The 55,027-nt window shown below is 74.3% G+C and carries 57 protein-coding genes (2 of these 57 cut by a window edge); 20 read left to right on the forward strand and 37 right to left on the reverse strand.

The window, feature by feature from the left end:
• Positions 1-549 carry the 5' portion of a type I methionyl aminopeptidase gene (gene map / locus MF672_RS43120; protein WP_242377235.1) on the reverse strand. Its footprint begins 300 nt before the window's first position, so 549 of the gene's 849 nt are visible here — the first part of the coding sequence; the start codon lies at positions 547-549; its stop codon lies off the left edge, out of view.
• A 5-nt stretch (positions 550-554) separates the two neighbouring features.
• Between map and MF672_RS43125 the strand changes: the two genes are divergently transcribed.
• A complete protein-coding gene (locus MF672_RS43125) occupies positions 555-758 on the forward strand; it encodes a hypothetical protein (protein WP_247815726.1) in 204 nt (67 codons plus the stop codon).
• Positions 759-770: 12 nt separating this feature from the next.
• Here the strand turns inward: MF672_RS43125 and MF672_RS43130 are convergent, their stop codons facing one another.
• Both MF672_RS43130 and MF672_RS43135 read right to left on the reverse strand, forming a co-directional pair.
• Positions 771-1,421, reverse strand: a complete 651-nt coding sequence (locus MF672_RS43130) for a cyclase family protein (protein WP_242377234.1) — start codon at positions 1,419-1,421, stop codon at positions 771-773.
• The gene (locus MF672_RS43135; RefSeq protein WP_242377233.1) at positions 1,418-1,669 is read right to left on the reverse strand and encodes a CBU_0592 family membrane protein; all 252 of its coding nucleotides are present in this window, start codon (positions 1,667-1,669) and stop codon (positions 1,418-1,420) included. Before MF672_RS43135 ends, MF672_RS43130 begins: the two co-directional genes overlap by 4 nt.
• Before the next feature lie 72 nt (positions 1,670-1,741).
• On the opposite strand from MF672_RS43135, the gene MF672_RS43140 reads away from it, so the two are divergent.
• A complete protein-coding gene (locus MF672_RS43140; RefSeq protein WP_242377231.1) occupies positions 1,742-2,695 on the forward strand; it encodes a LysR family transcriptional regulator in 954 nt (317 codons plus the stop codon).
• A gap of 23 nt (positions 2,696-2,718) precedes the next feature.
• Here the strand turns inward: MF672_RS43140 and MF672_RS43145 are convergent, their stop codons facing one another.
• Entirely contained in the window at positions 2,719-3,297 is a 579-nt protein-coding gene (locus MF672_RS43145; protein ID WP_242377229.1) for a hypothetical protein, read from the reverse strand.
• A gap of 132 nt (positions 3,298-3,429) precedes the next feature.
• On the opposite strand from MF672_RS43145, the gene npdG reads away from it, so the two are divergent.
• Positions 3,430-4,089: an NADPH-dependent F420 reductase gene (gene npdG, locus MF672_RS43150; RefSeq protein ID WP_242377227.1), complete on the forward strand. Its 660-nt coding sequence runs from the start codon at positions 3,430-3,432 to the stop codon at positions 4,087-4,089.
• A gap of 12 nt (positions 4,090-4,101) precedes the next feature.
• Here npdG and MF672_RS43155 read toward each other — a convergent pair whose 3' ends face one another.
• Genes MF672_RS43155 through MF672_RS43180 form a run of 6 tightly spaced genes read right to left on the reverse strand, consistent with a single transcriptional unit; the run spans position 4,102 to position 9,664 of the window.
• Complete coding sequence (locus MF672_RS43155; protein WP_242377224.1) at positions 4,102-4,707, reverse strand: response regulator transcription factor; 606 nt, start codon at positions 4,705-4,707, stop codon at positions 4,102-4,104.
• Entirely contained in the window at positions 4,704-5,795 is a 1,092-nt protein-coding gene (locus MF672_RS43160; RefSeq protein ID WP_242377222.1) for a sensor histidine kinase, read from the reverse strand. The genes MF672_RS43155 and MF672_RS43160 overlap by 4 nt, the downstream gene beginning before the upstream one ends.
• Positions 5,796-5,836: 41 nt before the next feature.
• Entirely contained in the window at positions 5,837-6,571 is a 735-nt protein-coding gene (locus tag MF672_RS43165) for an ABC transporter permease (RefSeq protein WP_242377220.1), read from the reverse strand.
• Entirely contained in the window at positions 6,571-7,488 is a 918-nt protein-coding gene (locus MF672_RS43170) for an ABC transporter ATP-binding protein (protein ID WP_242377218.1), read from the reverse strand. The genes MF672_RS43165 and MF672_RS43170 overlap by 1 nt, the downstream gene beginning before the upstream one ends.
• A gap of 45 nt (positions 7,489-7,533) precedes the next feature.
• Positions 7,534-8,220: an alpha/beta fold hydrolase gene (locus MF672_RS43175; RefSeq protein WP_242377216.1), complete on the reverse strand. Its 687-nt coding sequence runs from the start codon at positions 8,218-8,220 to the stop codon at positions 7,534-7,536.
• Positions 8,221-8,233: 13 nt separating this feature from the next.
• Complete coding sequence (locus MF672_RS43180; RefSeq protein ID WP_242377214.1) at positions 8,234-9,664, reverse strand: aminotransferase-like domain-containing protein; 1,431 nt, start codon at positions 9,662-9,664, stop codon at positions 8,234-8,236.
• Positions 9,665-9,724: 60 nt separating this feature from the next.
• Between MF672_RS43180 and MF672_RS43185 the strand changes: the two genes are divergently transcribed.
• Both MF672_RS43185 and MF672_RS43190 read left to right on the forward strand, forming a co-directional pair.
• Positions 9,725-10,897: a trans-sulfuration enzyme family protein gene (locus MF672_RS43185; RefSeq protein ID WP_242377212.1), complete on the forward strand. Its 1,173-nt coding sequence runs from the start codon at positions 9,725-9,727 to the stop codon at positions 10,895-10,897.
• A gap of 39 nt (positions 10,898-10,936) precedes the next feature.
• Positions 10,937-11,863 carry a serine/threonine dehydratase gene (locus tag MF672_RS43190; protein WP_242377209.1) on the forward strand — a complete coding sequence of 309 codons (927 nt, stop codon included), beginning with the start codon at positions 10,937-10,939 and terminating at the stop codon, positions 11,861-11,863.
• Between the two features lie 16 nt (positions 11,864-11,879).
• Here the strand turns inward: MF672_RS43190 and panB are convergent, their stop codons facing one another.
• Complete coding sequence (panB, locus tag MF672_RS43195) at positions 11,880-12,725, reverse strand: 3-methyl-2-oxobutanoate hydroxymethyltransferase (protein ID WP_242377207.1); 846 nt, start codon at positions 12,723-12,725, stop codon at positions 11,880-11,882.
• Positions 12,726-12,873: 148 nt separating this feature from the next.
• Between panB and MF672_RS43200 the strand changes: the two genes are divergently transcribed.
• The 3 genes from MF672_RS43200 to MF672_RS43210 all read left to right on the forward strand — a co-directional run bounded on the left by MF672_RS43200 (position 12,874) and on the right by MF672_RS43210 (position 16,460).
• Positions 12,874-14,145 (forward strand): MFS transporter, encoded by a 1,272-nt coding sequence (locus MF672_RS43200; RefSeq protein ID WP_242377205.1) that lies wholly within the window; start codon positions 12,874-12,876, stop codon positions 14,143-14,145.
• A gap of 154 nt (positions 14,146-14,299) precedes the next feature.
• A complete protein-coding gene (locus MF672_RS43205; RefSeq protein WP_242377202.1) occupies positions 14,300-15,850 on the forward strand; it encodes an MFS transporter in 1,551 nt (516 codons plus the stop codon).
• Positions 15,851-15,857: 7 nt separating this feature from the next.
• Complete coding sequence (locus MF672_RS43210) at positions 15,858-16,460, forward strand: TetR/AcrR family transcriptional regulator (RefSeq protein ID WP_242377200.1); 603 nt, start codon at positions 15,858-15,860, stop codon at positions 16,458-16,460.
• Between the two features lie 111 nt (positions 16,461-16,571).
• On the opposite strand, the gene MF672_RS43215 is transcribed toward MF672_RS43210, so the two are convergent.
• Positions 16,572-17,225, reverse strand: coding sequence for a hypothetical protein (locus tag MF672_RS43215; RefSeq protein WP_242377198.1), 654 nt, complete (start codon positions 17,223-17,225; stop codon positions 16,572-16,574).
• 133 nt (positions 17,226-17,358) lie between these two features.
• Complete coding sequence (locus MF672_RS43220) at positions 17,359-17,727, reverse strand: MerR family transcriptional regulator (RefSeq protein ID WP_242377196.1); 369 nt, start codon at positions 17,725-17,727, stop codon at positions 17,359-17,361.
• Between the two features lie 82 nt (positions 17,728-17,809).
• Between MF672_RS43220 and MF672_RS43225 the strand changes: the two genes are divergently transcribed.
• Entirely contained in the window at positions 17,810-18,433 is a 624-nt protein-coding gene (locus tag MF672_RS43225) for an SDR family NAD(P)-dependent oxidoreductase (RefSeq protein ID WP_242377193.1), read from the forward strand.
• A gap of 133 nt (positions 18,434-18,566) precedes the next feature.
• Here the strand turns inward: MF672_RS43225 and MF672_RS43230 are convergent, their stop codons facing one another.
• Positions 18,567-18,764 (reverse strand): Rossmann-fold NAD(P)-binding domain-containing protein, encoded by a 198-nt coding sequence (locus MF672_RS43230; RefSeq protein WP_242377191.1) that lies wholly within the window; start codon positions 18,762-18,764, stop codon positions 18,567-18,569.
• 204 nt (positions 18,765-18,968) lie between these two features.
• On the opposite strand from MF672_RS43230, the gene MF672_RS43235 reads away from it, so the two are divergent.
• On the forward strand, positions 18,969-20,117 hold the full coding sequence (locus tag MF672_RS43235) for an NUDIX hydrolase (protein ID WP_242377189.1): 1,149 nt from the start codon (positions 18,969-18,971) through the stop codon (positions 20,115-20,117).
• 213 nt (positions 20,118-20,330) lie between these two features.
• Here MF672_RS43235 and MF672_RS43240 read toward each other — a convergent pair whose 3' ends face one another.
• From MF672_RS43240 to MF672_RS43305, 13 genes are all read right to left on the reverse strand, one after another.
• Complete coding sequence (locus tag MF672_RS43240; RefSeq protein WP_242377187.1) at positions 20,331-20,777, reverse strand: SDR family NAD(P)-dependent oxidoreductase; 447 nt, start codon at positions 20,775-20,777, stop codon at positions 20,331-20,333.
• A 38-nt stretch (positions 20,778-20,815) separates the two neighbouring features.
• Positions 20,816-21,553 carry an NADPH-dependent F420 reductase gene (locus MF672_RS43245; RefSeq protein ID WP_242377185.1) on the reverse strand — a complete coding sequence of 246 codons (738 nt, stop codon included), beginning with the start codon at positions 21,551-21,553 and terminating at the stop codon, positions 20,816-20,818.
• Positions 21,550-22,659, reverse strand: a complete 1,110-nt coding sequence (locus MF672_RS43250) for an LLM class flavin-dependent oxidoreductase (RefSeq protein WP_242377183.1) — start codon at positions 22,657-22,659, stop codon at positions 21,550-21,552. The genes MF672_RS43245 and MF672_RS43250 overlap by 4 nt, the downstream gene beginning before the upstream one ends.
• Positions 22,660-22,663: 4 nt before the next feature.
• Positions 22,664-23,227 carry an NADPH-dependent FMN reductase gene (locus MF672_RS43255; protein ID WP_242377181.1) on the reverse strand — a complete coding sequence of 188 codons (564 nt, stop codon included), beginning with the start codon at positions 23,225-23,227 and terminating at the stop codon, positions 22,664-22,666.
• Between the two features lie 325 nt (positions 23,228-23,552).
• Positions 23,553-23,975 carry a winged helix-turn-helix transcriptional regulator gene (locus MF672_RS43260; RefSeq protein ID WP_302893372.1) on the reverse strand — a complete coding sequence of 141 codons (423 nt, stop codon included), beginning with the start codon at positions 23,973-23,975 and terminating at the stop codon, positions 23,553-23,555.
• A gap of 80 nt (positions 23,976-24,055) precedes the next feature.
• Entirely contained in the window at positions 24,056-24,928 is an 873-nt protein-coding gene (locus MF672_RS43265; protein ID WP_242377179.1) for an aldo/keto reductase, read from the reverse strand.
• 197 nt (positions 24,929-25,125) lie between these two features.
• Positions 25,126-26,211, reverse strand: a complete 1,086-nt coding sequence (locus tag MF672_RS43270; protein ID WP_242377177.1) for a DNA alkylation repair protein — start codon at positions 26,209-26,211, stop codon at positions 25,126-25,128.
• A 62-nt stretch (positions 26,212-26,273) separates the two neighbouring features.
• The gene (locus tag MF672_RS43275) at positions 26,274-26,882 is read right to left on the reverse strand and encodes a MarR family winged helix-turn-helix transcriptional regulator (RefSeq protein ID WP_242377174.1); all 609 of its coding nucleotides are present in this window, start codon (positions 26,880-26,882) and stop codon (positions 26,274-26,276) included.
• 4 nt (positions 26,883-26,886) lie between these two features.
• Positions 26,887-27,897, reverse strand: a complete 1,011-nt coding sequence (locus MF672_RS43280; protein WP_242377172.1) for a hypothetical protein — start codon at positions 27,895-27,897, stop codon at positions 26,887-26,889.
• 39 nt (positions 27,898-27,936) lie between these two features.
• Positions 27,937-29,712 carry an NAD+ synthase gene (locus MF672_RS43285; RefSeq protein ID WP_242377169.1) on the reverse strand — a complete coding sequence of 592 codons (1,776 nt, stop codon included), beginning with the start codon at positions 29,710-29,712 and terminating at the stop codon, positions 27,937-27,939.
• Between the two features lie 32 nt (positions 29,713-29,744).
• On the reverse strand, positions 29,745-31,262 hold the full coding sequence (locus tag MF672_RS51905) for a BTAD domain-containing putative transcriptional regulator (RefSeq protein WP_308210638.1): 1,518 nt from the start codon (positions 31,260-31,262) through the stop codon (positions 29,745-29,747).
• Positions 31,263-31,311: 49 nt separating this feature from the next.
• Positions 31,312-33,141 (reverse strand): sensor histidine kinase, encoded by a 1,830-nt coding sequence (locus MF672_RS43300; RefSeq protein WP_242377166.1) that lies wholly within the window; start codon positions 33,139-33,141, stop codon positions 31,312-31,314.
• Between the two features lie 94 nt (positions 33,142-33,235).
• Positions 33,236-34,438, reverse strand: coding sequence for an MDR family MFS transporter (locus tag MF672_RS43305; RefSeq protein ID WP_242377164.1), 1,203 nt, complete (start codon positions 34,436-34,438; stop codon positions 33,236-33,238).
• A gap of 59 nt (positions 34,439-34,497) precedes the next feature.
• On the opposite strand from MF672_RS43305, the gene MF672_RS43310 reads away from it, so the two are divergent.
• A complete protein-coding gene (locus tag MF672_RS43310; protein WP_242377162.1) occupies positions 34,498-35,460 on the forward strand; it encodes a DUF5937 family protein in 963 nt (320 codons plus the stop codon).
• 32 nt (positions 35,461-35,492) lie between these two features.
• Here the strand turns inward: MF672_RS43310 and MF672_RS43315 are convergent, their stop codons facing one another.
• Entirely contained in the window at positions 35,493-36,515 is a 1,023-nt protein-coding gene (locus MF672_RS43315; protein WP_242377160.1) for a terpene synthase family protein, read from the reverse strand.
• A 20-nt stretch (positions 36,516-36,535) separates the two neighbouring features.
• On the reverse strand, positions 36,536-37,081 hold the full coding sequence (locus MF672_RS43320) for an EF-hand domain-containing protein (RefSeq protein WP_242377158.1): 546 nt from the start codon (positions 37,079-37,081) through the stop codon (positions 36,536-36,538).
• A 186-nt stretch (positions 37,082-37,267) separates the two neighbouring features.
• On the opposite strand from MF672_RS43320, the gene MF672_RS43325 reads away from it, so the two are divergent.
• Complete coding sequence (locus MF672_RS43325) at positions 37,268-38,629, forward strand: glutamine synthetase family protein (RefSeq protein WP_242377156.1); 1,362 nt, start codon at positions 37,268-37,270, stop codon at positions 38,627-38,629.
• Positions 38,630-38,691: 62 nt separating this feature from the next.
• Here MF672_RS43325 and MF672_RS43330 read toward each other — a convergent pair whose 3' ends face one another.
• On the reverse strand, positions 38,692-40,629 hold the full coding sequence (locus MF672_RS43330; protein WP_242377154.1) for a S8 family peptidase: 1,938 nt from the start codon (positions 40,627-40,629) through the stop codon (positions 38,692-38,694).
• 166 nt (positions 40,630-40,795) lie between these two features.
• Complete coding sequence (locus MF672_RS43335; protein WP_242377244.1) at positions 40,796-41,422, reverse strand: AAA family ATPase; 627 nt, start codon at positions 41,420-41,422, stop codon at positions 40,796-40,798.
• Between the two features lie 441 nt (positions 41,423-41,863).
• Here MF672_RS43335 and MF672_RS43340 point away from each other — a divergent pair, with 441 nt between their 5' ends.
• The gene (locus MF672_RS43340) at positions 41,864-42,577 is read left to right on the forward strand and encodes a PaaI family thioesterase (protein WP_242377152.1); all 714 of its coding nucleotides are present in this window, start codon (positions 41,864-41,866) and stop codon (positions 42,575-42,577) included.
• Between the two features lie 61 nt (positions 42,578-42,638).
• Here the strand turns inward: MF672_RS43340 and MF672_RS43345 are convergent, their stop codons facing one another.
• Positions 42,639-43,493 (reverse strand): alpha/beta hydrolase, encoded by an 855-nt coding sequence (locus tag MF672_RS43345; RefSeq protein WP_242377150.1) that lies wholly within the window; start codon positions 43,491-43,493, stop codon positions 42,639-42,641.
• A 77-nt stretch (positions 43,494-43,570) separates the two neighbouring features.
• Here MF672_RS43345 and MF672_RS43350 point away from each other — a divergent pair, with 77 nt between their 5' ends.
• Entirely contained in the window at positions 43,571-44,254 is a 684-nt protein-coding gene (locus tag MF672_RS43350) for a type 1 glutamine amidotransferase (RefSeq protein ID WP_242377148.1), read from the forward strand.
• On the opposite strand, the gene MF672_RS43355 is transcribed toward MF672_RS43350, so the two are convergent.
• Positions 44,232-44,825, reverse strand: coding sequence for an HXXEE domain-containing protein (locus MF672_RS43355; RefSeq protein ID WP_247815727.1), 594 nt, complete (start codon positions 44,823-44,825; stop codon positions 44,232-44,234). The two genes, MF672_RS43350 and MF672_RS43355, sit on opposite strands and share 23 nt — an antisense overlap.
• 75 nt (positions 44,826-44,900) lie before the next feature.
• Here MF672_RS43355 and MF672_RS43360 point away from each other — a divergent pair, with 75 nt between their 5' ends.
• Genes MF672_RS43360 through MF672_RS43370 form a run of 3 tightly spaced genes read left to right on the forward strand, consistent with a single transcriptional unit; the run spans position 44,901 to position 49,450 of the window.
• Positions 44,901-47,834, forward strand: a complete 2,934-nt coding sequence (locus MF672_RS43360; protein ID WP_247815728.1) for a bifunctional [glutamine synthetase] adenylyltransferase/[glutamine synthetase]-adenylyl-L-tyrosine phosphorylase — start codon at positions 44,901-44,903, stop codon at positions 47,832-47,834.
• A gap of 32 nt (positions 47,835-47,866) precedes the next feature.
• The gene (locus MF672_RS43365) at positions 47,867-48,898 is read left to right on the forward strand and encodes a hypothetical protein (protein ID WP_242381329.1); all 1,032 of its coding nucleotides are present in this window, start codon (positions 47,867-47,869) and stop codon (positions 48,896-48,898) included.
• 18 nt (positions 48,899-48,916) lie between these two features.
• Positions 48,917-49,450: a GNAT family N-acetyltransferase gene (locus MF672_RS43370; protein ID WP_242381328.1), complete on the forward strand. Its 534-nt coding sequence runs from the start codon at positions 48,917-48,919 to the stop codon at positions 49,448-49,450.
• Here the strand turns inward: MF672_RS43370 and MF672_RS43375 are convergent.
• Entirely contained in the window at positions 49,431-49,976 is a 546-nt protein-coding gene (locus tag MF672_RS43375; protein WP_242381327.1) for a TetR/AcrR family transcriptional regulator, read from the reverse strand. The genes MF672_RS43370 and MF672_RS43375 overlap by 20 nt on opposite strands.
• A gap of 89 nt (positions 49,977-50,065) precedes the next feature.
• On the opposite strand from MF672_RS43375, the gene MF672_RS43380 reads away from it, so the two are divergent.
• Positions 50,066-50,563, forward strand: a complete 498-nt coding sequence (locus tag MF672_RS43380) for a nuclear transport factor 2 family protein (protein WP_242381326.1) — start codon at positions 50,066-50,068, stop codon at positions 50,561-50,563.
• Here the strand turns inward: MF672_RS43380 and MF672_RS43385 are convergent.
• Complete coding sequence (locus MF672_RS43385) at positions 50,545-51,378, reverse strand: LysR family transcriptional regulator (RefSeq protein ID WP_242381325.1); 834 nt, start codon at positions 51,376-51,378, stop codon at positions 50,545-50,547. The two genes, MF672_RS43380 and MF672_RS43385, sit on opposite strands and share 19 nt — an antisense overlap.
• Positions 51,379-51,462: 84 nt before the next feature.
• Here MF672_RS43385 and MF672_RS43390 point away from each other — a divergent pair, with 84 nt between their 5' ends.
• Both MF672_RS43390 and MF672_RS43395 read left to right on the forward strand, forming a co-directional pair.
• Positions 51,463-52,713, forward strand: coding sequence for an MFS transporter (locus MF672_RS43390; protein ID WP_242381324.1), 1,251 nt, complete (start codon positions 51,463-51,465; stop codon positions 52,711-52,713).
• A gap of 5 nt (positions 52,714-52,718) precedes the next feature.
• Complete coding sequence (locus MF672_RS43395; protein WP_242381323.1) at positions 52,719-53,426, forward strand: B3/B4 domain-containing protein; 708 nt, start codon at positions 52,719-52,721, stop codon at positions 53,424-53,426.
• A 429-nt stretch (positions 53,427-53,855) separates the two neighbouring features.
• Here the strand turns inward: MF672_RS43395 and MF672_RS43400 are convergent, their stop codons facing one another.
• Together MF672_RS43400 and glnA are read right to left on the reverse strand one after the other, a co-directional pair.
• Positions 53,856-54,623 (reverse strand): hypothetical protein, encoded by a 768-nt coding sequence (locus MF672_RS43400; protein ID WP_242381322.1) that lies wholly within the window; start codon positions 54,621-54,623, stop codon positions 53,856-53,858.
• Between the two features lie 93 nt (positions 54,624-54,716).
• A protein-coding gene (gene glnA, locus MF672_RS43405; protein WP_302893373.1) for a type I glutamate--ammonia ligase crosses the window boundary here: on the reverse strand, positions 54,717-55,027 show its final stretch. 1,114 nt of this gene lie beyond the right edge of the window; the window shows 311 of its 1,425 coding nt (coding positions 1,115-1,425); its start codon lies off the right edge, out of view; it ends in the stop codon at positions 54,717-54,719.

A 55,027-nucleotide genomic window follows, 5' to 3' on the forward strand; every position in this document is an offset into this window, starting at 1 on the left:
GACCCGGCCCACCACGTTGAGCTGGCGGCCGGGGGCGACGGCTCTGATGGCCCGCATCATCGCCTCGCGGGTGCGCTCGACCAGCAGCCGCGACTCCTCGTCGACCTCGCCGACCAGGAACGTCGCGTCGGTGTCGCCGTGCACGCCGCCGATGTAGGCGGTGATGTCGACGTTGACGATGTCGCCGTCGCGCAGCACGGTGTCGTCGGGGATGCCGTGGCAGATCACCTCGTTGATCGAGGTGCACAGCGACTTGGGGTAGCCCTTGTAGCCCAGCGTGCTGGGGTAGGCGCCGTGGTCGAGCAGGAACTCGTGGCCGATGATGTCGAGCTCGTCGGTGGTGACGCCCGGCCGGACGTTGCGGCCCACCTCTTCGAGCGCCTGGGCGGCGATCCGGCCGGCCACCCGCATGCGCTCGATCATCTCCGGGGTCTTCACGTCGGACTCGCCGGTCTTGGGGCGCTTCTTGCCGACGTACTCCGGCCGCTCGATGTGGGCGGGAACCTTTCGCATGGGCGAGACTCGCCCGGGCTGGAGCAGTGTCGTCATGAACTATGAGTCTACGGGGCAGAATTGACCCCGTGAGCGAAGGCCAGTGGTGGTTCTGTCTGAAGCACATGCGCGTCGAGCCCGATCAGGGCTGCCCCAACAAGGACCGGATGGGTCCCTACGCCTCCGAGGAGGAGGCGGCCGGGGCGCTGCAACGCGCCGCCGACCGCAACAAGGCGTGGGACGAGGCCGACCAGGACGACGACTGAGCGCCCCCTCGCTCAGCCGTCGAGCACCGCGTAGGCGCGCACGGGGAAGGTCCCCATGCCGGCGATCATCGGTGGCGCGGCGTGCAGGCGGAAGCCCTCCTCGGGCAGGGCCGCCAGGTTCGTCAGGTGCTCCACCAGCGGGATCCCCGCCCCCAGCAGGATCGTGTGGGCGGGGCGTTCGCCGTGCGGCGGGGTGTCGTCGATGTTGAGCGAGTCGATCCCGACCAGCGCCGCGCCCTGCTCGGCGAGCCAGGCGGCCGACTCCGGCGCCAGATAGGGGTGGCCGTCGAAGTAGGCGTCGGTGCCGAAGTGCCGGTCCCAGCCGGTGTGGATCAGCACGGCCCGGCCGCGCACGTCCAGCGAGGTGTCGAGCCGCATCGCCCGGCCGGGCCCGTCCGCCCGTACGACCAGGCCGGGCAGGTCGGCGAGCCGGTCCACCGGCACCCCGGCCAGGTCGGGTCCTTCGGGGTAGCGGTGGTGCGGGGTGTCCAGGTAGGTGCCGGTGTTGGCGGCCAGGGTGAGGGTGGCGATCTCGAACTCGGTGCCCGGGGCGTACACCTTGCGTGAGTCCTCCCTGCTCAGGTGCAGGCCCAGGCGCGGGGCCGGGACGCCGGGGTAGGTCACCAGGCCCTCGTGGATGCGGTGGCTCAGCTCGACGATCATCGCGCGGTCCTCACTCTGGTGAGCTTGACGAGGGCGGTCACGCCGATGGCGGCCCAGACGAGGTTGAGGCCGGCCGACGGCCAGGCGGCGCTCCAGGCGCTGTTGACCATGAGCCCGACCGCGCCGAAGAGGTTCATGAGCTGGTAGGTCAGCCCGTCGCCTGTTATGCGCCCGGAGGAGACGAGGGCGTAGGCCGCCAGCAGGACGGCGGCGCCCGCCCAGCCGATGGCCGCGAGGAGGAAGTCCATGGGACGATTGTCGGGATCAATGGTGCTGAAGCACAAATAAAGAAACCTAAAGTTCCCCGTAAGCTGAGCTGTATGGACATCGACCCCCGGCGGCTGCGCGTCCTGCACGAGGTCGCCCGGCGCGGCGGCGTCATGCGCGCGGCCGAGGCGCTGCACCTCACCCCCTCCGCCGTCTCCCAGCAGCTCGCCCAGCTCGAACGCGAGGTCGGGCTGGCCCTCATCGACCGCTCGCAGCGCAGCGTGTCCCTCACGCCCGCCGGCCGGGTGCTGGCCGGCTACGCCGAACGCGTGGAGGAGGAGCTGCTGGAGGCCCGGCGCGAGCTGACCCGGTTCACCGAGCGGCTGGCCGGGCCGGTGCGCATCGCCGCGTTCCCCACCGTGATCAAGCACATGCTGGTGCCCGCGCTGCGGGCGCTCGCCGCTCGTCATCCGCGCATCGTCCCCACCATCCACGAGATCTACGGCCAGCCCGCCCTCCAGGAGCTGCGGCACGGCGCCGTGGACGTGCTCATCACCGAGCAGGACATGGGGCTGCCCGCGCTGACCCAGCCCTCGCTCAGCACCCGCCTGCTCTACGTGGACGAGTACCGCATCGTGCTGCCGCCCGGCCTGCCCGACCCGCCGCGCACGGTCGCCGACCTGGCCCGGCTGCCGTGGGTGGCCGGCGAGCCCGACCAGGCGTGCGGGCAGGCGCTGGAGCGGCTGGCCGGGCTGCACGGGTTCGAGCCGCGCAAGGTGCACGTCATCACCGAGTTCGGGCCGACGCTGGCGCTGGTCGCGGCCGGGCACGGGGTGGCGATCGTGCCCGCGCTGGCGCTGCTGGACGTCCCCGAGGGCGAGGTGCGGGTGAGCGAGCTGCGGGACGTGGGGGCGCGCCGGCTCGACGCGGTCACCCGGGTCAGCAGGACCAGGTCCGGCGAGCCGGACCCGGTGCAGGCGGTGGTGATCGCCGCGATCGAGGAGGCCACCGCCGCCCTCCAGGCGCCGCTGAGCGGACGCCTGCGGGCCACCACCGAGCCGGTGTGACGGCCGCCCCGGCCGCGCGGCCGTCAGTCGGAGAGCTGGGGGCCGCTGACCTTCTCCAGCAGCCGGGCCAGCCGGCCGCGCAGCCCGAGGCGCTGCTCCACCTCCCCGGCCGCCGCGCTGACCAGGTGCTGGACGCCGTCGAAGGTGACGACGCCGTCGCGCGGCACCTCCAGCGCGTCGTGCGCGAGCCCGGCCAGCTCCCGGTCGCCGCCCTCGAGGGCGAGGATCGTCGCGCCGGTGCGGCGGGCGTCGTCGACCCGTTCCAGCAGCGGCACCGGCGCCCGCTGCTCGGCCAGCACGAACAACGTCTCCCCGCGCGCCGCCCGCTCCAGCCGGTCGAGGCCGACGCGCAGATGGGCGGGCGCGCCCGGGGGCGGCGCCCAGCGCACCAGCGTGGGCGTGAGCTGCGGCAGGCCGGAGAAGCGGGCCTCGTCGGCGAGGTGCGCCGTGAGGTGCCAGGGCTCGTCGTCGGGGGTGCCGATGAGCAGCAGGCCGCCGGGGGAGCGGGTGGCGCGCAGGGCGTGGCCGAGGTCGCGCGCGCGGTCGAGCCAGCTCGTCCTGGCCAGGAGTTCGCGCAGCAGCGCCACCGATCCCGAGTCCATGCGTCCATGGTGCCGGACGGGTCCGCGCGGGGGAGCTGTTTCGGAAGTGATGGTTTGCCACCTCATGGGACAGGACGCCGCCGCGCGCCCCCGCGCCGCACCGCCCCGGGGACGGGCTGGCATGATCGGAGCATGACTGACGTAGACGTGAGCGGGCTCTCCATCGGCATCCTCGGCGGCACCGGCGACCAGGGCAAGGGGCTGGCGCGGCGGTTCGCGCTGGCCGGGCACCCGGTGCTCATCGGGTCGCGGAGCGCCGGGCGCGCCCAGGAGGCGGCCGGGTCCATCGGGGCGGGCGCGCGGGGCGAGGAGAACGCCGTCGTCGCCGCCGAGGCCGACGTGGTGATCGTGGCGGTGCCGTACGAGGGGCACAAGGCGCTGCTGGAGTCGCTGCGCGCCGAGCTGGCCGGCAAGATCGTGGTGGACTGCGTGAACCCGCTCGGCTTCGACAAGCGCGGCGCCTACGCGCTGCCCGTCGAGGAGGGCAGCGCCGCCGAGCAGGCCGCGTCCGTGCTGCCGGACAGCCGGGTGGTGGCGGCCTTCCACCACGTCTCCGCCGTCGTCCTCATGGACCCGGCCGTCGACAAGGTGGACCTCGACGTGCTGGTGCTCGGCGACGACCGCGAGGCGACCGACACCGTGCAGGCGCTGGCCGCGGTGATCCCCGGCGTGCGCGGCGTGTACGGCGGGCGGCTGCGCAACGCCCACCAGGTGGAGGCGTTCACCGCCAACCTCATCTCGGTCAACCGCCGCTACAAGGCGCACGCCGGGCTGCGGATCACCGACATCTGACGAGGCGGGGGGTCACAACCAGCCGGCGTCCTCGGCGACCCGGATGGCGTCGATCTTGTTGCGGGCGCCGGTCTTGGTGATCGCACCCGTGAGGTAGTTGCGCACGGTGCCGGCCGACAGGTGCAGGCGGGCGGCGATCTCCTCGGCCGAGGCGCCGCCGGCGGCCGCCCTGAGCACGGTGGCCTCGCGGGGGGTGAGCGGGCTCTCGCCGTACTCCATGGCCGCCGACACCAGCTCGGCGTCCAGCACCCGCAGCCCCGCCGCGGTGCGGCGGACGGCGTCGGCCAGCCGGTCGCCGGGCGCGTCCTTGACGAGGAACGCCTCGATCCCGGCGGCCAGCGCGCGCCGCACCTGGCCGGGCCGGCCGAGCGCGGTGAGCACGAGGATCCGGCAGGACGGCAGGCGCTCGCGCAGCTCGGCCGCGGCGGTGATGCCGTCGACGACGGGCAGGTCGATGTCCACGATCGCGACGTCGGGGCGGACCCGCAGGGCGGCCGGGACGATCTCGTCGCCGCGGGTCACCTCCGCCGCGACCTCGAGGTCCGGCTCCAGCCGGAGCAGGGCGGTGAGCGCGGCCCGGATCATGTGCATGTCCTCGGCCAGCAGGATCCTGATCACGCCGGCACCTCCATCGCCAGCAGGAAGCCGCCGCCGGGGGTGGGGGCGGCGGTGCAGGAGCCTCCCGCCTGCGCGGCCCGCTCGGCCAGCCCGGCCAGCCCGCCGCCGTCCCCGGCGGGGGTGCCGGGGGCGCCGTCGTTGGCGATCTCCAGCCGCACCGTCCCGGCGCTCAGCGAGGTGGTGATCGTGCAGACCGTGGCCCGGCTGTGGCGCAGCACGTTGGTGACGGCCTCGCGCACCGCCCAGGCCAGCGCCTCCTCCTGGCGGCGCGGCAGCGGCCCGCCGGCCAGGTGCGCCTGGCAGCTCACGCCCGCCGACTCCAGCAGCGCCGCCGCCCGGTCCACCTCGCCCGCCAACGACATGGCCCGGTAGCCGCGGGCGACCTGGCGCACGTCCTGGGCCGCCTCCCTGGCCACCCGGACCAGCTCGCCGACCTCGCCGCGGGCGGCGGCCGGGTCGCGGTCCATGAGACGGGCGGCCAGGTCGCCCTTGAGCGCGATCGCGGTGAGGCTGCGCCCGAGGCCGTCGTGCAGGTCGCGGGAGATGCGCAGCCGCTCCTTGAGCACGGCGGCGTCGGCCAGCTCCGCCCTGGCCTGCTCCAGCTCCGCCGCGACCCGGACGAAGCGGACCAGCGCGTACGTCATCGCGCCCGTCGTCGGCACGGTGACCACGTAGAACGCGGTGACCACGGCCCCCTCGACGCCGCCCCACAGCATCAGCCCCTCGTACGCCATCGCGAGCCCCACCAGCGCGCACCCCCACCCCAGGGGTGCGGACACGAGGAGCGCGCCGGCCAGCATCGGCGCGGCCACCGCCGAGAACCCGCCGGGCAGCAGCAGGTCGGGCAGGTACGTCGCCACCACCTGCAGCACGAGCGTGAGCGGGAAACGCGGCGGGCGCCGGCCGCGCAGCGCCGCCCGCAGGTTGAGGTGGTGGGTGGCGACGACGGCGAGCATGGCGAGGGCGGCGAGCGCGCCCCAGCCCGCGCCGTGCCGGAAGTACAGCAGCGCGATCACGGTGTAGGCGACGGACACGGCCGTGAGCAGGCCGATCGCGAGCCGGCGGGCCGTGGCCGAGGTGGAGAGCACAGTCGATTATGTCCTTCGCGCGGATGTCCTTTTCGCCCGGTTCACGAGCGGCGTGGCTCCCAGCGGAACCACAGCCGCAGCGCCACCAGCCCGGCCACCGCCCAGCCCGCCAGCACCAGCAGCGCCCGGACGGCGTCGCCGGTCCTGACCGCGTCCACGACGACCGAGGTCGGCAGCAGGTCCAGCGCGGGCCGCAGCCACCCGGGCAGCGGGATCGGCCCCATCGCGCCCGCCGCCACCGAGCAGATGAGGAAGACCGGCATCGCGTACGCCGCCGCCAGCTCCGCCCGCGGGATCACCGCCGTCCAGGCCGCCCCGAGCAGCGTCATCACGGCCGAGCCCGCCGCCGAGACCAGCGCGAACACCAGGACGCCGGCCGGCGGCGAGACGTCCGCCGTCAGCCGGGCCACCGCCGCGCACACCGCGGTCACGGCGAGGGTCTGGGTGGCGGTGGAGGCGATCTGGCCCGCCAGGATCTGCCCGTCGGTCAGCGCGGTGGCCCGCAGCCGCTTCAGCACGAGCTGGTCGCGGCGGTTGACCAGGGCGACCGCGATGTTCATGAACGCGGTGACCGACAGCAGGATGGCGAGCGAGGCGGTGAACATCTCGGCCGCGGCGGCCGCGTCGCCGGCCCGTACGCGCCGCATGAGCAGCGGCATCCCGACCGACAGCGCCACGGGCGTGACCACCGAGGCGAACAACATGGCCCGGTCGCGCCAGAACAGGCGGGTGCCGAGACGGTAGGTGGCGGCGAGGCTCATCACGGCGAGGCTCATCACAAGGTCCTTCCCGCGTCGCCGGCGAGGGCGTGCTCGCCGTGCCTGAGGTCGAGGTAGAGGTCCTCCAGCGTGGCGGGGCGGACCTCCAGACCGGCCAGCCGCAGCCCGCGCCCCGCGGCCCAGGTCAGCAGCGTCTGCGCGGCGAGGCCGGGGTCCTCGGCGCGGCACACCGCGCGGCCGTCCTCGACCGTGGCCGGCAGCGGCAGCTCGGCGGGGCGCACGTGCGCGGGCAGGACGAACGCCACCCGCCCGGCGCGGGCGGCCAGCGTCTCGGCCATGCCGCCGGAGGCCACGAGCACGCCCTCGTCCATGATCGCCATGCTGCCGGCGAGGCGCTGGGCCTCCTCCAGGTAGTGGGTGGTCAGCAGGATCGCGGTGCCCTGCCCGGCCAGGCCGCGGACGACGTCCCAGGTGGCGGCGCGGGCCTCGGGGTCGAGGCCGGTGGTCGGCTCGTCGAGGAACAGCACGTCGGGGCGGCCCAGCAGGGCCAGCGCCAGGTCGAGGCGCCGCTTCTCGCCGCCGGAGAGCTGCCGCACCCGCACGCCCGCGCGGCCGGACAGCCCGGCCAGCTCCAGGGCCTCCGCGCGCGGGCGGGGCGCGAAGGTGAAGCCGCGCCAGGCGTCGACGGTCGCGGCGACCGTCAGGTCGGGGAAGAACCCGGCCTCCTGGAACATGATCCCGGTGCGCCGGCGCAGGGCGGCGCGGTCGGCCCGCGGGTCGAGGCCGAGCACCCGCACCTCGCCCCCGTCGGGCCGCTGGAGGCCGGCCAGCACCTCGACCGTCGTCGTCTTGCCCGCGCCGTTGCCGCCGAGCAGCGCGAAGACCTCCCCCTCCGCCACCTCGAACGAGATGCCGCGCACCGCCTGAAACCCCTGATGGCTCTTGGTGAGCCCGTCGACCCGGATCGCTGTCATGCCTCCACTGTCACCGGGCGGGGGGCCCGCCCGGCAGTGAGGAATTCACGAGATGCGCGACGACTTCAGCAGCGCGCCGGCGACGCCCTCCGGATCGACGAGCTGGTGCAGGTGCAGGCCGGGCAGCCGGGTCACCGGCCAGCCGCGCCGCTTCGCCTCCTCGGCGACCTCGTCGTACGGCGGCCCGAACCACAGGCACGAGCACCTGACCTCGTCCCACCCGGCGGGCACCGGCACGGCCTGCGTGTAGTAGTCGAGCGGCAGCCGCGGCTGCTCGGCCGCCACCCGCACCCGCACGGCCGGGTCGGGCAGCATGGCCACGACGTCCTCCTCGTCCCACCAGTCGGTCCAGCGCGGCAGGACGCCGTCGGGGCCGGCCAGGCCGCGCAGGAACGGCAGGAACGCCTCCTCGGCGACCCGGACCAGGCCGTCGCGGGGCGGGACGTGGGCGTCGGCGAACACGCAGGCCACCACGCGCTCGCCCAGCCCCTCCTTGACCAGCGGCAGGAAGAACCCGGCGTTGCTGTGCGCCACCAGCACCAGGGGCGTCTCGGGCGCGGCGTCGCGGACCGCCGCCACGACGCGCGGCCAGTAGGGCGGCCCGCCCGCCGCGACGCCGGTGAGGTCGGGCACCACGGCGGCGTGCCCCCGGCGCCGCAGCGACTCGGCCACCGGTGCCCATGTCGAGGGGCCGACGGAGGGGCTGTGCACGAGTACGAAGGTCGTCTCCACGCCCTCCAGGCTCTCAGACGATCAGGGTGTGCCGGGCCGCCGTCCGGCCCGTGCCGTCGAAGGCCGCCCAGGCCAGGGCCAGGTTGTTCACCGCTCGCGAAAGCTCGTCGGCGGGCAGCAGGAAGTGCAGCCGCATGCGGTCGGCGTGCCCGCCGAGCGGGTCGAACGAGCGGCCGGGCGGCACCGCCACGCCGTGCCGGAGCGCCACCTGGGCGAAGGCGTCCACGTCGCCGCGGGGGATCCGCACCCAGATCGTCTGGCCGCCCCCGGCGGGCTCGAACGTCCAGGACGGCAGCCGGGCGCGCAGCTCGGCGCACAGGTGCTCGTGCCGGGCGGCCAGCAGCCGCACCCGCGCGGCGCGCACCTCCTCCAGGCGGCGCAGCAGCGCGGCGGCGGCGACCTGGCTGACCACCTCGCCCCCCAGGTCGTGCACCGCCCGCAGCCGCGCCAGCCGCGACACCAGCGGCGCCGCGGCCCGGACCCAGCCGACGCGCAGCCCGCCCCACACCAGCTTGCTCAGCGAGCCGACGGTGATCACCTGCTCGCCCCGGCCGAACGCGGCCAGCGGCGGCGGCGTCCCGCCGGAGAAGCACAGCTCGGCGCAGACCTCGTCGTCCACGAGCGGCACGTCGTGCTCGGCGGCGAGCGCGGCCAGCCGCCGCCGCACGGGGTCCGGCATGATCGCGCCGTCGGGATTGCGGGCCGTGGGGACGAAGTATGCCAGCGCGGGACGTTCCCGCAGCGCCGCGGCCAGCCCCTCCGGCGTCACCGGCCGGACCACGGCCGCGGCGTGCCGGAACACCTCCAGCGCCCCCGGGTAGGTCGGCGACTCGGTCAGCACGGTGTCGCCGGGCGCCACCAGCAGCCCGGCGAGCAGCGTGAGCGCGTGCTGGGCGCCCGTCGTCACCAGGATCTCGGCGGGCTCGGTGGGCAGGCCGCGGCCGGTGTAGTACGCGGCCAGCGCGGCGCGCAGGGCGGGGTGGCCGGCCGGCTGGTAGCCGATGTCCCGCAGGCCGGACAGGCCGCGCGCGGCCTCCGCGTACGCCTCCGTCAGCGCCTCGGGCGGGTCGTCGGGCGCGGCGCAGGTCAGCAGGGCGACCCCGTCCGGCGGGTGCAGGATGTGCAGCAGCAGCGGGTTGGCCGGCACGCCGTCGGCGGTCCTGGCGGCCGGGAGGTCGAGCGCGGCCACCCGGGTGCCGCTGCCCTGGCGGCGCACCACCCGGCCCTCCTGCTGGAGCAGGTCGTAAGCGGCCACGACCGTGCCGCGGCCGACCGCGAGGCGCCGGGCCAGCACCCGGTCCGGCGGCAGCGGCTGGCCGGGCGGCAGCACGCCGTCGTCGATCAGCGCCCGCAGCCGGGCGGCCAGCAGCAGGTAGAGCGGGCCGCGTCCGGACGCCCAGCGGCCGAGCAGGTCGATGAGATCGTCGAGATTGGCCCCATTCATGGACCAATTCTGCCTGATTGGCTCTCACGCCGGGCAGGCCGCCGGGCGATCCTGGGTGTCATGACCGAATACCGTCCTGAGACGCGTACCGTGCACATCCCGCAGGCGCCCGTCGAGGGCAGCCGCCCGATCACCGTGCCGATCTACCAGACCTCCGGGTTCACCTTCGACGACCCGGCCGTCATGGCCGACGCCATGGAGAGCCCGTCCGGGCCGTTCGTCTACGCGCGCTACACCAACCCGACCGTGCGCTCGCTGGAGCTGGCCGTCGCCGGGCTGGAGGGCGGCGCGGCCGCGATCGCGACCGGGTCCGGCATGGGCGCGATCAACACCGTCCTGCTCGGCCTGCTCAAGCCGGGCGACCACCTCATCGCGCAGCGCTCGCTCTACGGCGGCACGGCCGCGATGCTCGCCGACCTGGCGGCCAGGTTCGGGATCGCGGTCACCCACGTGCCCGAGAACGACCCCGCCGCGCTGCGCGCCGCCGCGCGGCCCGAGACCAAGCTCGTCTACCTGGAGACGATCAGCAACCCGATGGCGCTCGTCGCCGACCTGCCCGCGATGTGCCAGGCGGCCCGCGAGCTGGGCATCCTGTCCGTGGTCGACAACACCTTCGCCACGCCGCTGCTCTGCCGGCCCATCGAGCACGGCGCCGACGTCGTGCTGCACTCCACCACCAAGTACCTGTCCGGGCACACCGACGTCGTCGGCGGCCTGGCCGTCTTCGCCGACGCCGGGCTGCACGAGCGGATCTGGCACTTCGCGATCGAGCTGGGGGCCGCGGCCGACCCGTTCGCGGCGTGGCTGGTGACGCGCGGGCTGCAGACCCTCGCCCTGCGCATGGAGCGGCACTGCGCCAACGCCGCGTACCTGGCCGCGCGGCTCGCCGAGCACCCGGCCGTGGCGGCCGTGCACTGGCCGGGGCTGCCGTCGCACCCGTCGTACGAGCTGGGCCGCAAGCTGCTGCCCGGGTTCGGCGGGGTGTTCTCCTTCGACCTGGCGGGCGGGCGCGCGGCGGGGGAGCGGTTCATGAAGGCGGTGCGCCTGGCGCTGCTGGCCCCCTCGCTCGGCGGGGTCGAGACGCTCGTCATGCACCCGGCGACCACCTCGCACCGCTCGCTCACGGCCGAGGAGCTGGCGGCGAACGGCATCGGCGAGGGCACCGTGCGGATCGCGGTCGGCATCGAGCACCCCGAGGACCTCTGGGCCGACGTCTCCCAGGCGCTCGCGTAGCCTTCGGACGTACACGTAACGCCTTCTCAGGGGAGAACCATGACCGCCGCCGTGACCCGCGAGGACGTCGTCGCCGCCGCCCGGCGGATCTCCGGCCGGGTGCTGCGCACGCCCGTGCTGGAGATCTCGCCGGGGCTGTACCTGAAGCTGGAGCTGCTGCAGCACTCCGGGTCGTTCAAGGTGCGGGGGGCGTTCAACCGCGTCCTGTCGGCGGGGCCGCTGCCGGACAGCGGCGTCATCGCGGCCAGCGGCGGCAACCACGGGCTGGCCGTGGCGTACGTGGCCAGGGCGCTCGGCGTGCGGGCCGAGATCTTCGTGCCCGAGGTGACCAGCCCCGTCAAGGTCGCGGGGCTGGCCGCGCTGGGGGCGCACATCACCCAGACCGGGGCCGTCTACGCGGAGGCGGCGGAGGCGGCGGCCAAGCGCGCCGCCGAGACGGGCGCGCTCCCCGTCCACGCCTACGACCAGCCCGAGGTGATCGCCGGGCAGGGCACCACCGGGCTGGAGATCATGGAGCAGACCGGCGGCGTGGACACCGTCCTGGTGGCCGTCGGCGGCGGCGGGCTGGCCGCCGGCGTCACGCTCGGCACCTCCGCCCCCGACGGCGGCGGGCCCCGCGTCGTGGCCGTCGAGCCCGAGCTGATCCCCACGCTGCACGCGGCGCTGCGGGCCGGCGGGCCGGTGCCGGTCGAGGTGAGCGGCGTCGGCGCCGACGCCCTGGGCGCCAGCCGGCTCGGCGGCCTCGCCTACGACCTGCTGTCGGGGCCCCGGGTGCGCAGCGTGCTGGTGCCGGACGAGGCCATCGTCGCGGCGCGCCGGGCGCTGTGGGAGCGGCACCGGCTGGTGGCCGAGCACGCGGGGGCGGCGGCGTACGCGGCGCTGCTCGCCGGGGCGTACGAGCGGGAGGAGGGCGAGCGGGTGGCGGTGGTGGTCTGCGGCTCCAACACCGACCCCGCCACCCTGTGACCCCGGCCCTCCGGCGTCAGCTGTAGGAGTGCTCCGCGCCGGGGAAGGAGCCGGAGACGACGTCGGCGGCGAAGTCGCGGACCGCCCGGTCCAGGTCGCCGGCGAGGTCGGCGTAGCGCTTGACGAACTTGGCCGGGTGCGGCGTCAGCCCCATCAGGTCCTGCCACACCAGCACCTGCGCGTCCGTGGCCGCGCCCGCCCCGATGCCGATCGTCGGGATCGCCAGGGACGTCGTCACCCGCTGCGCCAGCTCGGCCGGCACGCACTCCAGCACCACCGAGAACGCCCCGGCCCGCTCCAGGTCCTTGGCGTCGGCCATCAGCTCGTCGCCCGCCTGCCCGCGCCCCTGCACCCGGTAGCCGCCGAGCGCGTTGACCGACTGCGGCGTCAGCCCGAGGTGCGCCATCACCGGCACCCCCGCCGACACCAGCGCCTCGACCTGCGGCAGGACGCGCCGGCCGCCCTCCAGCTTGACCGCGTGCGCGCCCGCCTCCTTCATGAAGCGGGCGGCCGACTCCAGCGCCTGCTGGGGCGAGCCCTGGTACGAGCCGAACGGCAGGTCGGCGACCACCAGGGCGCGTGAGGACCCGCGCACCACGGCCGCGGTGAGCGGCAGCAGGTCGTCGACCGTGACCGGCAGCGTGGAGTCGTAGCCGTAGACCACCATGGCGGCGGAGTCGCCCACCAGCAGCACCGGGATGCCGGCCGCGTCGAACACCCGCGCCGTCATGGCGTCGTAGGCGGTGACCATGGGCCACCGCTCCCCGCGCTCTTTGGCGGCGGCGAGGTCGCGGACGGTGACGCGCCGCCCGCCGGCGCCGCCGTACAGGGTGCCCCGGGCAGGGGCCGAGGAAGAGGACATGAGATAACCCTCCAGGAATGTCTCGAGGCGCCCCAGTGGCGTCCCCGGACCTCTTCCGATGATGGCACGCGCGCGGCCGGGCCCCGAAAACCGGTGGCGGAACTGTCGGTGCCGCTTGCCAGAATCAATGACGGAGGTAACGAACACCATGGCTCTCGACCCTTACCGGCGCCTGCTCACGATCCCCGGCGTCCCCACCCTGCTGCTGGTGGGGCTGCTGGCCCGGGTGCCGGCCACGGCCACCGGCATGGCGCTGACCCTGCACGTGGCCGAGGTGCTGCACCTCGGCTGGGCCAAGGCCGGGCTGGTCACCATGGCCAGCACGATCGGCATGGCCGTCGGCTCGCCGCTGTCGGGCCGGCTCGTCGACCGGCACGGGCTGCGTCCCGTGCTCGTCGTCACCACCGCGGCGCAGGCGGCGTTCTGGGCGAGCGCGTGGGCGCTGCCGTTCCCGGCGCTCGTGGGGGCGGCCGCGCTGGCCGGGCTGCTGGGGCTGCCGGTGTTCAGCGTGACCCGGCAGTGCCTGGCCGCCATGGTGCCCGCGCCGCAGCGGCGCACCGCGTTCACGCTCGACTCCATGCTGGTCGAGCTGTCCTACATGACCGGGCCGGCGCTGGCCGTGGCCGGGCTCACGGCGCTGGGCAGCGGCGTGACGATGACCGTCATCGGGGCCGGCATGACGCTCGCCGGGGTCGGCCTGATCGTGCTCGACCCGCCCACCCGCTCGGCGGCCGAGCTGGAGGAGCAGGCGGAGCGCGGCGGGCGGGTGCCGCGGCGGGCCTGGTTCACGCCGTCGTTCGTGGCGCTGCTGGGCACGGTGGCGGCGGCCACGTTCGTGCTCACCGCCACCGAGCTGTCGCTGACCGCCACCATGACTGAGGCGGGGCAGACCGCGTGGGTGGGCCTCGCGGTCGGCATCTGGTGCGTCTACTCGCTGGTCGGGGGCTTCGTGTACGGCGGGCTGTCGCGCGGCTTCTCGCCTCTGGCGCTGATCGCGGGCATGGGCCTGCTCACCGTGCCCGTGGGGCTGGCGGGCGGCGACTGGCGCTGGCTCATCCTGGCCCTGCTGCCGGCCGGGCTGCTGTGCGCGCCGTCCCTGTCGGCCACGGTCGACGTCGTGAGCGGCTGGGTGCCGGCCGGGGCGCGCGGCGAGGCCATGGGCTTCCACGGCACGGCGCTGCTGATCGGCGGCGCGGCCTCCGCGCCGATCGCCGGGGCCGTCATCGACGGGGTGGGCCCGTCGTGGGCGTTCGCGGTGGCGGGGCTGGCGGGGGCCGGCATCGTGCTGGTCGCGCTGCCGCTGTGGCGCCGCCGTCCCGCTCCGGCCGCCACGCCGCCGGAGCGGGCGGACCAGCCGGAGCAGGCGGGCCAGGCGGGGCAGGCGGGCGAGGAGGCCGCGGCCCCGGCCGCCGCGGGCTGAGCTGAGGGGCACGCGCATCGCCGGGTGACGGGCGGATGACGTGACCCGGCCGTCCGTTCACGTGGAATTTACGAAACGGGACCGTTGCGTATCGGAATGGCTTGCGATACGGTGTCGTTGCGAAACTTAGTCGTATCGAAATTAAGGACGCTTCATGGACCCGAACACAGGACACCCACGGCGCTGGGGCATCCTCGGCGTGCTGGTGTTCAGCCTCCTGGCGGTCGTGCTGGACAACACGATCCTCAACGTGGCGATGAAGACCATCTCCGACCCCGTGGCAGGCTTGGGCGCGACGCAGAGCGAGCTGGAATGGGCGATCAACTCCTACACGCTGGTGTTCGCCGGATTGTTGTTCACCTTCGGCGTGATCGGTGACCGCACGGGGCGCAAGCGCATGCTGATCATCGGCATGGCGCTGTTCGGCCTGGCCTCGCTCGCCAGCGCCTACGCCCAGGACCCGATGCAGCTGATCCTGGCCAGGGCGGCGATGGGCATCGGCGGCGCGGCCATCATGCCGGCCACCCTGGCGATCATCAGCAACGTCTTCCCGCCCGCCGAGCGCGGCCGGGCGATCGGCGTGTGGGCCGGCGGCGTCGGCCTCGCGGTCGCGATCGGCCCCATCACCGGCGGCCTGCTGATCGAGCACTTCTGGTGGGGCTCGGTCTTCCTGATCAACGTGCCGATCGTGATCATCGGCGTGATCCTCATCACGGCCGTCGTCCCCGAGTCGCGCGACCCCAAGCCGTCCCGGCTCGACCCGGTCGGCGTGCTGCTGTCGATCATCGGCCTGGTGGCCCTCGTGTACGGCATCATCCGCGGCGGCTACCTCGGCACCGTGGCCAGCGCCGAGGTGCTGGTGCCCACCCTCGTCGGCGTGGCGGTGCTGGGCGCGTTCGTCTGGTGGGAGCGCCGCATCGACCACCCCGTCTTCGACGTGCGCAGCTTCACCAACATCCGGTTCAGCTCGGCCATCGGCATGATGGGCATCGTGTTCTTCGCGATGATGGGCGGGATGTTCTTCCTGACCTTCTACCTGCAGGTCGTGCTGGGTTACACGGCGCTGCAGGCGGGGGCGCTGATGATCCCGTTCGCCGCCGCGCAGCTCATCTTCGCGCCGCTCAGCCAGCGGGTCAACGAGCGCTTCGGCGCCAAGCTGGCCGCCACCGTCAGCATGATCGTGGTGACCCTGGCGCTGGCCAGCTACTCGCTGATGACCGCCGACACGCCGATCCTGCTCATCGAGATCGTCTTCTTCGTCCAGGGTGCCGCGATGGCCAACATCATGCCGCCCGCCACGACCGCGATCATGGAGGCGCTGCCCAGGGAGAAGGCCGGCGTCGGCTCGGCCATGAGCAACACCGTCCGCCAGGTCGCCGGCGCGCTCGGCGTGGCCGTGCTCGGCTCGGTGCTGTCCTCCAGCTACCGGGGGCAGATGGAGCCCGTCCTGGCCGGCCTGCCGGCCGACGTCCGGCACACCGCGGGAGAGTCCATCATGGCCACCATGGGCGTCGTCCAGGCGCTCGGCGAGCGCGGCCAGGCCCTGGTCAAGCCCGCGTTCGCGGCGTTCATCGACGGCATGCACGTCACCGCCCTGGTCTCGGCCGTGATCACGCTGCTCGGCGTCGTCGTGGTGGCCCGCTGGATGCCGGGCAAGCCCAAGCCGGTCCAGCAGGCGGAACAGAAGGAACCAGCGGTAGTGTGAGGCCGCGATGACGATCCAGGAATCAGGCGCCGCCCGGCCCGCCGGGCGGCCGCGCAGCGAGAAGGCCGAGAAGGCGATCATCGAGGCGACCCTCGACCTGATCGCCGAGGGCATGGGCGTGTCCGAGCTGTCCATCGAGGCGATCGCGTCGCGGGCGGGCGTCGGGAAGACCACCATCTACCGGCGCTGGTCCAACAAGGAGGACCTGGTCGTCGACGCCCTGTCCACGCTCAAGGCCCCGTTGCCGCCGCTGTCCGGCACCTCCGTGCGCGACGACCTCATCACCCTGCTGGAGGCCATGCGCACCGAGTCCGGGCACCAGCGCGGCCGATGCGTGATGAACATCGCGATGAGCGAGGCCGACCGGCACCCGCGGCTGATGGAGCGCTTCGTCAAGCGCGCCATCGAGCCGCGGCGCCTCGCGCTGCGCGAGGTCATCGAACGCGGCGTCGCCACCGGCGAGCTGCGGCCCGACCTGGACGTCGCCATGGGCATGGCCATCCTGTCGGGCACGATGATGTGGCACACCAAGTGGGGCCCGGCCGGCGACCTCCCGGCGGACCTGCCCGAACGGATCGTGGACGCGGCCCTCGCCGGCATGGCCCCCTGACGCGCCCCTCGGGCCCTGCGGGGCCCGCGGCGGCGTCACACCGCCTTCACCCGAGGTCGGCGGGGAGCGACCGCTCGGTGAGGAGCCGGCGGACCCGGTCCGCCCGCCCGCTCACCCAGGGCCGCAGCAACTCCCACCCTGGAAGTACCCGAACCCGTACGGGCTCGACGGCGACGGCCTGAGCAGCGGCAACGCCATCGCCACCGCCTCCTCCGAGTAGAGCGCCCACCGCGCCAGGCACGCCCCCAGCTCGCCCTCCCGCCGCCCCTCGTCGGCCAGGAGGGCCACGTCCCCCCAGACCCCCCACAACACGTTCACGAACGACGGCGACACCATGAACCGCACCCGCTGATCCTCCCGCCCCGCCGGCCCGAGCTCCTTGAGCACCGACTCCGCGATGTGCCCCGGATGGCCCTCGTACGCCCCGGCCGCGTGGCACGGCACCCCCTCCACCAGCCGGCAGGCCACGACCTCGCCCTCGGGCAGCGGGACGACGGCGGCCGTCGTCCGCGCCCGCGCCTCGGCCACCGCCAGGGACACCAGCTCCGGCAGCCGCTCGATCGGCTCCAGCGTGTGCGCCGCCTGCCAGGCGCGCAGCCGCCCGCCCAGCGACCCGGGCCCCTTCGGCGGGGCGGCGTCCAGCTCCGCGTGCGCCTGCTCGAACACCTGCTCCGGCAGCCACCGCGGCTCCAGCCCCAGGCACTCGCGCGCGTACTCGGCGAGCGGCGACCGGTCCCCGCCGAGCCGCCGCGCCACCGCCCGCATCGCCCGTACGTGCGCCGCCTGGTAGGGCCCCGGCGCGCTGTCCAGCAGCCGTCCGGCCTCGTCGGAGTCCCTGAGCCCACCGGAGCCCCTGAGTTCGCCTGAACCCGCGAGGCCGCCGGAGCCCGCGAGGCCGTCAGGGGCGCCGGCCGAGCGCCGCGCTGAGGATGCCGTCCAGCTCGCGCTGGGACGCCTGCAGCCGCTCGATGGTCCCGGCGATGCGCCGCCGCTCCGACCGCAGGTGACTGATCATGCCGGGGCAGGCGGCGGGCACCATCCGGCCGCCCTCGTCGTCGTGGACGCAGGCCAGCAGCCGGGCGATGACCGTCGTGGGCAGCCCGGCGGCGAGCAGGGCCCGGATGTGGCGGACGGCCGCCACGTCCGCGTCCGCGTACTCGCGGTAGCCGTTGGGCAGCCGCACCGGCCGCAGCAGCCCCTGCTCCTCGTAGTAACGCAGCAGCCGCCTGCTCACGCCGGTCGCGCGGGCCAGGTCGCCGATCCTCATGGGTCTCCTTGACCTTCACATCGGTGTGACGCCTTACCGTCGTCCCGTCCGACAGCTCGTAACGCACAGGAAGGAGCGGATGATGCCGGGAGCGGTGATCATCGGGGCGGGGCCGGGGATCGGCCGGTCGGTGGCGTGGCGGTTCGCGCGGGAGGGCATGCCCGTGGCGCTCCTCTCGCGCACCGGCCGGACCCTGGACGTGGCGGGGGCGCGCGGCTACCGGGCCGACTGCGCCGACGAGGAGTCGCTGCGCGGCGCGCTCGACGCGGCCCGCGCCGAGCTCGGCGTCCCGGACGTCGTGGTCTACAACGCCGCGATCGTCCGCCCGGACACGGCCGCCGACGCCGGGCTGCGGGCGCACCTGGAGGCGTGGGCGGTCAACGTCGTCGGCGCGCTCGTGGCGGCCGCGCACCTCGCGCCCGCGATGGCCGGGACCGGCGGCGGGACGTTCCTCGTCACCGGCGGCATGCCGGAGCCCAGGCGCGAGTACGTCAGCCTGTCGCTCGGCAAGAGCGGCGTGCGGACGCTGGTGGCGCTGCTCGACCAGGAGTACGGGCCGGCCGGCGTGCACGTGGCCTCCGTCACGGTGGCGGGACCGGTCGCCCCGGGCACCCCCTTCGACCCGGACGACATCGCCGAGCACTACTGGCGCCTCCATGCCCAGCCGCGCGGCGCGTGGCAGCACGAAGCCGTCCACACCGGCTGACCGCGCGGCTGTACGACGTCGCCCGTCCGTCTGGAGCTGTCCGCCGCCTACGGCCCGGCCTCCACGGCGGGCGTGGAGCGGGGCCCGTCGCCACCTGTCCGCCCAGCGCCCGCACCTGCCGCGTGCCGGCCGGTCAGGGGCGGGGCGGCGCGCCGACCGGCTCCGACAGGGCGGCCTTGACGGCGCGGCTCTGCTCGTCGGCCAGGACCTCGGGCCGGCCGTGGGCCAGGGCGTCCACGGTCAGCTCGGCCACCGTGGCGGCGCTGATCTTCGGCGCGTCCGTCCAGGCGCTGAGGTCGGTGTCCACGAACCCGGCGTGCACCCCCACCACCAGGGTGCCCTGCTGCCGCAGCGCCTTGCGCAGGGCGTCGGTCAGCGACCTGCTAGGAGAGCGCGGGCCCGCCCGTCTGTCCTTACCTCGTCCGCCCGCACCTCGATCGGGACAGGAGAATGCACAGAGAGTCGCCAACCTGTTGCAGATCGTCCGGGCAGCCGTTTTGATGGGAATGGGGCTGCATCGGCACGGGGAGGGCTTGTGAAGGATGTGCTGCTGCTCGTCGCCGGTGCTCTCGTCGGAGGATTCGTCGGGCTGCTGCTCAACGTATGGTTCGAGGCGAAGTGGATCGCCTGGTCGCAACGTCGTCGGAGGCTGCGCTTCTCCCGGCACATTCGACGGACGGTGCCTGAGGATTACGGGCCCGTGTCGGTCGGCGGCGTGGTCACCCGGGTGCATATCGTCGAAGGGGACGGGCAGGCGGTCATCGAGCCGGACAACGTCATCATCAAGCTGGAGAACGGGAAAGATCCCTTGCCTCTCCCCGTGGAGCTACGACGGGAACGGATCGCCCGGCAGTTACGGTCTTCGTCGCCGTCGCCCACCAACGTACGTGCCTGGAACAGCGCCACGCTCGTGGCGTTGCAGCATTATCAGGTGTCACGGACGCCGAAGGGGGAACACCTTTCCCTCCGCCTGCATGTGACGCCCGTGGATTACGCGACCTTCGCCGCTACCGTGCTCAGCTTGGACGCCCCCGCTGAGACCGCCGACCCCTACGGTGCCGAGGCCACGCTGCGGCAGCTCTATTTCCCGAATCCCGCCCGGGAGGCGAGCGCCATCCGGACGCCCATACCGTTCCTGGCGAACGGCGTCGGGGTCCTTCTCCTGGCCTTCACCGATGACGATCATGTCATTCTCAGCAAGCGGAACGTCCATTCGCGGGCTCGGCCCGGAGAGCGGGACGTCACCGTGGTGGAAGGGCTTAACAGCGAACTGGACACCTACCGGGGTAACCATCTCAGCCTCTACGCGGCGGCGGTCCGGGGCTGTCAGGAAGAACTGGGCGTGGAGGTGCACACCCATGACATCAAGATTCTCGCCTTCGGTGTGGACATGGACTACTACCAGTGGAGTCTGCTGGGACTGGTCGACCTGCGCTGTAGCGTGCCCGAGGTCATCGCCGCGCATTCCCTTCATGCCAAGGACCGGTGGGAGGGCAAGCTTGACCCTCTGGCATGCGACCCCGTCCGCGTGTTTGAGAGGGTGAAGCAGGACAAGATCTGGGATCTGGGCCTGGTCACCATCTACCTAGCCCTGTGCTACAAGCTCGGGAACAAGACGGTCGAGCGTGCCGCCGATAGGGTTTTCGGCGTACGCCGACCGGTCGGTCGGCCATGGCGACACTAACACGCGGAAACGTGGCACTACCGCGACCCAGGACGACGTCGAAAGACGTACCGCAAGTGGCCCGCCGACTCCACTCCGACCCTAACCCTGGCCACGAGGTGGCCAGGCGGTTCTGGAAGATCGGAGAGGCGTACCCTATTCCCTCGGTGGCTCCCTCGGAAAACCAGCACGTAAGGGGCCTGATGGGTTACAAATTGGCCGACGAGGTGGCTATCAACGCGCCGACGCGGCGTACCCGGGGAACTCCGGCTGCCCCACCCAGGACGCCACCGACAGCATGTTGACCAGGGCCCCGCCGCCGTTGCGGGCCAGGACGGGGGCGAAGGCCCGCGACACCGCCCAGGTGCCGAAGTAGTTGACCTCCATGGCCTGGCGGGCGCCGTCGAAGGAGCCCTCCAGCAGCTTGGTGCTCGCGCCGCCCACCCCCGCGTTGTTGATCACGATGGTGACGTCGCCCGCGACGGCCGCGGCCGCCGCGACGCTCTCCTCGTCCGTGACGTCCAGGCGCACGGGGACGACGTCGGCGTCCGGCACGCTCGCCGGGTCCCGGACGCCGGCGTAGACCTTCGCCGCGCCGTGGCCGAGGAGCGCGCGGGCGAACGCGCGGCCGATCCCGCGGTTCCCGCCCGTCGCCAGCGCGACGGCTCCCTTGATCTCCATGGTTCCTCCTCGTCGAGGTGGTGTCCGCACATTTGAGTTCATTTCTTAGACTCAGCCTCGGGGTGCAACGCTCCGCCGTCCGGGGACCTTCCCCGCCGCGCGCGGAGCACCTCGCGCCCGCGCGCCGAGCCGGGGAAACGGGCGAGCACGGCACGCAGCTCGGCCGCGCCCACGTTCGCGCCGAACGCCTCCGCCCCCGGCTCCAGCCGGACGCCCTCGGCGAGCGGGCCGGCGACCACCGGGTCGAAGCCGAGCGCGTCCACGACCGAGGCGACGACCTCGACGTCGGCCGGATCGTCCCCGGCCACGGCGATCGCCGCGCGGCCGCCGGCGCCGGCCGGCCGGGCGCCCTCCTCGAGGTCGTGGTAACCCATGTGGTTGAAGGCCTTGACCACCCGGGCCCCGGACAAGAACGCCTGGACGGTCTCGCTGGAGGACGTGCGCGGGTCGGTGAGGTCGTCGCGCGTCCCGTCGACCTCCCGCCAGTGGTTCATCGCGTCGATCACCAGCTTGCCCCGCAGCTCCCCGGCGGGGACGTCGCGGTACCTGCCCAGCGGCAGGGCGAGCACCACGACGTCCGCCCCGGACGCGGCCCGCGCCGCGCTCACCGCCGTCGCGCCCGGCGTGACGACCTCGGCGATCAGCGAGATCCGGGCGGCGTCGCCGGAGCCCGCGATCAGGACGCGGTAGCCGGCCGCGAGCGCGAGACGGGCCAGGACGGTGCCGAGCTTGCCGGCCCCGAGGATGCCGAGGGTGCGGACGTCGCCGGGCCTCATGCCCGCTCCGCGTCGCGGGAGGCCAGCAGCTCCCGCACCCGCGGCGCGACCTCGCGGCCGAGCAGCTCGATGGTGCGGGCGCGGGCGTCGCGGGGGAGCCGCATGATGTCGTACTTGAGGTCGAAGCGGCTCAGGCGCAGCTCGCGGGCCACCCGGGCGATCTTGCGGGCCACCGTCTCCGGCGACCCGACGAACAGCGCGCCGTGCTCCAGCTCGGCCTCGTAGCGCCGCCGGTCCGGCGCGTGGAAGCCGCGCTCGGCCGCGAGCGCCGCCACCACCGGCTGCCAGTACGACCACCAGGTCTCGACGGCCTCCTCGTCGGTGTCGGCGACCAGGCCGAGCGAGTGCTGGCCGATCGGCAGCTCGGCGTGGCCGAAGCGGCCGAGCGCCGTGAGGTACAGCGCGACATGGTGCGCGAAGCGCCGCGGCTGCCCGCCGATGACGGCCATCATGAGGGGCAGGCCGTGCCGGGCGGCCCGCACCACGGAGTCCGGGCTGCCGCCCACCCCGATCCAGGTCGGGATGCCGCCCGGCCGCATGCGGGGACGCAGCCGCTGCCCGGTGAGCGGCGACCGCACCGTGCCCGACCAGGTCACCCGCTCCTCGCGTTCGAGCCGCAGGAACAGCTCCAGCTTCTCCTCGAACAGCCGCTCGTAGTCGGCCAGGTCGTAGCCGAACAGCGAGAAGGACTCCGTCGCCGAGGCCCGCCCGAGCACGATCTGGGCGCGGCCCCCGGACACCGCGTCGAGGGTGGAGAACTCGTGGTAGAGCCGGACCGGGTCGTTGGTGCTCAGCACGGTCACCGACGTGCCGAGCCTGATGCGCCGCGTGGCGGTGGCGATCGCGGCCAGCAGCACCGGCGCGGCTGAGTCGGTGTGGCCCTCCCGGTAGTGCTCGCCCACGCTGAAGACGTCCAGGCCCGCCTCGTCGGCGAGCCGGGCCTCCTCCACGAGCAGGCGCACGGTCTCGGCGTCGCCGAGCAGGCGGCCGCCGTCCGTCGCGACCTCGCCGAACGAGTTGAGCCCCAGCTCGAACGGCGGCCTGCCGAGGTCCACGGTTCCTCCCGCTCCGTCCTGGTCCTGGCCGGCGGTGTTCGGCGTCGTCACGCGGTCAGGCGGCACGGCGAAGCGGGGCCAGGGCGCGGCTCCAGGCCACGACCTCGTCGAGCATGGTCGTGAGCGCCGCCACCTGGTGGTCGCCGGCGGCGAGCCTGCTGAAGTCGCGGAAGTCGGTGAACAGCGACAGGGCCACGTTGGTGCGCACGTCGGCCAGCTTGAGCTCGCCGGCGATCAGCCGCAGGTGCTCGGCCGCCCGCGCGCCGCCGACGCTGCCGTAGGACACGATCCCGAACGCCTTGTGGTTCCACTCGGCGAACAGGTAGTCGATGGCGTTCTTCAGCACGCCCGAGGTGGAGTGGTTGTACTCGGGCGTCACCATGACGAAGCCGTCGTAGGAGGCGATCCTGGCCGCCCACGCCTTGGTGTGCTCGTTCCGGTACTGGCCGTAGGCCGGCGGCATGGGCTCGTCCAGGTGCGGGAGCGGGTGGTCCAGCAGATCCACCAGCTCGAAGACGGCGTCCGTGCGGCGGGAGGCGTGCTCCAGCACCCAGCGCGCCACCTGCTCGCCGACGCGGCCGGGCCGGGTGCTGCCGAGGATGATGCCGATGCGGATCATGACGGGGGTCCTTTCGGTGAATGCGGGCATGCCGGATGGACATGCCAGGGACGGCGTCGTCCCGTGCTGCGGGGACGCCGAAGAAGCCCGAGGGCGGGCGTGGGGTGGGAAGGGGTGAGGAAGGCGCGGCGCCACGGGGGGCGCGGCAGTTCCTCAGTCGTGCGTGCGGGCCTGGGTCCCGGCCATGCTGATCATCTCCTGTACGTGCGCCGGCGGGCCGGGGCGAGGCTCGCCGCCGGGCTCAGTGCCGTGCCACTACTGAGTACACGCCGATGATCGGTCACTTCAACTGAACCGAGGTCACATCAGGTGAACCGGCCGCGGCTCAGCCGAGATCGCCGTCGTCGTGGCCGGCCGCCTGGTCGAAGGCGTGGCGGTTGGCGCGGAGGGTGTCCTGGTTGTCGGCGGCCCAGCGGGCGAGCGCCAGGACGGGCCCGGACAGCGTGCGCCCGAACGGGGTGACCTCGTACTCGACCCGGGGCGGGATCTCCGCGTGAACCACCCGCTTGACCAGCCCGTCGCGCTCCAGGCTGCGCAACGTCAGCGTCAGCATGCGGCGGGAGATGCCGGGCGCCGTGCGCAGCAGCTCGGTGAAGCGCATCGGCCGCTCCTCCAGCAGGCCGATGAGGATCAGGCTCCACCTGTCACCGACCCGGTCCAGCACGGACCGGAGGATGTCGGGGTCGTGCTCCAGGCACGTCCTGTCCAGCGAACGCAGCACCCTGTCCGCCTCGGTCTGGTGCGACACGGCCCTCGCCTCCTCCGTCCGGTCACCGAAGAGTACATCAGTGACCAAAAGTAACCCCTGGAGGAGCCCGGCCGCGCTCGTCAGCGCGGTGACGAGACCGCCTGCGTCAGCTCGGCGAGGTCCTCGCTCGACAGCTGGAGACCGGCCGCGGCCACGTTCTGCTCAAGGTGCTCCACCGACGAGGTGCCAGGAATGGGCAGCATGACCGGCGAGCGGTGCAGCAGCCACGCGATCGCGAGCTGGGACGGCGTGGCCGACAGCCGGGAGGCGATGGCCTCGATCGGCCCGCCCGGCTTCGCCAGGCCGCCGGTCGCCAGCGGGAACCACGGGATGAACGCGATGCCGTGGGCCTCGCAGTGGTCGAGCACCTGCTCGGCCGAGCGGTTGGCCAGGTTGTACAGGTTCTGCACGGAAGCGATCGGCGCGACGGCGCGGGCCTGCTCGATCTGCTCGACGCTCACCTCCGACAGGCCGATGTGCGCGATCTTGCCCTCGTCCCGCAGCGCCTTCAGCTCGCCGACCTGGTCCTCGATCGGCACGTCCGGGTCGACGCGGTGCAGCTGGAACAGCGCGATCCGCTCCACCCCGAGGATGCGGAGGCTCATCTCGCACTGCTGGCGCAGGTAGGCGGGCCTGCCGACGGGCGTCCACTGGTCGGGGCCCTGCCGGGTGAGCCCCGCCTTGGTCGCGATGACGAGGTCGTCGGCGTACGGGGCGAGCGCGCGCTTCAGCAGCGGCTCGGCGACCAGCGGGCCGTAGGAGTCGGCGGTGTCGAAGAGCGTCACGCCGAGCTCCGCCGCCCGGCGCAGCACTCGCACGGCCCCGTCCGGGTCGGCGGGCGGCCCCCACACGCCGGGGCCGGTGAGCTGCATGGTGCCGTAGCCGAGGCGGTTGACGGGGAGAGCGTCGCCGATCATGAAGCGGCCGGACGCGTCGGCCCTCACAGCAGTCATCGCGGCTTCCCTTCTCTGCTTGCCTGCTGGACGTGCTGGATGCCGGGCGGACCGGAGGCGACCGGTGGCGGCCGGCGGGAACCCGATGCGAGGCGCGGGCTCCGTGCGCCAACCCCAGCCTGCCCAGCGCCCCCGGGCCCTACCTCACGCGGCGGCAAAGCCCCGGCCCGGAGAGGACAAGGGAGGCGTGGCGCGCTTCAAGGGGTGGCGCTGCCCGGGCCGGTCAGGGTGAAGGCGGTGGTCGCGGCGACGCGGCCGTTGAGGATGATGTCGAGCTCGCGCGGGCCCGGCGGCTCGTCCCGGGTGGTCACCGGGCGGAAGGAGTGGGTCTTGCGTACGGTGAAGGTCGCCCCCGGCGCGCCGGCCTGGCGCTGAGTCAGGTGGAACACGCGCCGCGAGCCGGGGCGGCGCACGGCGTACTTCAGGAGCAGCGGGCCGGCGGCGCCGGAGGTGACCGTGACGGTGAAGGCCAGCCTGCCGCCGACGGCCACCGTGCCCGCCTCCAGCGACAGCGCGTCGACCTCGCCGCTGCCCGGCACGGCCCCGACCAGGGCGAGCGCCTCGGGATGACCGGCGCGCAGCAGGCCGCGCACCGCGTGCCTGAGCACCTGCTCCACGTGCGAGCCGCCGTCGGAGCGCCAGCGCGCCAGCAGGCCGAGCGCCACCTCCGGATGGTCCTTGGCCAGGTCGTTGACGTGGTTGGCGACCGAGCGGCGGACGTACTCGCTGGGGTCGTCGCGCAGCCGGTCGAGCACGGGAAGCGTGGGGCCCGGGGTCATCAGCCAGGGCACGCGGGCGGCCCAGGGCAGGCGCGGGCGGCTGCCCTCGGACGCCAGCCGCCGCAGGTGCTCGTCGGGGGACTCCGCCCACCCGAGCATGATCTTCAGGGCGTCGTCGCGGTGACGTTCGAGGAAGGGACGGACGGCGAACTCGCCCGTCGCGTACGGCGTGAGCGCGGCCAGCGTCGCCATCGCCTCCTCCAGGTGACCGAGCCCGTGCGCCGCCGTGTGGTCGGTGGCGGGCCAGCCGCTCCACAGGTCGAGCGCCCCCTGAGAGGCGCACGCCCGCACGACGGCGGCGGCCTCCGGGTACGGCAGCGGCAGCGCCTCGTGCAGCGCGCCGGCCACGTGCCTGACCCGGTCTTTCAGCTCCAGCCCGCCGAGCCCGTCGAGGGCGCGGGCGACGAACCGGCCGCGAGGGAAGGGCGGCCACGCGGCGGCCAGCCCGTCGGCCAGCGCGGACACGGACTGGAGGTTGATGCGGTCCTTCAGAGGTTGCGCCACGCGGACACCCTGCCAGACGGCACCGACAGATCCGGGACGCGGCGGGGGACGGGGCGAGGGGGTCAGGCGATGGTGATGAGGCGGATGAGGTCTTCGCGGAAGCGGTCGTAGTCCTCGACGGCGCCGAGGAGGTCGCCGGAGTCGCGTTCCTTCTCGCGGGCCAGGGCCAGGACGGCGGTGCCCGCGTCGGTGAGCTCGACCAGCATGCGGCGGCGGTCGCGGGCGTCGGAGCGCTTGGCGATGTAGCCGGTGCGGCGCAGGTGCTCGATGGTGCGGCTCATCGTCTGGTCGGTGACCCGGCAGGCGGTCGCCAGCTCCCGCTGCGGCAGCGGGCCCGAGGTGAGGTGGTGCAGGGCGATCAGCCCGGCGTGGCTGAGGTGGTGGGCGGCGAGGAAGTCGTGGAAGCGCCGCTCGACCAGGCGGGCGGCCACCGACAGCAGGCGGCCCACGGGCCAGGAGCCGATGTCGGCGCGCACGTCGTCGGCGGCGTCGGCGACGTACCGCGCGTCGTCGGCCGCGTAGGAGGCGGCGTCGTCGGCCGTGCGGGAGGCGGCGGCGTCGGCCTCGTGGGAAGCGGCGTCGTCGGCCGTGCGGGAGGCGGCGGCGTCGGCCTCGTGAGGTGTGGTGCCGGGCCGCCGGGAGGGGGTGGTCGCCTGTCGTTCCTCCGCCACCCGCTCATTCTTCCAGACGCGCGGGCTCCCGCGGTCGCGCGAGGCGGGCGGCCCGCAGGCCGAGCCACAGCAGCAGGGCCAGCACCCCGACCAGGGCGTACTCGATGGCCGGGATGCGCACCACGGCCGACACGCCGGCGAGGTCGCCGCGCAGGCCGTACACGGCGAGGGCGCCGGCCGCGTACGCCAGCCCGAGCGCCCACCGCACCCCCCGTCCGAGCCCGAGCCCGTGCATCTGGGTGACGACGAACACCCCGAGGAAGCCGAACAGGAACATCGGCCACATCCCGTCGGGGCCGCTGTTCATGACGGCCACGAGCGTGCCGTGCGCCGCCACGGCCAGCTCCAGCGTGACGGTCCACCAGCGGTTGGTGTGGGCCCTGGTCAGGAAGAGGCTGCCCTGGAGGAGCAGCAGGAACATGTACAGGAACCCGATCAGGTGGCCGCTGGTGTTCTCCATCGGGTGGTACCAGAACGTGTAGACCGCCGCCCACGAGAAGAGGTAGCCGTGGTAGCGGCGGGCGAAGGCGACGAGCTCCTGCCGGATCGGCGCGGGCCGGCCGAGGAACAGGCCGCGCCGCCGGTTCTCCATGAGCAGCACGGCCACCAGCAGCAGGATCACCGAGCCCTGGGAGCTGAAGATGGACACGTCCTGCGCGAGGCCGTCGTAGAAGAGCTGGGTCTGCACCTCGTGCAGGGCGATGAAGCCGGTGTTGACGGCGAGCGCGGCCACGTTGAGCCGGTGCAGGCCGGAGGTGTAGCGGCGGACGCGGGTCCGGGCGCGGTGGATGAGCCACCAGAAGATCACCTGGTGGGCGGCGTAGCAGGCCCAGGCCGAGGCCCGGGTCCAGAAGGTCGGCTCGGGCAGCTTCCAGTAGTACCAGGACGCGCCCTGGTCGGGCAGCAGCTCGATGCCGCTCAGCCGCCGGCCGAGCAGCCAGACCAGGCCGGTGAGCACGACGCTCGCGGCCACGCCGGCGGCCAGCACGCGACCGGCCCGCACATCCTTCAGCATGCTGAACATTATGCGAAGTGTTCAGCGTGCTGAACAACCTCAGGAGGTGGACTCCCGCCACCGGTTCGTGATCGGCAGGCGGCGGTCCCTGCCGAAGTTCTTCGGCGTGATCTTCGGCCCCGGCGGGTACTGCCGCCGCTTGTACTCGGCCAGGTCCACCAGCCGGATCACCCGCGTCACCAGCTCGGGGTCGTGCCCGGCGGCGATGAGCTCCTGCGAGCCCATGTCCTTCTCCACGTAGTCGTCCAGCAGCCGGTCCAGCACCTCGTACGGCGGCAGCGAGTCGGTGTCGCGCTGGTCCGGCCGCAGCTCGGCGCTCGGCTCCTTGGAGATCGAGTTCTCCGGGATCGGCCGCTCGGCCTCCAGCAGGAACCCGGCGCAGGTGTGGGCGTTGCGCCAGCGGGCCAGCTCCCACACCATCGTCTTCGGCACGTCCTTGATCGGGGCGAAGCCGCCCGCCGAGTCGCCGTAGAGCGTGGAGTAGCCGGTCGCCAGCTCGCTCTTGTTGCCGGTGGTGAGCACCAGGTGGCCGTTCTGGTTGGACAGCCCCATGAGGATCGTGCCGCGCACCCGGGCCTGGAGGTTCTCGGCGGCCAGGCCCGACAGCTCGATCTCCTTCTCGAACGCGGTGACGATGTCGGCGATCGGCGCGACCTGCGAGCGCACGCCCTGCCGCCGCACCAGCTCCTCGGCGTCGGTCAGCGAGTGCTCGGAGGAGTAGCGCGAGGGCATGAGCACCACGTTGACCCGGTCGGGACCGACCGCGTCGGCGGCGATCGTCGCGGTCAGCGCCGAGTCGATGCCGCCGGACAGGCCCAGGATGACCGAGCGGAAGCCGTTCTTGGCGACGTAGTCGCGCACCGCGAGCACCAGCGCCGAGTAGACCTCGGCGTGCAGGTCGAGCCGCTCGGCGACGGGCGCGGGCTCGGCGGGGTAGGGCGCGACGGGCTCGCCGGACAGCACCAGGCGGTCGACGGTGATCGTCGTGCCGTCGCCCGCGTCGTACGGGAACGCGCCCGGCGCCGCCTCGGAGACCGGCAGGCCGGTCAGGTCCACCACCAGCAGCTCCTCGCGGAACTGCCCGGCCCGCGCGACCAGCTCTCCGGCGCCGTCCACCACGATCGAGTCGCCGTCGAAGACCAGCTCGTCCTGCCCGCCGACCTGGTTCACGTAGACCAGCGCGCAGCCGGCCTCGCGGGCCCGCCGGGCGCACAGCTCCAGGCGGACGTCGTCCTTCTCCTTCTCGTACGGCGAGGCGTTCGGCACCACCAGCAGCCCGGCCCCCGCCTGCCCGACGACGGACACCGGCCCGCCCTCCTGCCAGAGGTCCTCGCAGACGGCGACGGCCACGTCCACGCCGTGCAGCCGGAAGATCGGCAGCCGGTCGCCGCGCACGAAGTAGCGGTACTCGTCGAACACGCCGTAGTTCGGCAGGTGGTGCTTGGCCGTCCTGGCCACCACCTCGCCCTGGTACAGGAGCGCGGCGGCGTCCAGCGGGGCGCCCTTCGGCTGGCCCACGCGCGGCGCGAGGCCCGCGCGGTCCACGTAGCCGGCCACCACGGGCAGCTCGCCGAGGCCCTCCTCCGCCAGCCTGCGCGCCACCTGCTCCAGGGTCCTGATGCCGGCGTCCACGAAGGACGTGCGCAGCACGAGGTCCTCCACCGGGTAGCCGGTGAGGAACATCTCGGTGAAGACGACGAGGTGAGCGCCGCGTTCGGCGGCGTCGCGGGTCCACGCGACCAGCCGGTCCGCGTTGGCGCTCAGGTCGCCTACGGTCGGGTTCGTCTGTGCCAGGGCGATGCGCAGTTGTGCCACGCGACCAGCCTAGTACGCCCCGATTTTTATCGTCAAAGCGACGAAAAGTGCGCTTTCTCGCCAGGTGTCACCAAACCGGACTCGTACGCCGCCATCACGAGCTGCGCCCGGTCGAACAGCCCCAGGTGCTCCAGCAGCGCCTTCACCAGCAACCCCACTTCCTCCTCCGGCAACGACAACGTCTGGCCGATCTGCCGGTTCGTCAGCCCGCGCGCGACGAGCTTCAGCACGTCCAGCAGGGCGTCGGAGAGCCCGGCCAGCGCCGGGGGAGAGGCCGGGTCGGTGCGCCCGGCGAACGCCGAGATCAGCCGGGTCGTCATCGCCGGGTCGATGAGCGCGTCCCCGGCAGCCGCCGCCCTGATCGCCGCCAGGAACTGCTCGGGGGCCGCCGTCTTCAGCAGGAAGCCGCTCACCCCGGCGCGGAGCGCCGCGTACAGGTTCTCGTCGCTGCCGAACGTGGTCATCATCACCACGCGCGGCGGGCGCTCCTCGGCCAGGATCCGGCGGGCGGCGGCCAGGCCGTCCAGGCGCGGCATCTGGATGTCGAGCAGCACCACGTCGGGGCGGACGGCGGGGACGGCCGCGATGGCCTCCTCGCCGTTGGTCGCCTCGCCGGCCCAGGTCACGCCGGGGTCGCTGTCCAGCATGGCCTTCACCCCGGCCCGCACCAGCGCCTGGTCGTCGGCGACGAGCACGCGCAGCACGCCGCCGGGCGAAGCGGGCGCGGACGGGGCGGCGGGCTGGGCGGCGGATTGGGCGGCGGGGACGACGGCGGGGACGACGGCGGGGGCCTCGGGGGCGGGCGGCTCCTCCAGCCGCTGCGCCAGCATGTCGGCCTCCAGCCGCTTCAGCCCGGCCGTCAGGTCCAGCCCCAGCTCGTCCCGCCACACCGCGCGGGCCCGGCGCAGCGCGGCGAGCGCGTCGCCCTGGCGGCCCATCCGGTACAGGGCCACGGCCAGCAGCCGCCACGCCTCCTCGCGCAGCGGGTGCTCGGCGGCGTGCGCCTCCAGGTCGGCCACCAGGGACGTGGCCCGCCCCAGCGTCAGCCCGGCGTCCGCGCGCCGCTCGACCGCGATCAGGCGCAGCTCCTCCAGCCGGCCCGCCTCGGTGACCGCCCAGCTCAGGTCGGCGAACTCGGCCAGCGCCGGCCCGCGCCACAGCCCGAGCGCGGCCTCCATGTCGGCCCACACCTGCCCGGGCGGGCCGTCGGACTTGACCAGGCCCTCGAACCGCCAGGCGTCCACCTGCCCGGTCTCGGCCCGCAGCGCGTAGCCGGGCGGCGCGGTGACCAGCACCTCCGCCTCCTCGCGCGGGGCGCGGCCGGGCTCCAGGGCGCGCCGCAGGCGGGAGACGTAGCCCTGGATGGTGGACAGGGCCTGCGCGGGCGGGTCGCCCGGCCACAACTCGTCGATGAGGGTGTTCACGGGCACGGCGCGGCCGCCGGCCACGAGCAGGCGCGCGAGCACCGCCCGCTGCCGCTGGCCGCCGAGGTCGAGAGGGGCACCGTCCGCCCAGGCTTGGAACGGTCCCAGCGCGGTGAAAGTCAGCATGTCAGGCGTAACTGTAGAGCGAGAACGTGTTCTGGCATATGGCGAATTGTCACAGTGGGAGCTCGGCCTGGACAACGGTGCCTCCTCCTTCGGCGTCCCGGACGGCGCAGGTGCCGCCCAGCTCGGCGGTCCGCTCGCGCATCGAGTGCAGCCCCACGCCGGGGCGCGCGTCCGGCGACAGCCCCACCCCGTCGTCGGTCACGGTCACCCGCAGCAGCGCGCCCTCCCGGCGCAGCGCCACGGCCACGCGGGTGGCCCGCGCGTGCTTGCGCGCGTTGGTCAGGGCCTCCTGGACGATCCGGTACGCGGCCACCTCGGCGGCAGCCGGCAGCCCGGCCAGCTCTCCCGACACCTCGACCGGCGTCCCCGCCAGCTCCTCGACCGCCCCGGCCAGGCCCAGCTCGTCCAGGGCGGGCGGGCGCAGCCCGTAGACGAGCTCCCTGATGTCGGCGCGCACCGCCTCCATGCCGGCGTTCAGCCCGGCGAGCAGGCGCTCGGCGTCGCCGGGCGAGGTGCGGGCGGTGCGGCGGGCGGCGTTGATCGACATGGCCATGCCGGTCAGCGACTGGCCGAGCCCGTCGTGCAGGTCGCGGCGCAGCCGGCGGCGCTCCTCCTCGCGGGCGGTCAGGATGCGCTCGCGCGAGCGCCGCAGCGCGGCCGTCATCCGCACCGCGTGCGCGGCGTCGGCCACGTACGGGACCAGCGTCGCGACCACCCGCTCGTCGTGCGCGGCCGGGAACCTGCGGCGGCCAGGCGGCCCGATCAGCAGCCGCCCGACCGGCTCGCCGTGCCACACCAGCGGCACCGTCCGCGCGGGCGCGGCCCCCATCGTGCCCGAGGCGGTGACGTCGCCGTCCACCTCGACGGCCGCGCCGGTGGCCGACAGGCCCTCGCGCAGCACGTCCAGGGTGGCCAGCAGGCCGTGCAGGGGGTCGGCGTGCTGGAGCCGGTGCCGCAGCCGGGCGGCCAGCGCCTCGGGGACGCCGGTGCTGCCGTACAGGAGCCGGTCCACGCCGCGTTGCAGGCCGCGCCGCATGGGGTGGAAGAACGCGCCCGCGAAGATCGCTGCGGCGATGCCGGCGACCGGGTCCACCTCCGACAGGAACAGCCCGGCCGCGGCGCCGGCGGCCACGTACACGCCGGTGATCACGATCGCCAGCCCGGTGCCCACCAGCGCCCGGCTGATCAGCGTGTCGATGCCGAACAGCCGGTAGCGCAGCACCGCCACCGCGATCGCCGCCGGGATCAGCGGGATCGCCAGGGACGCCGTCCACGCCGCCGCGCCGCCCGCGATCCACGGCACCAGCAGGCCGGGCAGCGCGACCAGCAGCCACAGGAGCTGGCGCCGCTCGACCGCGCCGCCCCGGGCGAAGCGCACCACCAGCGAGGCGAACGCCAGCGCCATCGCGGCCCCGGCCGTCCAGCGCGCGGCCGGGGCGAGGCCGGCCCACTCCAGGGCCGCCCCGGCGAGGGCCAGCCACACCACCGGACGCCAGCGCCGCGACGGCAGCGCGCCGGCCGGGTAGAGCAGCGGCAGCAGCACGCCGAGGGTCAGCTCCAGCACCTGGCGGGACAGCGTGACCAGCCAGGGGAGGCCGGCGCCCGACAGCTCGCCGAGGTTGGCGGCCAGGACGCCGATCGCGGCGCTCAGCCCGCCGGCGCACAGCAGCCACCCGATGACCAGGCGCGGCCTGCTGTGGACGAGGATCGCGCCGAAGACCGGGAAGGCGGTGCCGGCCACGTCCTCGGGAGCGAACGGCAGCGGGGTGAGCGGCGACGGCGGGAGCTGCGCGGTGACCCAGATGTCGGCCAGCTCCAGGGTGACGGCGAGCGTGGCGATCGCGATCGCCGTCCCTCGCGCGAGACTCGCGCGGCGCATCTCACCGCCCTTTCCACCCTTTCGTCGTGTGGTGGAAATTATCGGCGGCCTGCCAACAACCGATCAAAATTTTCTCAACGAGGGCTCGCGGCCCTCAGGCGCGCCGCCGGATCGCCGGGCCGAGGGCCACCATGCCGGCCGCCGACACCACCCCGATAGCGCCGATCGTCCACCACAGCACCCGCGGCCCCAGCTCCAGCAGCGGCCCGCCGAGCAGCGGCGCCAGCGCGGCCGCCGCCGACCAGGCCAGCCCGAACAGGCCCGCGTACCGCCCCCGCAGGTGCGCGGGCGCGAGCGCGGCCACGATGCCGCCCGCGATGCCGGCCGTGACGATCTCGCCCGCCGTCCACACCGCGACCGTGACGGCCAGGCCGAGCGTGCTGGTGACGTACCCGGTCAGCGCGAACCCCGCCCCCATCACCGCGAGGCCCAGCGCGAACGTGCGGGACGGGTCCCGCCGCCCGAGCCAGCCCGACACCAGCGGCTGCACGACCACGATCAGCACCCCGTTCAGCGCCATGGCCAGTCCGTACTGGGCGGCGCTGAGCCCCGCCACCTTGGTCATGGCCACCGGCAGCATGGTCATCGTCTGCGCGTACACCAGCGCGTTGCCCAGCACGACCAGCGTGAACGCCACCATCACCCGGTCTCGCAGCACCGCGCCGAACCCGCCCGCGGACTCCCGCGCCCCCTCGGGCCGCGTCTCGGGGACCGCCCGCCACACCAGCACCGCGAAGACCACGCTGGAGACCGCGTCGATCCAGAACAGCCAGAGGAACCCCATCCCCGCCAGCCAGCCGCCCGCCGTCATGCCGACCGAGTAGCCGAGGTTGATCCCCCAGAACAGCAGCCCGTACGCGCGCGGCCGCTCCCCGGGTGGCACCAGGTCGGCCACCATCGCGCTGGAGGCCGGCCGGTAGAGGTCCATCACCACGCCGAGCACCAGCATGGAGGCGAGGATGGCCGGCAGCGTGGCGCTGTAGCCGAGCGCGAGCAGCGCGGCGGCCGTGGCCAGCATGCCGCCCGACAGCGTGGCCCGCCGTCCGATGCGGTCGGCCAGCGTGCCGGCGAGCGGCTGCGACAGCAGCGACCCCGCGCCGAAGACGCCCATCACCAGGCCCGCCGCGGCCACCGACAGGCCGCGGCTCTGGGTGAGGTAGACGCCGGTGAAGGGCATCACCATGGTGCCCAGGCGGTTGACCACGGTGCCGCCCCACAGGGCCCAGAAGGGGCGGGGCAGCCCGGCGACCTGCGCCCGCAGGAACGACGGCGGCTTCTCGACAGTAGGGCTCGACACGTCTCGAAGAGTGCTCCCGCCGGCTTGGCCGGGCGAACGATTTAGCCCACACTAAAAGGATGTCCATCACCTGGGTGCTGCGGCCGGACGACGTGGCCCGCATCCGCTTCGCCTTCTCCCCGATGTGGGAGCTCGTGGCCAGCCTCCGCACCCTGCGCCGGCCCGCCCGCCAGTCGCTGCACCTGCCCTGGATCAAGGCCGTGCGCCCCCGGCTCGCCGGGCTCGACCTGGCCGAGCTGATGGCGCTCGTGCCCGCCATCGGCTACCTGGCCGACTTCCTCACCCCGCCGCCCGACACGCCGCTGCCCGACTTCGCCGCCGAGCTGGAGCGGGTCAGGCGCACCCCGCCGGAACGGGCCCGCGAGGAGGCCCTGCGGGTCACCGGCACCGACCCGGCCCTGCTCCGGCGCTTCGCCGCCGACCCGGCCGCGGGCGTGACCAGGGTCGCCGACGCGCTGGAGGCGTACTGGGACAGGTGCTTCGCCGAGTTCTGGCCACGCGTGTACGCGCTGCTGGAGCGCGACGTGCTGCGCCGCTCCCGGCAGCTCGCCCAGGGCGGCGCGAGCGAGCTGTTCGCCGCGCTCGACCCGGCCGTGACCTGGACGGGGGAGCGGCTGGTCGTCGACCGGCCCTGGTGCGCGCAGGAAGGGCTGCACGGCGACGGGCTGGTGCTGGTGCCCACCGCGTTCCACTGGCCGTCGGTGGCCGTGATGAGCGCGCCGTACCAGTCGATGCTGGTCTATCCCGTGCTGGGCGTCGGCACCCTGTGGGAGGAGGGCCCGCCGCCCGCGCCCGGCGCCCTCGCCGCGCTCCTCGGCCGCAGCCGGGCGCGGATCCTGCTCGCGCTGGCCGAGCCCGTCACCACCTCGGCGCTGGCCGCCCGCATGTCGCTGACGCCTGGCGCGGTCAGCCAGCACCTCGGCGTGCTCAGCGACGGCGGGCTCGCGGTGGGCATGCGGGTCGGCAAGCAGGTCCTCTACCGGCGCACCCTGGCCGGCGACATGCTCGCCGGCCAGGGGTGACCGCACCCGGGCGCGCGGCCCCCCCACCGGGCTCAGGCGTAGCGCGCCGACTCCAGCAGCCAGTCGAGGTGGGCGCGCGGCGCCGCCAGGTAGGCGCAGGCCACCTTGCTGACGTCGCGCGCCGCCTTGGGCGCGAGGTCGTGCAGCGGCAGCCGCCGGGCCGCCTTGTGCATGTCCTCGCAGCGGCGCGCGATCCGGTCCAGCACCCAGGCCGTCGCCTCCCGCTCGCCGAGCCCGAGCTGGCGCATCGCCAGCACCACGAAGTTGTGCACGTCGCCGCGCTCCTTGGGCCGCGAGGCGACGTCGTTGCACCAGGCGGTGACGTCGCTGCAGGCGTCCACGAGCTGCTGCCACGGCTCCGAGGCGTGCATCCAGGCCGGCACCTCCACCCGCAGGCACGGCTCCACCAGGTCGTACAGGTACGGCCCGACCGTGCCCCTGCGCAGCGCCGGGTACTCCTCCAGCGTCGGCATCCGGCCCGCCGCCCGGTTGTCGGCCTCGGTGCGGCAGGCGTCGTGCTGGCGTTGCAGCCCCACCGCGAACCTGGCCCGCCACCGGTCGCTCATCCGCGCGCTCGTCACCCGCCACAGGTCGGCGAAGGCCGCCTCCAGCGGGTGCCGCGCCCCGCCCTGGAGCAGGCCCTGGAAGACCTCCAGGCGGCACTCGCCCTCGTCCAGCTCGTCGTCCAGGTGGAACAGCCAGGTCAGCCACTGCGCGAACAGCGCCGCCGCGGCCGCGTCGAACTCGGCGAAGGCCCGGCCGGCCATCCGGTGGAAGCCGACGCCGGGGTCGGCCCGCAGGCCGGTGCGCCTGGCCCAGTCGATGACGGCGGCCTCGATGGCGTACACGGCCGGGTGCATGCGGCACGGCTCGGCCATGGCCGGCACCCGCTCGGTCAGCGGCATGAGCGCCAGCGCCGCCGAGCCGCCGCGCCGCGGCAGCGGCATCATCGACGACAGGACCGAACGCAGCGCGGTGCGCACCGTGGCGAACATCGTCGCGGTCACGGTGGAGTGCCCGTCGGCGGCGCCGCCGGGCTCGTCAGTGGTGTTCACGGTCGTGTCCACAGCGGCGCTCACAGCGGGCCGAACAGCCAGTTGCCCGGGGCGTTCGGGTCGGCGCTGCGGTAGAAGTCGGCGGCGGCGGCGACCAGGCCGGCCACGGTCAGCCTGCCCCGTCCCGCCCGGTCCAGCCGGTCGAAGGCCTCGTCCACGTCGTCGTAGGCGACGCCGAACGCGCTCAGCATGGTGCGGAACTCGCCCGGGGAGATCTCGCCGTCCCGGTCGCCGTCGCACAGCTCCGCCACCGCGACCGTCGCCGGGCGGAAGACCGGGTCGTAGTGACCGCCCGTGACGAACGCCGCCGTCATGGCGGTGCGGAAGTCCGGGCGGGCGATGCCGGAGTCGCCGTCGCGTTCCAGCGTCCGCGCCAGCGTGGCCCAGATGCCGTCGAAGCTCTCGACGAGGCTCGCCCCGGTGACCGAGGTGGGGGACTCCCCGAAGCCCACCAGGATGCGCGCCCCCAGGCCGAGCAGGTCCGCACGCTCGACGACCCCGTTGCCGTTGGCGTCGATGTGGTCGAAGGCCCGATCGAGCTTGTGATTGAGCAGGTCGATAGCCACCTTGCCTCCCCCGAGACTGACTGCGTTGATCACAGTAAGACGGGGCGGGGGCTTTGTCAGCGAGGCTCGCACCGGCTAGTTCGCCCGCCCTCGCGCGGCGTCCTCACCGACACCCCCCGTAACCTGTGCGAAACACGGACACGGCATGCTGGTAAGAGACCTGTTCTGTCATCAAGAGGGGATGCCTTGGACCGCCAGCAGGAGTTCGTGCTCCGCACGCTCGAGGAACGCGACATCCGGTTCATCCGGCTCTGGTTCACCGACGTTCTCGGCTTCCTCAAGTCCGTCGCCATCGCCCCGGCCGAGCTGGAGGGCGCCTTCGCCGAGGGCATCGGGTTCGACGGCTCGGCCATCGAGGGCTTCGCCCGCGTCTACGAGTCCGACATGCTCGCCAAGCCCGACCCGGCGACGTTCCAGATCCTGCCGTGGCGCAGCGAGACGCCGGGCGCCGGCCGCATCTTCTGCGACATCCTGATGCCCGACGGCTCGCCGTCGCACGCCGACCCGCGCTGGGTGCTCAAGCGCACGCTCGCCAAGTGCGCCGACATGGGCTTCACCTTCTACACCCACCCGGAGATCGAGTTCTTCCTGCTGAAGAACCGGCCCGAGCCCGGCCAGCGGCCCGAGCCGATCGACTCCGGCGGCTACTTCGACCACACGCCGCACAGCTCCGGCCACGACTTCCGGCGCCAGGCGATCATGATGCTGGAGTCGATGGGCATCTCGGTGGAGTTCAGCCACCACGAGGGCGCGCCCGGCCAGCAGGAGATCGACCTGCGCTACGCCGACGCGCTCACCACCGCCGACAACATCATGACCTTCCGCCTGGTCATGAAGGAGGTCGCGCTGGAGCAGGGCATCTGGGCCTCGTTCATGCCCAAGCCGTTCACCGAGCACCCGGGCTCCGGCATGCACACCCACATGTCGCTGTTCGAGGGCGACCGCAACGCCTTCTACGAGGCCGGCTCCGACTACCGCCTGTCCAAGGTCGGCCGGTCGTTCATCGCCGGGCTGCTGCGGCACGCCGCCGAGATCACCGCCATCACCAACCAGTGGGTCAACTCCTACAAGCGGCTGTGGGGCGGCGCCGAGGCCATCGCGGGCCAGGGCGGCGAGGCCCCCTCGTACGTGTGCTGGGGCCACAACAACCGCTCGGCCCTGGTCCGGGTGCCGATGTACAAGCCGCACAAGGGCGGCTCGACCCGCATCGAGTTCCGCTCGCTCGACTCCGCCTGCAACCCCTACCTGGCCTTCGCGCTCATCCTGGCGGCCGGGCTCAAGGGCATCGAGGAGGGCTACGAGCTGCCGCCGGCGGCCGAGGACAACGTCTGGACGCTCACCAGCGCCGAGCGCCGCGCCCTCGGCATCGAGCCGCTGCCGGGCTCGCTCAACGACGCCATCGAGGTGATGGAGCGCAGCGAGCTGGTCGCCGAGACGCTCGGCGAGCACGTCTTCGACTTCTTCCTGCGCAACAAGCGGTCGGAGTGGCGCGAGTACCGCCGCCACGTCACCGAGTTCGAGCTGGGCCGTTACCTGCCCATCCTCTGACGCCAGCATGCGGGAAGCCCGGCGCGGAGCGGTCCGCGCCGGGCTTTCTCACGTCTCGGGGCCTACTTGTTGACGTGCCGGTACAGGTACACCGCCGCCTTCTTCATGGCGGCGCCGCTCTTGCCCGCGCGGTGCCGCTCGGCGGCGGCCACGGAGGTCTTGAACGTGGTCGCGCCGTGCACCTTGGCCGAGGAGTTGTACACGCCGTGCGCGTAGTTCAGCCACGAGGCCAGCAGCTCGCGGTCGAGCAGCGCCTTGGCGGCCTTGCTCCGGGTGGCGAGCACCTTGTACGCCTTGGTCAGCGTGCCCGCGTCCGTCAGCTCGGGGAAGACCTTGCTGCCGTTCTGCGCCAGCGTGAGGTAGCAGCGCAGCGTGTCGTCGCTGAGCGAGCCCTTGCCGCGCAGCATCTCCCTGGCCCACGCTTTGGCGCTCAGCGGCTTGGTGCCCTTGCCGCGGGAGCAGGTGTCGGGGACGGGCTGCGGGTCGCCGTAGATGCCGGGGTCGACGTTCGTGCTGTGGTCGTCGGGGGAGGACGTCGGGGTCGGCGAGGGGCTGTGCGAGCCGGTCGGGCGCGGGGTGGCGGTCGTGGTCGGCGTCGCGGTGGGGGTCGCCGTCGGGGTGGCGGTCGGCGTGGGCGTCGGGGTGGCCTTGGGCGGCAGGGCCGCGGTCAGGTCGATCCGCTTGGTGGTGACGCCGCCGTAGGTGATGGCCTTGCCGGTGTCCTGCAGCTTGGCGACCCGGCCCGCGTCGCTGAGCTGCGGGTACGCCTGCCGGATCAGCGCCAGCGCGCCGGCCACGTGGGGGGCGGCCATCGAGGTGCCGTTGAGCACGCCGTAGCCGCCGCCGGGCACCGAGCTGTTGATCTGCACGCCCGGGGCGAACAGGTCGAGCAGCCGGCCGCGGTTGCTGAAGCTCGCCACGGCGTCGTTGTCGTCGGTGGCGCCCACCGTCACCGCGGCGGAGACGCAGGCCGGGCTGGAGACGCCGTCGGTGAAGCCGTTGTTGCCCGCGGCGACGACGACGCTCACGCCGAACTGCTTGAGCCAGACGATCTCCTCCTTGAGCGCGCCCGCCGACGGGTCGTCGTCGCAGGGCTGCGTCTGCTTGGGGCCGCCGCCGAGGCTCATGTTGGCGGCGATGACGTTCTGACCGGCGTGCACGCTGTCCACGTACTGCAGCGCGGCCTTCTGAGCGGAGACGAAGGTCGCGAAGCACGGCGCGGCCACCCCCAGCTCCTCCTGGCAGACGGCGCCGTTCAGCCGGGTGAACACCTGGATCGGCAGGATGCCGGCCTCCGGGGCCACGCCGTTGGACGGGGCGCCGGCCGCCTTCTTGCCGGCCGCGATGCCCGCGACGTGGGTGCCGTGGTAGCACTGGTTCTTGCCGTTCACGACGCACGCGGCGGTCTCGGCGTCGGCGGCGCCGGCGCCGACCTGCACCGACTGGCCGTTCGGGCACAGCGGCACGGCCCCGTAGTACGGGTCGGTCGAGGTGGCCGAGAAGCACGCCTCGGCGACGATGCGGCCGGCGAAGAACGGGTGGTCGCGGTCGATGCCGGTGTCGAGGACGGCGATGGTGGAGCCCTTGCCGGTCCAGCCCGCCTCGTTGGCCTTGTCCGAGCCGATCAGCTTGGTGCTGACGTCGAGGCTCGGGAGGCTCAGCCGGTCCTCGTAGACGGCCGCGACGCGGTCGTCGGTCCTGACCTCCTCCAGCGTCGCCTTGTCGAGGGTGGCGACGAGGAAGTCGTCGGAGAGCTTCTTGTCGACGACCTGGACGCCCTTGGAGGCGTCCTCGGTGTCCTTGGCCACGGCGCCGACGCTCTGGCCCTTCTTCAGCTCGATGATGGCGCGGACCTTGTGCCCGCTGCGCACCTCGGCCGTGACGCTCTTGGCGACCTCGGGGTCGCCGGCCGCGGCCTGGGCGGGCGCGGCGGCCGCGAGCGCGGCCGTGGTGGTGACGGCGAGCACGGACGCGCCCGCCAGCAGAGACCGTAGTCTCACTGGACCTCCGGGGGGTAGAGGGGGTCCACGCGCCGGTCGTGCGTGCGGGGGTGCGAGCAGCGCTCAGCGAACCCCGCGTCTCCCCGTGGCCGACGTTGGAACGTTTCCCCGTTGACGTATGAGGCGCAAGCGTACGGAGTGACAGGACAAAACGGTGGGAATGACGTTATTCCGTTATGGGGAAACCACCGCTTACCGGATCTTGGTCGGCCTCGAACAGGATGGCCTCCAGCAGGGCGGCCGTGCCGCGGTCCACCACCCGGGCGGCGGCGGCCGGCGCCGGGTCGCCGTTCCTGACCCGCGCCATCAGCTCCTCCCACCGCCGCCGGTGCCGGGCGAACGTGCGCGCCGCCACCACCCGGCCCCGCTCGCGCTGGCCCGCCAGCGCCGCCTCCGGCGTGGTGTCCAGCAGGAGCAGGTGCAGCCGCGCGCCGTGCCGGCGGGCCAGCCAGTCGAGGCCGCGCAGCACCGACGGCGCGCAGCCGCGGTTGTGCGCGACGACCGACCGGCCGTCCGCCAGCGCCCGGCTGATGCGGCTCAGGTGGGTGGCGAAGACCACCGCCCGCCGCACCGGGTGCGGGGCCCAGGCCAGCCGGCCCGCCCAGTGCCGCTTGGCCTGGTAGGTGTCGATCACCGTGACCGCCTCCCTGGCCACGGGGAGGCTCTCCGCGCCGTCCAGCGCGTACAGCCGGCGCAGCAGCGTCGTCTTGCCCGCCCCCGGCAGCCCGGTCAGGATGACCAGGGACCCGGGCGGGTAACGCACCGTGCCGGTCCGCGCGCCCTCGTCGAGCACGTCCAAGCGATCTTCCTCCCCCGTGTACGGCGACTGTCGGCCTCGCGCCCCTCCAGCCTCGCCGAGCGGGCCGCCCGGCGCGCGCCTCCTGTCCGGCGAATCCGAAGGTCGCTCGTATCAGCCGAATGGTGTGCGGGACGCCGGAAACCCCCGCTAAAGTACTGCCGGACGGCTTGATCGGCCTCACTCCGGGAGCGCTCCTGGAGTGAGGCCGATTTTCGTTGCTTCTGACCCCCGAGTCACTTCCGCGGCATGTGCGGTGCCTAGCGTGCTGACCGGGGGTGGGGAAGTTTCGGACCCCTTCGGGGCGTTACGTGGTGGTGCGGACCGGATGTTAGGACCCCCCGACCTCTGGGTAAAGCGGGTGTCCAGTAAAATCGGTCTGTTCTTTATGGTATTTCAGGACTTCGCGCCCCTTGTGGCGATATGGGAGGGTGTGGCATGACGACGGCTGCCCTGCAGACCGTGTTGACCGTTCCCCGGCGTTTCCGCGGGCCAGAGGGAGTCGCCAACGGCGGCTGGATCGCGGGCACCATGGCGGAGACGCTCAACGGGGGGCGATCAGCCGTCGAGGTCACGCTCCACGCCCCCACGCCGCTGGAGACCGAGCTGCGCCTTGAGCACATGGCCAACTCCGCGTCCCTCTCGCACGGCGACCGGCTGCTCGTCGAGGCCATCCCGGTCGCCGAGGACCTGGAGGGGCCCGGGTTCGTGCCGTTCAACGACGCCGCCCGCGCCGAGGCCGGGTTTGCCGGGCTGAAGGCGCACCCGTTCGCCGAGTGCTTCGCCTGCGGCCTGCGCGAGCCGGGCGACGGCCTGCGCATCTTCCCCGGCCCGGTGGCCGGCACCGACCTGGTGGCGGCCGGCTGGCGGGTGCCGTTCACGGTGGCCGGCGAGGACGGCGTGCCGGCCTCGATCATCGGCGCGGTGCTCGACTGCATCACCGGCTGGGCGCACTTCGGCCCCGGCGAGAGCGCGCTGCTCGGCCGCCTGGCCGTGCAGATCCACCGCGACGTGCACCCCGGCGGCCGCTACTCCGTGGTGGCCAGGCCGACCGGCCGCGACGGCCGCAAGATGTTCGGCCAGAGCGCCATCTACGAGGTGGACGGCACGCTGGTCGCCGCCGGCCGGGCCACCTGGATCGCTCCACGCTGACCCCGCACCGGGTCACCGAGCAGCCGCCCATCCCGCCACGAACGGGGTGGGCGGCGTCGTCTCAGGAGGTGAGCCGGTCCACCACGGTGGCCACCGGCCGCTCGCCGAACAGGATCGTGTAGTGGTTGCAGTCCGGCACGACCTCGTCGCGCAGGCCGGGCAGCCGGGCGGTCCACGGCGCCACCAGGTCGTCGGGGAGCATGCCGGTGTCCTGGTCCAGCAGCCCGCGCGGCGCCCGCAGCAGCCGCAGCGGCGACTTGACGGCCTCCAGCGCCGCCGCGGCCTCGGCCTGCGCGGTGTGCAGCCAGCGGCCGTCCTCCAGCACGGCCGCGGCCACCGCCCGCGAGCGCAGCGCGCCGTCCGGGCCGGTCAGGTCGTAGCGCACGTACCGCTCGACGTCGTCGCTCCAGCGGCCCCTGAAGGCCGGGTGGGCGCGGAAGAAGTCCACGTACGCCTCCGCCGACGGGTACGTCCGCCGCAGCCGGTCCAGCGCCGGGCCGAGGGCCGCGGCCAGCGCCTCGTCCGGGTCCACGCCCTCGGGCAGCGGCGGGAACGGGATGCCGCCGTCCACCAGCACCACGCGGGCGAAGTCGCGCCGGGCGGCGGCCAGGGCGGCCACGTACGCGCCCATGGAGTGGCCGGTCAGCACGGTGTCGCCGGTCGCGCCGACGTGCTCGGCCACGCGGAGGACGTCCTCGGCGTGGCGGGGCAGACCGTACGGGCCGGGCAGCCCGGCGCTGTGGCCCCGGCCGCGCAGGTCCATGGCGACCAGCGTCCAGCCGGCGGGCAGCCGGCGGGCCACCGCGCCCCAGGCCATGAGGGAGGCGGTGATGCCGTGGACGGCGATGATCAGACGGGGGCCGGTCCCGGCGCGGGCGACGCGCAGCCCGTTCACGTCCTCGAAGTGGAAGCTCATGACGGGATCCTAGGAACTCGCGCCCCGGCTGTCGCCGTCCCCACGCCCTCAAGTGATTTGCCCCGATAATTACCTGTATGCGGATCACTGTCATCGAGCACGAGGCCGAGGCCGGCCTCGGCTACCTCGCCGGCTGGCTCGGCCTCGCCTGCGACGTCGTGCGGCCGTACCTGGGGGAGGAGGTCCCGGCGCGGGCCGCGGACGCGCTCATCGTGCTCGGCGGCGCGGCGGCGGCCTGGGAGGACGAGCGCAGCCCGTGGCAGCCCGCCACCCGCGACCTGCTGCGGCGGGCCGTGGACGAGGCCACGCCCACGCTCGGCATCTGCCTGGGCGCGCAGCTGCTCACCCTGGCCTGCGGCGGCGTGGTCGAGCGCGGCGCGAACGGCCTGGAGATCGGCGCCCGCGCGGTGACCGCCCTGCCCGCCGCCCGCGAGGACCGGCTGCTGGCCGGCGTCGAGACGGCCGTGGCCGTGCAGTACCACCAGGACGCGATAACCGTCCTGCCGGACGGCGCGGTGCCGCTCATGACCGGCGGCCAGTACCCGAACCAGGCCTACCGGCTGGGAGAGGCGGCCTGGGCCGTGCAGTTCCATCCCGAGGCCACGCCGGAGATCTTCGCGTCCTGGACGCACGGCTCGGACCTGGACGCGGCCGAGGACCTGAACCGCGAGGTGAAGGCGGCCGAGCCGGCTCTCGTGGCGACCTGGCGCCCGGTCGCGCGCGCCTTCGCCGACGTCATCAGGACCGCCGCCCGCGGCTGACCGCCCGCCCGCCCTCGCGGGTCCGTCCCGCGCGGGACGCGGACGCGCGCCGGGTGAGGACGTGCGCCAGCCCGTGCACCGCGCCCAGGACCAGCGGCAGCGCCGCGAGCCCGGCCGCCGCCGACCGCCCGCCCCCGCCGGTCGGCACGCCGGCCGCCTTGAGCCGCCGCCACGCCCACACCGTGAACGGGATCACCACCACCGGCGAGGTGAGCGCCCCCGGCGTGTAGCCGCGCACCACCGCGGCCTGCGCCAGGTGCCCGGCGCCGTGCGCCCCGAACCCGGCCAGCACCGCCTGGAAGACCGGGCTCCGCCCGCCGGTGCGCGCCCCGAGCGCGGCCGCCCCCGCCATGACGCCGCCCATCAGCCCGATGGCCACGGTGACGTGCGCCTGCGACAGCTCCAGCCGCGCCCACGGCACCGCGGGGAAGCGCTGCTCCAGCCGCGGCCGGGCGGCCCGCAGCCACCGCGCCATCGTCACCAGCTCCTCGGCGTCGTGCACGGCCCACGCGCCGAGCAGCCCCCACGTCACGGCCGCGGGAACCGCGGCCGTCCGCTCCTTCTGAGCCATCTCCGCCTCCCTATCACAACGCAACGTTGCGTTGCATTCTACGACCGCCGGCCCCGGTCCTGTCAAGATGGAGGGGTGCCCAGGATCGAATCCACCGCCGCGCGCCTCGCCAAGCTCGGTTTCGCCGACGGAGCCCGGGCCGCCCAGCTCGTCCGCCAGGCGGGCCCCGGCCTCGACGACCTGCTGACGTCGCTGGTCGACGTCGCCGACCCCGACCTGGCCCTGGTCTCGCTCACCCGGCTGGCCGAGCGCGACCCGGCCGTCCTCGGCGCCCTGCGCGACGACGAGAGCCTGCGCGCGCGGCTGCTGGCCGTGCTCGGCGTCAGCGACGCCCTCGGCGAGCACCTGGTCCGCCACCCCGGCGACGTCGCCCGCCTGGCCCGGCCGCGCCAGGACGAGGCCAGGGCCGAGCTGCTGCGCGCCGTCGGGGCCGACCCGGCCGAGCCGGAGCCGGTGGCCACGGACGCGGGCGCCCTGGTGGCGCTGCGGGTGGCGTACCGGGGCAGGCTCGTGCACCTGGCCGCCCGTGACCTCACCGGCGAGGCCACCCTCCAGGAGGTCACGGCCGAGCTGTCCGAGCTCGCCGGCGCCGCGCTGGAGGCCGCGCTCGCCGTCGCCCGCGCCGAGGTGGACGCCGCCGGGGTGCGCCTCGCCGTCATCGGCATGGGCAAGTGCGGCGCGCGGGAGCTCAACTACATCAGCGACGTCGACGTCGTCTTCGTCGCCGAGCCGCGCGAGGGCGCCGACGAGACCAAGGCCCTGCGCACCGCCACCCGCCTGGCCCAGGCCATGATGCGGGCCTGCACCGCCACCACCCCCGAGGGCGCCCTGTGGGAGGTCGACGCGGGCCTGCGCCCCGAGGGCCGCTCCGGCCCGCTGGTGCGCACGCTCGCCAGTCACCTCGCCTACTACCGGCGCTGGGCCAAGACGTGGGAGTTCCAGGCGCTGCTCAAGGCCCGCCCGGTGGCGGGCGACCTGGAGCTGGGGGAGGCCTACGTCCAGGCCGTCAACGACCTGGTCTGGACGGCGGCCACCCGCGAGCACTTCGTCGAGGACGTGCAGGCCATGCGCCGCCGGGTCGAGGCGCACGTCCGCGCCGAGGGCGAGCGGCAGCTCAAGCTGGGCCCCGGCGGCCTGCGCGACATCGAGTTCGCCGTCCAGCTCCTGCAGCTCGTGCACGGGCGGCTCGACCCGCTGCTGCGCCGCCGCGCCACGCTGCCCGCGCTGGCCGCCCTGGCGCGCGGCGGCTACGTCGGCCGCGACGACTCCCGCGGCCTGGCCGAGGCGTACGCGTTCCTCCGCCAGGTCGAGCACCTGCTCCAGCTCCACCGGCTGCGCCGCACGCACATCGTCCCCACCGCCGAGGCCGACCTGCGCAGGCTGGGCCGCGCGCTCGGCATGCAGGCCGACCCGGTGGGCGAGTTCACCGCCCGGTGGCGGCGGCACGCCAGGGAGGCGCGGCGGCTGCACGAGAAGCTGTTCTACCGGCCGCTGCTCCAGGCCGTCTCGCGGCTGCAGGAGTCGGAGGCGCGGCTGTCCCCGGCCGCCGCGGCGGCCCGGCTGGAGGCGCTCGGCTACGTCGACCCGGCGGGCGCGCTGCGGCACATCGCCGCCCTCACCGCCGGCGTGTCGCGGCGGGCCGCGATCCAGCGCACGCTGCTGCCGGTCATGCTCGGCTGGTTCGCCGACACGCCCGACCCCGACGCCGCGCTGCTCGGCTTCCGGCAGGTCAGCGACAAGCTCGGCGCCACCCCCTGGTACCTGCGGCTGCTGCGCGACGAGACCGCCGTGGCCGCCCGGATGGCCCGCGTCCTCGGCACCAGCCGCTACGCCACCGGCCTGCTCATGCACGCGCCCGAGGCGGTCGCGCTGCTCGGCTCGGACGAGGAGCTGGCCCCGCGCACCCCCGAGTCGCTGGCCGGCGAGGCCGCCGCGGCCGTCGGCCGCTACGTCTCCGACGGCGACGGCGACCCCGCGACCGCCGTGGCCGCCGTCCGGGCGCTGCGGCGCAGGGAGCTGCTCCGCACCGCCGTGGCCGACGTCTCCGGCCTGGCCGACATCGAGACCGTGGGCTGCGCCCTGTCGGCGCTCAACGACGTCACCCTCCAGGCCGCCCTGGACGCCGCGCTCGCCAGGTCCGCCGGCCTCACCTCGTTCGCGATCATCGCCATGGGCCGGCTCGGCGGCATGGAGTGCTCCTACGCCAGCGACGCCGACGTCATGTTCGTGCACCGGCCGCGCCCGGGCGTGCCCGAGCGCGAGGCCACCGACGCCGCCTTCGCCGTCGCCAACGAGCTGCGCAGGCTGCTGTCGCTGCCCGCCCCCGACCCGCCCCTCCTCATCGACCCCGACCTGCGCCCCGAGGGCCGCCAGGGCCCGCTGGTGCGCACGCTGGCCTCCTACCGCGCCTACTACGCGCGCTGGTCGTCGCCGTGGGAGTCGCAGGCGCTGCTGCGGGCCAGGTTCTCGGCGGGCGACGCGGAGCTGGGGGCGGAGTTCACCGCCATGGTCGACGAGCTGCGCTACCCGCGCGACGGCCTGCCCGAGGACGCCGTCCGCGAGATCAGGCGGCTGAAGGCCCGCATGGAGGCCGAGCGGCTGCCGCGCGGCGCCGACCCGGCCCTGCACACCAAGCTCGGCCCCGGCGGGCTGTCCGACGTGGAGTGGGTGGCCCAGCTGCTCCAGCTCCGGCACGCCGGCGCGGTCGCGTCGCTGCGCACCACCCGCACGCTGGACGCGCTGCGCGCCGCCGTGGCCGAGGGCCTGCTCGACGCCGCCGACGAGGCCGTGCTGAGCGAGGCGTGGCGCTTCGCCTCCCGCATCCGCGACGCCGTCATGCTGGTCAAGGGCCGTCCCGGTGACAGCGTGCCGCGCGACGCGGTCGAGCGGCGGCGCATCGCCCAGGCCCTCGGCTACCCTCCCGACGGCTCCGAGGACTTCCTCGACGACTACCGCCGCGTCACCCGCCGCGCCCGGCAGGTGGTGGAACGCGTCTTCTACGGGGGTTGATCCGTCCGGCCGGGCGGGTGTATCAAGGCGCGGTGTTATCCGTCTACGTGGACCTCGCCCTCGGCCTGGCGGTCTCGTTCCTGCTGCTGTCGCTGCTGGTGAGCGGCCTCAACGAGGCGTTCGTGCGGTTGCTCGCCATCCGCAGCAAGTTCCTGTGGGCCTACCTCAGGGACACCATGGACGGCGCGGGCGCGGCCGGCTCCTGGCTGCCGGCCAGGATCCGCGACGTCTTCACCCGCCTGCCGTTCCTGCACGACCCCCGGCCCCGCTACAGCCAGCTGCCCTCGCCGGCGGAGGCGGGCGGCCTGCCCGAGCCCCGGGCCAAGACCGACGACGCGATGATCAACCTGCTGTACGAGCGGGTCCGCGAGATCGACCACGCCAAGCGCGGCCGCACCAGCATCGCGCACATCCCGCCCGGCCGCTTCGCGGTCGCGCTCATGGAGCTGGCGGCCGGCGAGGACGGCGACGTCGAGCGCTTCCTGGCCAAGCTCAAGGCCATGGACAGCCCCCTGTACGGCCACCTCAAGGGCATCTGGGAGAGCGCCCAGCGCGATCTCGACCGCTTCCGGCAGGGCGTCGAGACCTGGTTCGACGGCGAGATGCAGCGGCTGTCGATGCTCTACAAGCGCTACGTCAAGTGGGTGCTCGCCGTGCTCGGCCTGCTGGTGACGCTGGTGTTCACCATGGACGGCCTGGAGTACGCCAAGACGCTGCTGCGCGACAACGCCTTCCGCGCCTCGGTGACCGCCGTGTCCGAGTCCGGCCCGGACGCCTACGGCGAGCTGAAGGCCCGCTGCGCCGGCGCCGACCCCGTGCACTGCGTGACCGAGACGCTGAGCCAGCCCGCCCTGGTCAGGATGCTCGGCCAGGCCCTGGTCAGCGTGTCCATCCCGGAGCAGGGCGACCCGGGCGTGGAGTGGAACGGCGCCACCTGGTGGAACCGGCTCATCACGCCCAGCCACTGGCCGGGCTTCCTGCTGACGTACGTGGCGCTGCTGTTCGGCGCCCCGTTCTGGTGGGACGTGCTGCGCCGCCTCACGGGGATCAGGTCGCGGCGCTGAGCCGGTAGCGTGGGACGGATGGAGACCGAACGGTTGATCTTGCGCCGCTGGCGTGCGGAGGACCGCGAGCCCTTCGCCGCCATGAACGCCGACCCCGAGGTGATGGAGCACTTCCCCGCGCCGCTCACCCGCGAGGAGAGCGACCTGCTGGTGGACCGCATCGAGCAGCACTTCGACGAGCGCGGCTACAGCCTGTGGGCGCTGGAGGTGATCGGCACCGGCGAGTTCGTCGGCTTCACCGGGTTGAGCTACCAGACCTTCGACGCGCCCTTCCTGCCCGCCGTGGAGATCGGCTGGCGGCTGGCCCGGCCCGCCTGGGGCCACGGCTACGCCACCGAGGCCGCCCGGCGGGTGGTCGCGTTCGCCTTCGAGGAGGCGGGCCTGGACGACCTGATCTCGATGACCGCCGCCTCCAACCTGCGCTCGCAGGCCGTCATGCGCCGCCTCGGCATGACCCGCGACCCGGCCGAGGACTTCGACCACCCCAAGGTGCCCCCGGACAGCCCCGTCCTGCGCCACGTGCTCTACCGGCTCAAGGCCGGCAGCCCCTGAAGATGATCCCGAGGGTCCGCTCCCGCAGGTCAGGCGTCCAGCCGGCCTGCAGGGCCGCCTGCGACGCCGCCGCCAGCAGGGCCATCACCTCCTCCTGGCGCACGTCCGCGCGCACCGCGCCGGCCTGCTGAGCCCGCCGCAGCAGCGTGCCCACCGGCTCCGCGAGCCGCCGCAGCGCCCCTTCCACCGGCAGGCCCGCGCCGCCGGTCAGCAGGTCCGCCACCGTCCTGCGGGCCGCCGCCGCCTCCACCACGTGCGTGAAGAACGCGAACAGCGCGGTCTCCGGCTCGCCCCGCTCGGCCAGCCCGGCGGCCTCCTCCTCCAGCCGGGCGAGCAGCGCCTTGACGATGGCGGTGAGCAGGTCGTCCTTGGTGGGGAAGTGCCGGAAGACCGTCCCGATCGCCACCCCGGCCCGCGCCGCCACCTCCTCCGTGGACGCCGACGCGCCGCGCTCGGCGAAGACCTCCTCGGCGGCGGCGAGGATGCGCTCGCGGTTGCGCCGGGCGTCGGCGCGCAGCTGGGCCATCGGAACCCCTCCGTTGACAAGATGAGTGGCGACTCATTATTTTCCGTAACGTGAGTACTCACTCATCTTATCCCTCGGGGAGGAACGTCATGAGCGCACGGGACGTGTTCGAGCGGCTGCGCGGCTACCTGAGCGGCGTGGACGACGACGAGCTCTGGGCCGAGGACGTCGTCGTCGAGACGCCGTTCGCCGTCCCCGGCCGGGCCCGCCGGATCGAGGGCCGGGCCGCCTTCCTCGACCGGGCCCGCGCCGGCCGGGCGGCGCTGCCGTTCCGGCTGGAGATGAGCGACGTCGTCGTGCACGAGACCCGCGACCCCGACGTCGTCATCGTCGAGTACGAGCTGGGCGCCACCCTCCCCGGCACCGGCGAGCGCCGCTCGGCCCCCTTCATCGGCGTGCTGCGGGCGCGCGACGGGCAGGTCGTGCTCTGGCGGGAGTACCAGGACCCGCTGCGCGTCGCCGCCGCCACCGGCCACCTGCCCGAGGTGCTGGCCGCCGCGCGGCAGGCCATGGCGGACGTCCCGCCTGGCGGTCAGGACGCCATCGCGGGTCAGGACGCCATCGCGGGTCAGGACGCCATCGCGTAGAGCACGTCCCGCAGGGCGGGCTCCCGCCCGCGCTGCCAGACCAGCCGCAACGCCAGCGCGCCCGCGTCCTGCCCCCCGAGCGGGACCAGGGCGCCGGCCGCGAGGTCGCCGTCCACCGCGAAGTCCGGCAGCAGGGCGCTGCCGAGCCCCTGCCTGGCCCACTCGCGGGCGGTCGCGATGCTGGTCAGCTCCCTGCGCGGGGTGCGGGACAGGTCCGGCAGGCGCTCGGCGGCCAGCCGGATCGAGCAGCCGCGCGGGCTCACCAGCAGCGGCTCGGTGTCGCCGCCCGGCGCCGCGACCAGCGACAGCCGCACCTCGCCCACGTCCAGGAAGTCCAGCCCGGCGGGCGGGTCGAAGCCGAGGCCGCCCACCCGCGGCCCGGCGTCCAGCAGCAGCGCCGCGTCCAGCCGGCCGCCGGCCAGCTCCGCCAGCAGGTCCTGGCGGGTCAGCGCGCGCACGTCCACGTCCAGGTCGGGGCGGCGCCGCGACAGGCGGCGGATCACCGCGGGCAGCCGGGCCGCGGCCACCATCTCCAGCGCGCCGATCCGCACCCGGCGGCGCCCGCCCGTCACCGCCCGCCGTACCTCCTCGGCGTGGTCCAGCAGCCCCCGCGCCCGCTCCAGCAGCACCGCGCCCGGCTCGGTCAGCCGCATCCCGCGCGGCGTACGCTCGAACAGCGCCACGCCGAGGCTCTGCTCCAGCCGGCGCACCTGCTCCGACACCGACGCCGGGGCGAGGCCGAGCGCGTTGGCGGCCTCGGTGACCGTCCCGGCCCCGGCCACCGCCACGAACCCCCGCAACTGCCGCAAGTCCATGCCCGCCAGCATACGGTTCTCCCGAACGCTCCCTCAGGCTGCCCCTGTTGAGGGGAGATGCCGGGTTTCCGCAGGCTGGGCGGCATGCGAATGTTCGGCTTCTCCCTCGCCTACTTCCTGGTGATCCTGGACACCACCGTGCTCACGATCGCCCTGCCCGACCTGCGGGCCTCGCTCGGCGGCTCGCTGGCCGGCCAGCAGTGGGCCGTGAACGCGTACACGGTCGCCTTCGCCGCCGCGCTCCTCACCGGCGGCGCCGTGGCCGACCGCTACGGCGCGGCCCGCGTGTTCAAGCTGGGCGTGGCGGCCTTCGGCGCGGTCTCCCTGCTCTGCGCGGCCGCGCCCGCCCTCGGCCCGCTGATCGGGCTGCGGGCGCTGCTCGGCGTGGCGGCCGCGCTGTGCACCGGCGGCTCGCTCGGGCTGCTGGCCGAGCTGTTCCCCGAGCCCGCCGCCCGGGCCCGCGCCACCGGCCTGTGGGCCGCGATCACCGGCAGCGCCCTCGCGGCCGGGCCGCTGCTCGGCGGCCTGCTCGTGGACGTGTCCGGCTGGCGCGCCGTCTTCCTCCTCAACCCGCCGCTCGCCCTGGTCAGCCTGCTCGTCATGCGGCGGGTGCGCTCCCCGCGCGGCGTGCGCGGCATCGACTGGCAGGTGCAGGTGCTGGCCTGCGCGTTCCTCGGGCTGGTGGCCGAGGCGCTGATCGACGCCTCGGCGCTCGCCGGCGGGCTCGCGCTCGCGGCCCTGGCGGCGCTGGTGGCCGTCGAACGCCGCAGCCACGCCCCGGCCCTGCCCGGCGGCCTGCTCGCCGCCACCTGGCCCGAGCTGCTGGCCGGCGTGGTCGCCAACTTCGCCTTCTCCGGGGCGCTGTTCGTCCTGACCCTGCTGTTCCAGGACACCCGCCACCTCACGCCGACGGCCGCCGGGCTGGCGTTCCTGCCGCTCACGCTCCCGATGACGGTCAACCCGCTGCTCACCGGCCGCCTCGTCGCCCGCCACGGGCCGCGCCCGGCCATCCTCGGCGGCCTCGCCCTCATCGCCGCCGCGCTGACCGGGCTGGCCCTGACCGACCTGGTGGCGCCGTGGCTGCTCGTGATGGGGTTCGGGCTGTCGTTCGTGCTGCCCGCGCTCATGGCCGGCATGGTGAGCAGCGCCCCGGCCGGGACGGCGGGCACGGCGGGCGGCGTGCTCAACACCTTCCGCCAGGTCGGGGCCACGCTGGGCGTCGCCGTCATGGGCGTGCTCGGCCGCCCCCTGCTGGCGGCGGCCGTCCTGACCGCCCTCACCTGCGCCTGCTACGGCCTGGCGGCCGCCCGGGCCCGCCGGGTCCGGGTATCGTGACCGGAATGACGGCCTTCCAGCACTCCCCGGACCTCTGGCGCGACTTCCCCGAGCTGGTGCCCGGGGTCCTCACGGCACGCGGCGTCACCGCGGACGCGCCCGTGGCCGACCGGCTGCTCCCGTACACCGAGACCGCCGCCAAACGGCTGGCCACGGCGGGCACGGAGAGCGAGCTGCCGGAGATCCAGGCGTGGCGGCGGGCCTTCGCCCGCATGGGGCTCAAGCCCACGCAATACCGCTGCGCCTCGGAGTCGCTGCTGCGCCGCCTGCGCAAGGAGGGCGCGCTGCCGGGCCTGCACCCCCTGATCGACCTGTGCAACGCCGTCTCCGTCGGCTACGCGATCCCCGTCGCGGTGTTCGACCTCTCCCGGATCGCGGGCGACCTGGAGGTGCGCCGCGCGACGGGGGAGGAGACGTACCTGACCTTCGGCGGCGAGACCGAGCACCCGGCCCCGGGCGAGGTGATCTTCGCCGACGCCGAGGGGCGGGCGCACGCCCGCCGCTGGACCAACCGGCAGAGCGGCCTGTCCGCCGTCCGCCCCGGCACCACGGACGTCCTGATCGTCGCCGAAGCCCTCCACGACACGGCCCGCGCCGACATCGACGCCCTCCTGGCCGCCCTCACGGCCGACCTGGCCGCCCTCTGGCCCGGCGCGCCGAGCACCCCGTCCGTGCTCACCCCGTCCGCCCCCCGCTTCACCGTCACGGCCTGACCTCCGCCCACCCCGCCGGCCGTACGCTCGCAGCGAGGACGAGCCCGCCCGCTCGTCCACCGCGCCCGCCCGGCGACCCGCCGCGCGATCTCGTCGCGGCTGAGCCCCTGCGTCCGCCTCCCGCTGCCCGGGCTCCAGGTCCTCGGCGCTGGCCTCCTGGACGAGCGCCCCCACCTGGTGCTCCTGCTCGATGGCGATCTGCCCCAGATCCACCTGGCCGCCGGGGTAGCTGATGCTCCGCACCCGGTCGATCAGCCGCTCGAAGGCGAGCCGGTGCCGCCTGATCACGAGGCGGGTCGCGAGGACGACCGCGACCGGCCATGCCACCGCGCCCAGGAGACCGGCGATCGCCTCGATCAGCTTTGCCCAGTCGGCCACGACGGCAGCGTACGCGGACGAACCCCACCGGGCCAGAGCGCAAGCCGGTCGTCAGCGGGCGTATCGGGTGCCGGTCTCGAAGTCGCGCACGACGGCGCCGTCGCGGACCTCCCGCGTGTGCCAGGCGCACAGGTGCGTGCCCAGGCCGTTCTGCGCCGGCCGGCCGCATCGCGCGCTCCGGCCGCCGGGGCCGGGGGACGCCGCCCGGCACCGGGCGGCGTCCGCCGCCTGGTTGCCGGGCTGCCTCGTCGTCGCCGTCCGGCCCTGCAGCCGGAACGGCGAGGTGCCGTCGGGGTTCACGAGACCGAGCTCGCCCATCGTCGCCCACGTGGGCGGCCGGGTGGTGACGGTCACCCGCAGCGTGCGGCCGGACGCGATGCGGGCCCGCCGCCACCCGACACCCGTCAGCGTGGGCACGTCGGCCGACAGCCACGGGTTCAACGTCAGGGCCGCGAGCACGTGATGCCCCCTGCGCACGGTGACGTGCGCGATCTCCCCGCTCATCATGGGGAACGGGACGATCCGGCCGTGCCCGTCCTGGATCATGAGCAGCGCGGGCATCGGGAGCGCGAAGGCGCCCTGGTCGATGGCGATGTCGGCGTCGCTGACGGGCAGGCCGCCCGCGCTGAGGTCCTGCCGCCCGACCGGGGTCTCCGCCTGCCGGGCCGGCCTGTGCTCGACGGTCGCCCGGTCGAACAGCCATTTCGCGCCTCTGGTGAGGAGCGTCCGCGCGGCCGCCGCGAAGAGCGGGACCACGACGGACTCCGCCACCATCGCGCTCCCCCCGATCCCGCCGGCCGGCACGTCACCGTACATCATCGAGGGTGACGCTGAGTGATCACAAGCGCGGACGCCGCGCATGGAAACGGCCCGGCATCGTGTCCCGATGCCGGGCCGTGCTCGCGGGCGTCGTCAGACGTCGTAGTACAGCTCGAACTCGTGCGGGTGCGGGCGCAGGCGGATCGGGTCGACCTCGTTCTCCCGCTTGTACGACAGCCACGTCTCGATCAGGTCGGGCGTGAAGACGCCGCCTTCGAGCAGGTAGTCGTGGTCCTCCTCCAGCGCGTTGAGCACGTCGGTGAGGGAGCCGGGGACCTGCGGGATGTTGCGGGCCTCCTCGGGCGGCAGCTCGTAGAGGTCCTTGTCGACCGGCTCCGGCGGCTCGATCTTGTTGCGGATGCCGTCGATGCCCGCCATGAGCATCGCCGAGAAGGCGAAGTACG

Origin of the sequence: Actinomadura luzonensis (assembly GCF_022664455.2) — a bacterium.
In the GTDB taxonomy this organism is placed as follows: domain Bacteria; phylum Actinomycetota; class Actinomycetes; order Streptosporangiales; family Streptosporangiaceae; genus Nonomuraea; species Nonomuraea luzonensis.

What these genes read in the sequence shown, in the direction of transcription:
- MF672_RS51905 (WP_308210638.1), bottom strand. Translation starts at nt 31,262, where the DNA reads ATGCTGACTTTCACCGCGCTGGGACCGTTCCAAGCCTGGGCGGACGGT.
- MF672_RS43205 (WP_242377202.1), top strand. Translation starts at nt 14,300, where the DNA reads ATGGACCCGAACACAGGACACCCACGGCGCTGGGGCATCCTCGGCGTG.
- MF672_RS43220 (WP_242377196.1), bottom strand. Translation starts at nt 17,727, where the DNA reads ATGAGGATCGGCGACCTGGCCCGCGCGACCGGCGTGAGCAGGCGGCTG.
- MF672_RS43400 (WP_242381322.1), bottom strand. Translation starts at nt 54,623, where the DNA reads ATGATGTACGGTGACGTGCCGGCCGGCGGGATCGGGGGGAGCGCGATG.
- MF672_RS43225 (WP_242377193.1), top strand. Translation starts at nt 17,810, where the DNA reads ATGCCGGGAGCGGTGATCATCGGGGCGGGGCCGGGGATCGGCCGGTCG.
- MF672_RS43140 (WP_242377231.1), top strand. Translation starts at nt 1,742, where the DNA reads ATGGACATCGACCCCCGGCGGCTGCGCGTCCTGCACGAGGTCGCCCGG.
- panB (WP_242377207.1), bottom strand. Translation starts at nt 12,725, where the DNA reads ATGTCCTCTTCCTCGGCCCCTGCCCGGGGCACCCTGTACGGCGGCGCC.
- MF672_RS43165 (WP_242377220.1), bottom strand. Translation starts at nt 6,571, where the DNA reads ATGAGCCTCGCCGTGATGAGCCTCGCCGCCACCTACCGTCTCGGCACC.
- MF672_RS43395 (WP_242381323.1), top strand. Translation starts at nt 52,719, where the DNA reads ATGACGGCCTTCCAGCACTCCCCGGACCTCTGGCGCGACTTCCCCGAG.
- MF672_RS43375 (WP_242381327.1), bottom strand. Translation starts at nt 49,976, where the DNA reads ATGGCCCAGCTGCGCGCCGACGCCCGGCGCAACCGCGAGCGCATCCTC.
- MF672_RS43190 (WP_242377209.1), top strand. Translation starts at nt 10,937, where the DNA reads ATGACCGCCGCCGTGACCCGCGAGGACGTCGTCGCCGCCGCCCGGCGG.
- MF672_RS43215 (WP_242377198.1), bottom strand. Translation starts at nt 17,225, where the DNA reads ATGCGGGCGGTGGCGCGGCGGCTCGGCGGGGACCGGTCGCCGCTCGCC.
- MF672_RS43355 (WP_247815727.1), bottom strand. Translation starts at nt 44,825, where the DNA reads ATGGCTCAGAAGGAGCGGACGGCCGCGGTTCCCGCGGCCGTGACGTGG.
- MF672_RS43170 (WP_242377218.1), bottom strand. Translation starts at nt 7,488, where the DNA reads ATGACAGCGATCCGGGTCGACGGGCTCACCAAGAGCCATCAGGGGTTT.
- MF672_RS43265 (WP_242377179.1), bottom strand. Translation starts at nt 24,928, where the DNA reads ATGACTGCTGTGAGGGCCGACGCGTCCGGCCGCTTCATGATCGGCGAC.
- MF672_RS43340 (WP_242377152.1), top strand. Translation starts at nt 41,864, where the DNA reads ATGACGACGGCTGCCCTGCAGACCGTGTTGACCGTTCCCCGGCGTTTC.
- MF672_RS43350 (WP_242377148.1), top strand. Translation starts at nt 43,571, where the DNA reads ATGCGGATCACTGTCATCGAGCACGAGGCCGAGGCCGGCCTCGGCTAC.
- MF672_RS43125 (WP_247815726.1), top strand. Translation starts at nt 555, where the DNA reads ATGAGTCTACGGGGCAGAATTGACCCCGTGAGCGAAGGCCAGTGGTGG.
- MF672_RS43145 (WP_242377229.1), bottom strand. Translation starts at nt 3,297, where the DNA reads ATGGACTCGGGATCGGTGGCGCTGCTGCGCGAACTCCTGGCCAGGACG.
- MF672_RS43180 (WP_242377214.1), bottom strand. Translation starts at nt 9,664, where the DNA reads ATGAATGGGGCCAATCTCGACGATCTCATCGACCTGCTCGGCCGCTGG.
- MF672_RS43380 (WP_242381326.1), top strand. Translation starts at nt 50,066, where the DNA reads ATGAGCGCACGGGACGTGTTCGAGCGGCTGCGCGGCTACCTGAGCGGC.
- MF672_RS43135 (WP_242377233.1), bottom strand. Translation starts at nt 1,669, where the DNA reads ATGGACTTCCTCCTCGCGGCCATCGGCTGGGCGGGCGCCGCCGTCCTG.
- MF672_RS43240 (WP_242377187.1), bottom strand. Translation starts at nt 20,777, where the DNA reads ATGGAGATCAAGGGAGCCGTCGCGCTGGCGACGGGCGGGAACCGCGGG.
- MF672_RS43385 (WP_242381325.1), bottom strand. Translation starts at nt 51,378, where the DNA reads ATGGACTTGCGGCAGTTGCGGGGGTTCGTGGCGGTGGCCGGGGCCGGG.
- MF672_RS43245 (WP_242377185.1), bottom strand. Translation starts at nt 21,553, where the DNA reads ATGAGGCCCGGCGACGTCCGCACCCTCGGCATCCTCGGGGCCGGCAAG.
- MF672_RS43310 (WP_242377162.1), top strand. Translation starts at nt 34,498, where the DNA reads ATGTCCATCACCTGGGTGCTGCGGCCGGACGACGTGGCCCGCATCCGC.
- MF672_RS43390 (WP_242381324.1), top strand. Translation starts at nt 51,463, where the DNA reads ATGCGAATGTTCGGCTTCTCCCTCGCCTACTTCCTGGTGATCCTGGAC.
- MF672_RS43255 (WP_242377181.1), bottom strand. Translation starts at nt 23,227, where the DNA reads ATGATCCGCATCGGCATCATCCTCGGCAGCACCCGGCCCGGCCGCGTC.
- MF672_RS43185 (WP_242377212.1), top strand. Translation starts at nt 9,725, where the DNA reads ATGACCGAATACCGTCCTGAGACGCGTACCGTGCACATCCCGCAGGCG.
- MF672_RS43370 (WP_242381328.1), top strand. Translation starts at nt 48,917, where the DNA reads ATGGAGACCGAACGGTTGATCTTGCGCCGCTGGCGTGCGGAGGACCGC.
- MF672_RS43345 (WP_242377150.1), bottom strand. Translation starts at nt 43,493, where the DNA reads ATGAGCTTCCACTTCGAGGACGTGAACGGGCTGCGCGTCGCCCGCGCC.
- MF672_RS43200 (WP_242377205.1), top strand. Translation starts at nt 12,874, where the DNA reads ATGGCTCTCGACCCTTACCGGCGCCTGCTCACGATCCCCGGCGTCCCC.
- MF672_RS43280 (WP_242377172.1), bottom strand. Translation starts at nt 27,897, where the DNA reads ATGCTGAAGGATGTGCGGGCCGGTCGCGTGCTGGCCGCCGGCGTGGCC.
- MF672_RS43300 (WP_242377166.1), bottom strand. Translation starts at nt 33,141, where the DNA reads ATGCGCCGCGCGAGTCTCGCGCGAGGGACGGCGATCGCGATCGCCACG.
- MF672_RS43130 (WP_242377234.1), bottom strand. Translation starts at nt 1,421, where the DNA reads ATGATCGTCGAGCTGAGCCACCGCATCCACGAGGGCCTGGTGACCTAC.
- MF672_RS43210 (WP_242377200.1), top strand. Translation starts at nt 15,858, where the DNA reads ATGACGATCCAGGAATCAGGCGCCGCCCGGCCCGCCGGGCGGCCGCGC.
- npdG (WP_242377227.1), top strand. Translation starts at nt 3,430, where the DNA reads ATGACTGACGTAGACGTGAGCGGGCTCTCCATCGGCATCCTCGGCGGC.